The sequence below is a fragment of the Halodesulfovibrio marinisediminis DSM 17456 genome (assembly GCF_900129975.1).
Classification (GTDB): Bacteria; Desulfobacterota; Desulfovibrionia; order Desulfovibrionales; family Desulfovibrionaceae; genus Halodesulfovibrio; species Halodesulfovibrio marinisediminis.
This window is the reverse complement of sequence record NZ_FSRG01000007.1, coordinates 1-57,671: the sequence shown is the minus strand read 5'-3', so window position 1 is coordinate 57,671 and position 57,671 is coordinate 1. Positions and strand designations below refer to the sequence as shown.

The following is a 57,671-nucleotide window of genomic DNA, read 5'->3' as shown; positions in this document are numbered from 1 at the left end:
CCCGTTTCATCAAATCATCAGCTCCGGATATGTCACTGCTCCACCCTGCTATGCCGATGCTTGCTTTTACATACACTTCGCTTCCGCATTCCAAAATAACCGGCTCCTGAAATGATGTCAGAATATTAAATGCAATTTCTTCCGCTTTATCGCTGCCCGGCATATTTTCAAGAAGAATGACATATTCATCGCCCCCTATTCGAGCAACAGTATCCGTAAGCCGAACATTCTTCCGTAATACGGACGCCACATGACGAAGAACAATATTACCGGCTTCGTGTCCGTACCGGTCATTCACAAATTTAAAATCATCTAGATCAATATAAAGAACAAAGAATGGGACATTGCTTATTCGCGACTTCTCACAGGCTTCCTCAAGCCTTGAAAACATATGCCGCAAGTTAGATAAACCTGTCAGCCAATCATTATGTGCCAGTTCCTCTAATTCTTCCCTGTGCTCCTGACCTTGCTGAATAATAAGAAGGGTAAACCACAGCGTGCTGACTGCTATTGCAGAAAGAACAATCCAGCCCCACACACATGTAGTAAAAACATCGTCCTTCAATGCAGTGAGTTTTTCTTCGCTTACATGCTGCATAACAACCCACTTATACGGGCTTACAGCCACAGGAGGTTCTACATGCCGCCCCTTATCAAGATTAGGGAATATAGCAAAGGACGGGGTCACAGTTCTCCAAGTAAACAGACCGTCCCCATTCCGAATCTGACCTGAAGCACCCTTCTGCGTCTGTTCCCAAATAATCGGATACGTTGCTGCTAACGTTTTATTACTTGCTGTATTATCGTCTTTTTCAAACATAAATGCCCAGCAGGCATCTTTGTCATCAGATACAAGCCAGTAGCCCTGAGCATTCAGCAACATTGCATTACTCAATGTATCAGATGCTGCTTCCTGAAAATGCTCCAACATTTCAGAAGCATAAAAGTTAAGTACAACAAACCCGACACGCACACCCGCTGCGTTTATAACAGGAGTCACAAAGCGGATAACAGGCACGTATGGTACTTCTATTTTGTTATTTTCTATATTGAGATCAAGAGGAGAAACATAAACGTCACCAGCTCCCAAACGCATTGCCGCTTTTACATATTCCCGATGGGCTTTCAATTGCAGTTCGTCCTGAGGAACAACTCGAATCTGACCGTGTTCACGATTTATTCGAACTTTCTCATATCCCGTAGCATCCAGAAAACGTACCTGACCATATCCCCGTTTATTTTCTGCAAAGGCATAAAGAACCTGCAAGACATCGTCCCTAGATACCGCATTGTCACTCATTCTATAGGAAAGAATATCAGCAAGGATACGTACATCAGCAAAAGGGACGCTAAAATCCTCCACCAAACTGTATTGCCGAATACTTACAGCCCGATTTTGATCTACACGCACCAACTCTTCTTTTCCGGTAACCTTATCTTGATAGATTGCTGTTATAACCAAGAAAACAACATAACAACAAGCTACAGAGATAATACAAAAAGCCTTGAACAGGCTTGAATTTAACCTCCACCTCATATTTCCCCCGAAAAGCAACTGGTCACTGGAGCTTCGAATGATGATTCCATGAACATCTCAAATAATTATATGGCACGAGACAGTTTATTATAAAAATTCCATGGTAAATTGAACTACGTATAACGAAACACAAAAGATTAACAAAGTAAAACTCTTTGCCATAACGCAAAAAAGATCGGACTGCATCGCAATCCGATCTTTTTCTGTTAGTACTAATAACAATTTTTTTCTTATAGAAACCAAAGTAAAAAAACATCTTGCGGAAAATCTGTAACAAGAAAGAATAAAGCAAAGAACAGTTGTGTGAAAATAACAAGAACATAGAGTGGAAGTTCTTCCGAACGCTTTATCACTTCAACAAAGTGGGATTCTCCGGACGCAATATCACGAATAACCCAAATCAGGAACATGACTCCCACACCCCACTGCCAGTTAAAAATAATGCAGAGTAACGCAAAAACCAGTGCGCAAATTGTCCGCCATCTTTCTGCAAACATAGTCCACTCCCTTTTCCTCCTGCCGACACATGCAGGGCTGTAGCTCAGTTTTAGGATAATGGAACTATTCTACCTTCCAGCCAGTCTTTCGGGCAATAACTATCAACATTTATTCTTTATAGTATGCATAGTTATACCTGCTATACTTCTGGCAGTTTATTCGTTCGCCAATTATCAACATTTCATAATGAAACTAGTTGACAGCACCCGACCTTATCGATAATAGGAATCCATATTAATAAAGAAAAACATCAGGAGTTCCCCATGGAAGCTAAAGTTCTTGAAGCAATGAAAAATGCAGGCAAACCTGTTCGTCCTGGAGAAGTAGCAGAAGCTTTAGGTGTAGACAGCAAAGAAGTGTCTAAAGCAATCAAAAAGCTCAAAGAAGCTGGAGAGATTCATTCTCCTAAGCGTTGCTACTACGCTCCTACAGAATAATATACTCCGCTTTACAACATGCCCAGCAAACCTCCTTCACCTCTGTTAGCTACAACGGCATGTTACCAAGGCAAAAAAATAGCCTGCATCACTTTGTGATGCAGGCTATTTTTTATTATCTGGTTAAAATAAAATTAGTCATCCAGACGACAATGCGATGGTAAGTCAACGTCGAACTCACGAATCAGTTTTGCATGCTCGCGCAAAATTGCATACGTGGATGACTTACGGAACGAACTGTTACGGTTTGTTCTAAGCAGCAGGTTCAAATCCCAAATGGTATCCACATCATTCCAATCAGGAAGACGAATAAGCTCAAGATCTGCTTCTTGAAGCTTTAACAATGTCGCACGATATACATCACGTGTTGACCACGGGATATCGTCAAAAACTTCTGGAATAAAGGTGTCCTTTCTGAAACCGATCAGGTAGTAACCACCGTCATACGATGGGCCTAACGCAGCGTCCTGCATATCAAGATCTAAAAATGCCTTAGTAATCAGTTCCGGCGGAAAGTCCGGAATGTCGCTGCCGATAATAATCACACGCTGGAAACCTTCATCAAAAGCAGCCTGCATGGCATGCTTCATACGCGCGCCGATATCATCTCCAACCTGCTCACGGTATTCGTACTGAGGACCAAGCCAGCTTTTAAAATCCTTTTCCGGGTCATCAGTGCCGCAAGGCGCATAACAAATGCGCAGTTGTGATTCTACCTTCTCAAAGCCCTTGAGCATATCCTGTACAAAATGACGGTACAATGAGGTAGCGACATCTTCGCCAATAACTTTGGCAAGCCGTGTTTTTACGTTACCGAGATTTGGATACTTAATAAAAAAAAGAATACATGTGTCGGTCATTAAAGCTACCCCTTCATGGCGCGATACCAATTCGAAAGTGTTTGAGCAGAAACCCCTGCCCCATATAATAAACGCAACAGCACGTTGCGTAACGTACATCTGTACATCCCTTCCGCTTCCCACCTGCGAGCAGATGTAGAAATCGGAGTATCGATTATTGCGAGAGGATCGTTACGGTCGCGAATTCTACGCATAATCTCAACATCTTCCATGAGCGGAATGGGAGCATATCCTGAAATTTCTTCAAAATATGATCGTACAAAAAACTGTGCCTGATCCCCATACGGCGTACGGGTAATCCGGTTACGCCAGTTCGACAACTTACTTACAAGGTATAAGAACCTGCTGTCACTGGCAATGGACAGGCTAAATGCGCCTGCCTTTGCACTAACTCCCGACGCCCTGTCCTTTCTCAATGCATCCTGAATAAGGTCAAAGGCGCCTACAGGAAGGACAGTATCTGCATGCAGAAACAACAAAACATCACCTGTTGCCATAGCCGCACCAGCATTCATTTGCATGGCCCGCCCTTGAGGAGACTTCACTTGAATTACTTCTTCATTCTCAATCGCTGCAAGTGTTGATGCTTCCGGATCACCATCTGCAACAATCACCTGCACAGAAGGAGAACACATAGCTTCTGCCGCACGCTGATAGACATGCACAATGCGTTCATTAATCCCTTTGGCTTCATACCAAACAGGAATGACGACACTTACAGAAAATGAATTCATATCCCCTCGAAAACAATAGATGTACTTCTATAGTACATACACAATACCATGCCCGCAAGCCGTGCTTGACAATACTACTATTTGATGCACTGACTCAGGTTATTTTTTATTCTTTTTATAAGCATGAGTAGCAAGACGACCAAGCTCTTTCAGACGACGGTCAACACGGTCAAACAGAAGGTCCTTGGTAAAGGAACCATCTTTACGTCTGGAACCACACTTCATACCTGTAAGCAGTTCAAGAGCTTCTTCAATATGCGCTACAGGGTAAATACTAAAGAGACCTTCATCTACCTTGTCGGCAATCTCACGTTTCAGCATGAGCTGATCTACATTATCCCTGGGAATAATAACGCCCTGCTGCCCTGTAAGTCCACGACGGGAACAGATATCAAAGTACCCTTCAATTTTGCGGGTAACACCGCCCACAGCGAGAATTTCACCACTTTGTGAAACCGCACCGGTAAAAGCAAGCGATTGTGTCACCGGCACCTCTGCAAGAGAAGAAAGCAACGCCACAAGTTCTGCACCAGAAGCTGAATCGCCTTCGATGCCTGCATAGCCTTGCTCAAAATACAATGAACCGGTCAGTACCAGAGGTTTGTTGTGAGCAAACATACCGATGAGATAACTTTTCAGAATCATCATCGCCTTGGTATGGATCGGTCCACTCAACTCTGCTTCACGTTCAAGGTCGATAACACCGCCATGCCCAACACCTACGGTAGAAGCAATCTGGTGCGGCAAACCAAATTCAAAGTCGCCATACATGGAGACAGACAAGCCATTAACACGGCCAATCTTTTCACCATGTGTGGTTACTTTGATCAAATCACGATCGTATTCTTCAAAGAATAATTCTTCGTACAAGTTATTACGGTAATGACGTGTGACAAGCGTCTTGTGGACAGTAGCACCATCTACAGCTTTCTTTTTATCCATTGAAGCCAGTGCAGATGCCTCAATCATAATCTCCCTAAGCAGTGGAAACTTGAGTGAAAGGCGAGTCTGGTCTTCAACAATACGAGAGCCATAATCAATAACTTCTGCCATTGCATCTTTAGAAAACGGCAACAAGTCATTGTCATCAATGATACCTGCCATACGATGCATGTACACAGCATAGCCTTCTTTGCCGCGCAGCATGGAATCATTCAGGTGAGCTTTTATTTTAAAAAGCTTTGGAAAACGATCATCCGATTCAAGCAACTGCTCGTAAAAACCTTCATTACCAATCAGGATTACTTTCAGATCCAGCAAAAGCGGTTCAGGTTCAATACCTTTGGTCTTCATTGCTTCCTGTCCTTCTTCGCTGTCCTCTATGCGGACAATACCGGAACGCAAGGCACGCATAAGCCCTTCCCATGAACCGTGCTGGGAAAGAATATCTTCAATATGGAGTAATAGAAAACCACCGTTTGCCTGATGGATAGAACCAGACTTAATGAGTGAGAAATCTGTAATTAACGCACCCATTTCTGCTTCGCGTTCAATGCAACCAAGCAAGTTTGCTACCGTCGGATGATCATCCAGAATAATCGGTGCACCTTTTGTTTCAGCATGATCTACAAAGACGTTAATTTCGTACGGTGCGGTTGCATCTTCAGGATGCTGTTGCTGCAAGGCTTCAGGTAAAGACAAAGGAATTGCTGACGATTCTTTCGGCAGAAGCGCTTCAACATGCTCTAAAATATCTTCTTTAGCTGCCTTGAAGAACTCTGAAAGAGCTTCACTCTCACAACATTCCTCATATTCTTTAATGGTCGGATGTAGCAGTTCTTCAAGAACTTCAGTTGTCAGTTCCTTCTCTAAATTTTTCTCTTTAGTGCGCAATGCCTGCTCGGCATTATTCATGTTGCGTAACAACGTGTTCAACGCATGCAACAGCTTGTCGCCCTTGGCTTTCAGACTTTTTTTCAAGCCTTCGTCGATACGCTCGAATTCTTCTTCGGAAAGGCGTTTACCCTCGATGAGCGGGTACAACGTAATGCTGCCCTGCTCATCCAGATCCATATGGAATCCTTCTTTTTCAGCAATGGAATCCATCTCTTTAAACAAAGAATCACGTTCTTCAGCGAACTGATCCATGATGATTGTGCGTTTCTTAAGATAGCTGTCACTATCGAAACGCTTAGGCAATTCCTTACGAACATTAGAAATAGCCTGAGAAAAATCCTGCTTTAACGCCCTGCCTTTGCCTGCTGGAACTGTCAGCAAAATAGGTGCGTCCGGATCTTCAAAATTGTTCACGTACAGCATATCCGGAGGAGTCGGCAAAGCCTTTGCTCTCTCGCGCAAAAATTCTTGCAACATATAATTGCGGCCAAGGTTCGCACAACCGGCTAAAAAGATGTTGTAGCCGTAGTCTTTAATATTAAGCGCGAGCTCAAGTGCCTGCATCGCACGAGGCTGCGGTGCGTGAACAGCCGCTTTATCTAACTTGATATCGCTGCTGTTTTTGTACGGAATATGAGAAAGCGCAAGTTTTGCGCGTAATTTCTTGGCAGAAAGAGGCCGAATTTTGCTCATGATGCTCCAGTTATGAGTGCTAACTGATTTGAATGTTATGCTTATCTTCAGTACATAATACCATACGCCTAGCCTACAGCGTCGTGTTAGTACCGATTATAAATATACCCGTTTGATTTTTGAATGTCACTACCATGTGGTTCTTACTGTTCTTTTCATACCATCCGCACATACTGCAACAACTTTTGGCAAATCTCAGTATAAGGACACGACTTTTTACATGGTACACCAAAAAAAGCATGAATAAAAGAAAGCCCCAAACACGCATTGCGTGTTTGGGGCTTAAACTCTATTCAGTACCTGCGGTATGAAGAAACTCAACACCGCTAAGAAACAGACTGAAAACCAGTCCTAGCGCATAGTTTCTTCAGCAGCTTCTACAACGTGCTCAACAGTAAAGCCGAAGTGCTTGAAGAGTTCACCTGCAGGTGCAGATTCACCGAAGGAGGTCATGCCGATTACGCGGCCTGCAAGACCAACATATTTGTACCAGAAATCAGCTGATGCTGCTTCGATAGCAACACGAGCAGCAACAGAAGAAGGCAGTACGCTTTCTTTGTATTCTGCATCCTGAGCATCAAAGACTTCAGTACAAGGCATGGAAACAACGCGAACCTTACGGCCTACTTTAGTAAGACGGTCGTATGCTTCAACAGCAAGGCCTACTTCAGAACCGGTCGCGATAAGGATACACTCTGGGGTACCTTCGCAGTCACGAAGGACGTAACCACCACGCTTAACGTTCGCAAGAGCTTCCTCAGAACGAGCCATGAATGGCAGGGTCTGGCGAGACATAGAGAAGCAAGTAGGAGCATTCTTGGTTTCGATACCAGCTTTCCATGCTTCGATGGATTCAACTGTATCGCAAGGACGCCATACGTAGCAGTTCGGAGTCATACGCAAACCAGCAAGGTGTTCTACTGGCTGGTGAGTTGGGCCGTCTTCGCCAAGACCGATGGAATCGTGGGTAAGTACCCAGAGAGTACGAACGCCCATGAGAGCGGAAAGACGGATTGCATTTTTTGCGTAGTCGGAGAATACGAGGAAGGTGCCTGCGTAAGGAATGATACCGCCGTGCAGTGCCATACCGTTCATCATAGCACCCATGCCGAACTCACGTACGCCATAGGACATGTAGTTACCAGCCCAGTTCTCTTTGCAAAGAAGCTCGTACTGATCCCACTTGGTGCCTACAGAACCGGTGAGGTCTGCAGAACCGCCAAGGAGTTCAGGCATAGCTGGACCGAATGCGTTAAGTGCAACCGGAGAATCTTTACGTGTAGCAGCAGACTTAGCAGCTGCGTTTGCAGCATCAACAGCTTTCTGTGCGATATCTTCAAAAGATTCTGGAAGGTCGCCAGCCATGCGGCGGATAAATTCTTTAGAAAGTTCAGGATGTGCAATCTGGTAGCTTGCAAACATGCCGTCCCACTCTTTCTGAGCTGCTGCGCCGCGTTCACGGGAATCCCATGCTTCAGTAATTTCAGCAGGGATTTCAAACGCTGGATGTTCCCAACCAATTTCTTTACGAGTTGCAGCAATTTCTTCGTCACCAAGAGGTGCACCGTGAGTTGCAGCAGTGCCCTGTTTGTGAGGAGCACCGAAACCGATGATGGTGCGACAGCAGATAAGAGAAGGCTTAGCAGTTTCTGCTTTTGCTTCTTCTACAGCTTTTTTGATTGCTTCAGGGTTATGGCCGTCGATGTCGCGGATAACATGCCAGCCGTAAGCTTCGTAGCGTGCAGCGGTATCTTCGTCGAACCAATGTCCAACTTTACCGTCAATGGAAATGCCATTATCGTCCCAGAATGCGATAAGCTTACCGAGACCAAGAGTACCGGCAAAGGAACATGCTTCGTGAGAAATACCTTCCATTAAACAACCATCACCCATGAAAACGTAGGTGTAGTGGTCTACAACGTCAAAACCATCGCGGTTGAAGTGCTCAGCAAGTGCTTTTTCAGCAACTGCCATACCCACTGCGGTAGCGATACCCTGACCAAGAGGGCCAGTAGTGAGCTCAACACCCGGAGTCATACCGTATTCTGGATGACCTGGAGTTTTTGAACCCATCTGACGAAAATTTTTAATGTCTTCGATGCTGAGGTCGTAACCGGAGAGATGCAACAAAGAGTAGATAAGCATAGAAGCGTGACCGTTAGACAGCACGAAACGGTCGCGGTTAGCCCATGCAGGGTTACTTGGGTTATGCTTAAGGAAGTCGTTCCAGAGAACTTCAGCAATATCTGCCATACCCATTGGCGCGCCTGGGTGGCCAGAGTTTGCTTTCTGCACAGCGTCCATGCTCAAAGCGCGGACTGCGTTGGCGAGGTCTTTACGAGACGGCATCGGTTCCTCCTGAAAGAATGATGCAATAAATTTTTTTCCAGCTGGTTGCTGAGGCAGTCGATAGACGTTAATTGCCGTTATGACAACTGGTGATAACGGCTATCAATTAACCCGCTATGCATTGCGAGCCACTTCTTCAAAAGTCTTCAGACGCTCAGCGTATGGTGGGAAACCAAAGAAAGCAGAACCGGATACAAGTACATCTGCACCATTACGTACCAATTCTGCGGTGTTCTCAGGATCAACCCCGCCATCAACCTGAATGAGAGTTGAAAGACCACGCTGTTTAATCATGCTGGAAAGTTCTGCAACTTTACGCATGCTGAAAGGAATAAATTTCTGTCCGCCGAAGCCCGGGTTAACACTCATGATGAGAACCATGTCCAGTTCGTCGAGAACGTAATCAAGCACAGAAAGAGGAGTATGAGGGTTGAGTGCTACACCTGCCTGAGCACCGTTGCGTTTAATCTCCGCAATAGTACGTTCAAGGTGGTTAGTCGCTTCTGCATGGATAACAACCATATCTGCACCGGCATCCACAAAGTCATTAACGTAACGCTCTGGCTGCTGAACCATTAAATGTACATCAAAAAAGAGATTACTTTTTTTGCGGAGGCATTTAATGATTGGTGCTCCAAGAGTAATGTTAGGTACAAACATGCCGTCCATGACATCCCAGTGTACCCATTTCAGTCCTGCCTGTTCGAGTGCCTGTAATTCTTCAGCAATTCTGCCGAAGTCAGAAGACAATAACGAAGGTGAAAGGATCATAGTATATTCTCTGTGGCTTTCGCCGGTTATGGTACTGTGTTGGTGTGCTCGTCCCCAACGGACGGACCACACAAAAAAGACGGGTTCATCAATGACGACCCGTTATGAGCATATTACGGAGTGATGTGAGTTCCGAAATAATCTCCTCAACATCAATGATACCGGTCTCTTTTGCATAGAGAGGCGTTTCGGTACCATTCCCCGCACAAAAAGCCTCTATCTCCGGTCCGGGTTGTTCCGGACCGGTGATAGAGCCATACATTTCTTCATATTGACCAAGCACCTTTCTGGCACCTTCAATGGTCAATCCGCGTTCGTAAAGCAAATGCCGTATCGCCCGCAGCAGAAGGACATTCTGCTCGGAATACATACGCTGTCCTTTCTGGGTGCGTATAGGGATGAGCTGTTTAAATTCTGTTTCCCAAAACCGCAACACGTACGGCTTCAAGTTCAGCAGGGTAGCAGCCTCTCCGATACGATAGGTCTTTGCTTTCATACGTCTCCCCTGCAGAGCTGTTTGCTAACTAAATGCGAACAGGCAATGCACTTTCGAGAGATTTAACCACCTTTTTACGCTCTTTGTCCACATCCTTATCTTTCAGTGTCTTAGAACTATGACGGAAGGTAAGGCGGAAGGTCAAATTGCGCGTTTCTTCTGCTTCTTCAGAAGCTTCAGGTACGAACACGTCGATCAGTTCCATCTTCTCAAGAAGCGGCAATTTAGTTGCAGCAACCTGATCGAAGATAGCCTGAACGTTAAGTGTAATCGGAGCGATTACAGTGATGTCGTTCCAAGCAGACTGATGCACAGGCAGGCTGGAGAACTTGATGCTGCTTGCAACATACATTTTTCTCAGCACGTCTGTATCGAGGTCTACGAACCAGACATCTTTTTTAGCGTTGTAGGCATCAGCAATCTCAGGATTGATTCTGCCGATAGTACCAACCTTCTGGTCACCCACTACAACGTCTACAGCCGGAGACATCCATGCATGCTCTTCTGCAAGAGTAAAGCTAGCTTCACCAACCTGCAGGTGTGCAAGAAGATGTTCTACACAGCCTTTAATATCTGCATACTCTGCATCAGCAGCCATACGCGGGTACGCGGTATCAAAACGGTCACCGTAGAACAGAATGTTCAAGCGGCCGGATTCGCGAACAGTTGTATCGCTTGTTTCATCAGCTTCAAAGATATGCGCAAGTTCGAACAAACGCAGACCAGTGTTGCCATGACCCAAGTTATGACGAAGGTTCTGCAGAAGACCTGGAGCAAGCTCCGTACGCATCGCATCCTGCTCAGAAGAAAGCGGGTTCATAATAGTGATGCGGTTATCTTTTGGCAGATTGAACAGATCAAGATCTGCATGACCAACGAAGGAGTAGTTGATTGCTTCGTTAAGACCAAGGCCGCAACCCCAAGCCTTAATGAGAGACCAGAACTCGTATTCGTTGCAATCGTCATTACGTGCTGCGAGAGTACGTTTTACCTGAGGAAGAACAGGCTCGATACGGTCCATGCCATATACGCGTGCCACTTCTTCAATAAAGTCTACTTCACGCTCGTAGTCGAGGCGGTTGCTTGGAGGTACTACAGTCCAGTTCTCAGTATCTGCACCGGAAATAGTACAACCGAGCTTTTCAAGGGTAGCTTTACAGAAAGCATCATCCACATCTACACCGAGAAGATCGCGACAGCGCTGCGGGCGGAACTGAAGCTCAGGGGCAGCCCAAGGCTTTGGTTCAGCTTTGCAAACGCCTTTACGAACGGTAGCGCCAGTAAGCTCAGCAAGCATAACTGCTGCGCGATCCATTGCCTCTGGGCAATTTAACTGGTCAACACCGCGCTCAAAGCGGAAAGAAGCATCAGATGAGAGAGCAAGACGACGTGCGGTGCGACGAACAGTTGCTGGATGGAACACTGCAGATTCAAGGAAAATGCGTGTAGAACCATCATGGATTTCACTGTTAGCGCCACCCATAACACCAGCAAGCGCAACGCTTTTGCTGCCGTCTTTAATCATAAGGTCAGTTGCTTTAAGAGTGCGTTCCTGCTCATCAAGAGTAGTAAACTTTTCACCTTCAGCAGCAGTGTCCACAACGATCTTAGCGCCTTCAAGACGATCAAGATCGAATGCGTGGAGAGGCTGACCAAAACCCATCATGATGTAGTTGGTTACGTCTACAATGTTAGAAATTGGACGTAAGCCAATAGCAACGAGACGGTAACGCATCCATTCAGGAGACTTACCAATGGAAGCACCTTCGAGGATACGGCCGTAGTAACAGTAACAGTTATCTGCGTCGGCAATTTCAATTGCAACTTCTTCAGAGCAATCGTCGCCGGACTCAACAAGACTGTATTCAGGTACGGTGAGTGGCAGATCAAAAGCAAGTGCAACCTCACGAGCAATACCGAGTACGCTCAAGGAGTCTGCACGGTTAGGAGTGATGGAAATATCCAGCACTTCTTCATCAAGCTTCAAAGACTCAACAAGGTTTGCACCTGGTACAAACTCTTCAGAAAGCTCCATGATGCCATCATGTTCATCTGACAGACCAAGCTCACGCTCGGAACAAATCATACCCATGGATGGAATACCACGAAGTTTAGTCTTTTTGATCTTGGTGCCGTCAGGCATTACAGAGCCAACTTTAACTACAGCTACTTTCAGTCCCTTACGAACGTTCGGTGCACCGCAGACAATGTTTAACGGCTCTTCTTCGCCAACATCAACCTTACACACAGAAAGTTTTTCTGCTTCAGGGTGTTTCTCACACTCAATAACATGACCGATAACCATTGGCTTAATGCCTTCAAATGGACGAAGTACTTCTTCCACTTCAAGACCAAGCATGGTCAGCGCGTCATCAAGTTCCTGAATTGTTCCGGTAAACGGAACAAACTCTTTCAACCAGTTGATACTTAAAAGCATGGTACTATTCTCCCCTGCTAGATGAACTGGTTAAGGAAACGCACATCGTTCTCGAAGAACATGCGGAGGTCACCAATGCCGTACTTAAGCATTGCAACACGTTCCACACCAAGACCGAAGGCAAAGCCGGTGTATTTTTCCGGATCATAGCCAACTTTCTTGAACACTTCAGGATCGACCATGCCACAACCAAGGATTTCAACCCAGCCTGTCTGCTTGCAGACACGGCATGGCTGACCGCCAACTTCACCTTCACCACCACACATGCAGCAAGAAATATCCACTTCAACACTAGGTTCAGTGAACGGGAAGAAGCTTGGACGGAAACGAACTTTGGTTTCCGGTCCGAATACTTTCTGCAAGAAGGCAGTAAGAGTACCACGAAGCTCAGCAAGGCTTACTTTCTCACCAACCAACAGACCTTCGATCTGGTGGAACATTGGGGTGTGAGTGAGGTCGGAGTCACGACGGTACACTTTACCCGGTGCGATAATAGCAAGCGGCGGCTCCTGCTTGAGCATAGTACGTGCCTGCATTGGGGATGTGTGTGTACGCAGAAGAATATTATCTGTTACGTACAGGGTATCCTGCATATCACGCGCCGGGTGCTCTGGAGGCAGGTTAAGCGCTTCAAAGTTATAAAAATCGTTTTCAACTTCAGGACCGGTTACGATGTCGTAGCCAAGACCTTTGAAGATATCACAGATTTCTGTCATCACCTTGGTAACAGGGTGTAAAGAACCCTGCCACGGCATACGTCCCGGCATGGAAGGGTCAAACTTAGCAAGTTTATCCGCTTCCGCTGCGTTTTCGAGCTTGGTTTTGCAATCATCGAGCATACCGGTGAGTTTGCCCTTAACGATGTTTGCAGTTTTACCAACTTCCGGACGCTCTTCTGGAGACAGTTCTGGAAGACGCTGCATGATCTGCGCGAGTTTACCCTTTCGGCCCAAGAAGGCTACACGCAAATCTTCCACTTCGCTTAATGAAAAAGCCTGATCCAGGCCGCTGTTAAGCTCCTGAACCAGGCTTTCTAATTCGTGAATCAGGCTCATACCTGAAAAACGCTACTTAGCTCAGCTTAGCTTTTGCAATTTCGCAAAGCTGTGCAAAGTGCTCTTTTTCGCGAACTGCAAGGTCAGCGAGGACCTTACGGTTCAGTTCAATACCAGCCAGGGCCAGGCCGTGCATGAACTTGCTGTAGGAGAGACCGTTCAAACGGGCACCTGCGTTGATACGCAGGATCCAAAGACGACGAAACTCGCGTTTCTTTGTCTTACGGTCACGGTAAGAATATACTAATGCATTTTCTACAGCTTCACGTGCTGTGCGGTACAGTTTAGAACGACCGCCACGGAAGCCTTTAGCCATCTTCAAATATTTCTTATGACGACGATGAGCCGCCAAGCCTCTCTTGACTCGCATGGATACCCTCCAGGGTCTTTGTCACTCCGTGAGGCGAGAGTTGTGCCAACGGAGCGCAGAAAAAAGTTATATACTAAAGTGATACGCCTTATGCGTATGGAAGCATACGGCGAACAGCTTTTTCGTTGCTTTTATCAACAATAGCAGACTGACCGAGGTTCATTTTACGCTTAGCATTTTTCTTAGTCAGGATGTGACGAAGGTTCTGCTTACGACGTTTGAACTTGCCGGTACCAGTCAAAGAAAAACGCTTTGCAGCGCCACGTCTGGTTTTAATCTTTGGCATGTTAATCTCCTTACCGTTATTGCTGCACTGTCATTCTACAGCGTAATGACAGCGCGCGAGAGAAAACCCCCTGTAGAACAGGGAGTTTTCGAAAAATTCCTCTGAGCAAAGCGCAGAATACGAAGTATGACTACGCGAAACGGGGATATTGCTCCAAATCAATCACAAAATCAAGCTCGAAAGCTTATTTTTTTGCAGTCGGTACCAGCAGCATGTGCAGGGTACGTCCCTCTGCGCGTGGCATCTGATCCACTTTTGCGATATCTTTGGTATCCTCCATAGCCCGTTCCAGAATTGCAAGACCGCGATCTTTATGAACGATTTCACGTCCACGGAAGAACACAGTAACCTTACAACGGTCACCGGCTTCGAGGAAACGTCGAATGTGCTTAAGCTTGGTCTGGTAATCATGCTCGTCAGTTTTTGGACGAACTTTGATTTCTTTAACCTGAACTACAGCAGCATTCTTCTTAGCTTCCTGTTTCTTCTTTTTCTGCTCGAACTTGTACTTACCATAGTCCATGATCTTGCAGACAGGTGGTTCAGCGTTAGCAGCCACCTCAACGAGGTCGAGTCCTTTTTCTTTAGCAATGTCGATAGCTTGGTTTCTGTTAAGAATACCCAACTGCTCACCGGTTTCGCTAATAACACGAACCTCACGCGCACGAATCTGTTCGTTGCGCTTAGTCATATCCTGCGGCTCTTGCCGACGATACTTAGGAAAAGCGATAGCTTAACCCTCCGCTTTTAAACGGTTCTTCACAATCAGCTTTAATAAGCTCTACCACTTCCGAAACGGATTTCAGACCAAGGTTTTCGCCCTTACGCATGCGTACGTTCACGCCTTGTTCTTCAACCTCTTTATCCCCGATAACTAGCATATACGGGATCTTAGAAACCTGGGCTTCACGAACTTTGTAGCCCAGCTTTTCATTACGAGTATCTGCTTCAACGCGAATGCCTTCTTTAAGAAGTTCCGCTTTGATTTTTTCTGCAAATTCGTTGTGTGCATCGGTAACGGTCAATACGCGTGCCTGTACTGGAGCAAGCCAAGTTGGGAATGCACCAGCATAGTGCTCAGTAAGAATACCGATAAAGCGTTCAACAGAGCCAAGAATTACGCGATGAACCATTACTGGACGGTGACGTTCACCATCCTCGCCCACGTAACCTAAGTCAAAGCGTTCTGGCAAGGTAAAATCACACTGAACGGTAGCACATTGCCATTCTCTGTCAAGACAGTCACGGAGCTTGATATCAATCTTAGGTCCGTAGAATGCACCGTCACCTTCGTTAATCTCGTAAGGAAGATCAATGGCTTTAAGCGCTTCAATCAAGGAATCCGTTGCCAGATCCCAATCTGCGTCATCACCAATGGATTTTTCAGGACGGGTGGAAAGCTCAAGAGAGTATTCAAAACCGAAAACATTCATAATGTCTTTAACGAAGTTAAGAACACCAACGATCTCTTCCTGAAGCTGGTCAGGTCGGCAAATAATATGAGCGTCATCCTGAGTGAACTGACGAACACGCATAAGACCGTGCAGAACGCCGGACTTTTCGTGACGGTGAACCACACCAAGCTCAAAGTAGCGCATTGGAAGGTCACGGTAACTGCGCATATGGGACTTGTAGATAAGCATGTGCGCAACACAGTTCATTGGCTTTACGCCGTATGGTACTTCATCAATTTCGGTGAAGTACATGTTCTCACGGTAGTTATCGTAGTGACCGGAACGTTCCCAAAGCTCGCGCTTAAGAATCTGCGGTGCCTGTACGATATCGTAACCGCGCTTCAAATGCTCTTTACGTTCGAAGTCTTCAAGGATGGTACGGATAAGAGCACCTTTAGGATGCCAGTAAGCCATACCAACGCCGCCTTCTTCCTGGAAGCTGAAGAGATCAAGTGCAGCACCGAGCTTGCGGTGGTCACGTTTTTTCGCTTCTTCAAGACGGGAAAGGTACTTTTTCAGCGCCTTAGGATCAGCAAATGCGGTACCGTAAATACGTGAAAGCATCGGGTTCTTTTCATCACCGCGCCAGTACGCACCAGCAACAGACATGAGTTTGAACGCTTTTACGTATCCGGTAGTTGGAAGATGGGGACCGCGGCAAAGGTCTGCAAACTCGCCGTGACGGTAGATGGACACTACGTCGTCGTCAACAGCGTCGATAAGCTCAAGCTTGTAGCTTTCACCCATATCGGCAAACATTTTTTTTGCTTCATCCTTGGAAACAACTTCGCAAGTAAACGGAGCTGCCTCACGGATAATCTTGGTCATTTCCGCTTCAATTGCCTCAAGGTCTTCAGTGGTAAACGGACGCTCTACGTCAAAGTCGTAGTAGAAGCCGTTCTCAATGGAAGGACCAATGGTAACTTTAGCGGAAGGGAACAGACGTTTTACTGCATCAGCCATGATGTGAGCAGTGGAGTGTCTGAGCAGATCAAGACCTTCCGGCGTGTCAGCGTATACAGGCGTGAGCTCTTCACAACCTGCTGGAATAGTTGCAGTGAGATCAAGCGTTGCCGTACCGCATTTTGCAGCCAGCACAGTCTTGAGTTTTTTACCGCTGAGTATTTCTCTCAGGGCATCACGGCAGCTTGCATCTGCTGCTACCTCTACAACTTGTCCTTCAATAGACACGTTCACGATGGCATCTCCTGAAAATTTTCATGTATATAAAAAAAAGGGAGGCTATCGCCTCCCTACAATCCGTCAGTGCTGGTAGGCACGAGCAGTATCGAACTGCTGACCCCTACCATGTCAAGGTAGTGCTCTACCACTGAGCTACGCGCCTACACCATTACGGCGAAGAAGGTATTTACGCATTCCCCACCCACTCGTCAAGAAGAAAAGATACACTCTTCTCTTTTTTCTTGCAAGCAAAGGAGACTCTTACCTTAGAATCCGACAACGCCCCTTATATAATGTTCCCTACAATTCGAACATGCGAAATTCAATACGATAGAAAACGAAAAAGCAGGAAATATATTTTTTCTTCAAACTATCCATGTTTTTTGACTCGGGTCACAGAATAAAACTTATGGGATAGGTAGGTTGCATTTAACGGCGGGAAAAACATTCTCACTCAATCATCCGCTACCCTTTTTCCATTTGCCGTTAGATGAAATAAAAAATTCCTGCATCATACGAGGTGGACCAGTATGTTAGATTTTTTCAGAAAGCTTTTTAAATCAGATGAAGTTACCCAAGCAAACGTTCGACCAAAGGAGCTACACATGTTCTGTAACCAATGTGAACAGACAGCAAAAGGAATCGGCTGTGATAAAATGGGCGTATGCGGCAAGAAACCAGACGTTGCTGCTCTTCAGGATCTCACAGTTTACGCATTGCGCGGCCTTGCGCTTGCTGCACTGAAAAAAGGGGACAACAGCAACAATCTTGGGCACTTCACTGCAAAAATGCTCTTCACTACCTTAACTAACGTTAACTTTACACCAGAAGACTTCCAGAAATTTATCAACGAAATTGTTACACGCCGTAAAGCACTTGATATTCATTTCCAGAGCGGACCGGGCGCTTTTGAACCGGCAGATACTATTGAAGGTCTGGTTGCTCAGGGTGAAGGGTACTCCATCAAAGACTTCGACACCGACGAAGACATTCGCTCTGCCAAGCAGCTTCTCATCTTCGGCCTGAAAGGTCTTTGCGCGTACGCTGACCATGCAGCAGTTCTCCATCAGCAAGACACTACTGTCTACCACTTTGTATACAAAGCCCTTGCAGCAGGATACGACGGTGAAGAGCGCGACCTTTCAGCATGGCTCGGTCTCTGCCTCAAGTGTGGCGAAGTAAACCTCCGCACAATGGAACTGCTTGATGCAGGTAACACCAGTACCTTTGGTCACCCCGAACCTACAGAAGTACCTCTTGGTCACGTTCCTGGCAAAGCTATTCTGGTATCCGGTCACGACCTTCAAGACCTCTATCTTCTTCTCCAGCAGACTGAAGGAAAAGGCATCAATATTTATACACATGGCGAAATGCTTCCATGTCACGCTTACCCAGAGCTTAAAAAGTTTGACCACTTCTACGGCCACTTCGGTACTGCATGGCAAAACCAGCATAAAGAATTCCCTGAGTTCCCTGGCGCAATCCTCTTCACTACCAACTGCATCCAGAAGCCTCAGGAAGTATACAAGGACAACGTGTTCACAACCGGTCTTGTCGGCTGGCCCGGCCTTACCCACATTGGCCAGAACAAAGACTTCACTCCGGTTATCGAACGAGCTCTTGCCCAGCCTGGCTTTACTGACACTGCAGACAACGGCAGCGTACTCTGTGGTTTCGGTCGCAACACCGTAATGAGCGTTGCTGACAAAGTAATCGACGGCGTTAAATCCGGTGCAATCCGTCATTTCTTCCTCGTTGGCGGTTGTGACGGCGCAAAACCAGGCCGCAACTACTACACTGACTTTGTAGAACAAACTCCACAGGACACCGTAGTTCTTACCCTTGCTTGTGGTAAATTCCGCTTCTTCGATAAAAAGCTCGGTGACATCGGCGGCATTCCTCGCCTCCTCGACGTTGGCCAGTGTAACGATGCTTACTCCGCAATTCAGATTGCAGTTGCCCTTGCAGGCGCATTCGAATGCGACGTAAACGAACTTCCACTGTCTCTGGTACTCAGCTGGTACGAGCAGAAGGCTGTTGTTATTCTTCTCACCCTTCTCTCACTCGGTATCAAAGACATCCGTCTCGGGCCTTCTCTCCCTGCATTTGTCAGCCCGAATATTCTTAATGTTCTGGTAGAGAACTACGGCATCAAGCCTATCTCAACTCCAGAAGAAGACCTCAAGGCTATCCTCGGATAAGCCCCTAAGCACAAAAGCCCCTTCCACAATATCTGCGGAAGGGGCTTTTACTCTCCCCACCTGCTAATCTGTCATGCATCAGTAAGCAACGCAGCTGATGCATGACAAATTAGCAGATAAAAAATGCATAATGCAATTTTCTGCTTTCCTTTCTCATTGTTGGGAACAACACAACCTCATGTTCCCGATTCCGGCGCGGCATTATAATTTGTGAGCGTAACCGCGCCGGAACTTAATAAAACAAAACTGTCACCTGAATGGCATCTTATTGCCCAACAAAATAGTAAGACTCATTTCAAAGTCATACCTCCTTGCAGCGTGAGTTCAACTTTTGTTATGTTTAATAATATTGTATTCACGCCATGGCTATCAGTGAAAAAAGCGCCCTGCGACAACATAAAGGGCGCTTTTTTATATATTTACAATCTGATATTATTGACAATCAGCCTGTGCACAGAACTCTTTTTTTACATTTTTTGCTTTTTTAACTTCTCGTGAACAGAGTTCATGCGATAAGAGTTTCGATTGCGCTGCGGCCTACTTCTTCATGCAGCATGCAAGCACACAGCCCCGATGGTCATCACCAAGTGACCTATGAGGAGATATGATAATGAAACATTCACAAACAACTCACGCTGGACAGAGCACCTACACCAAGTCTGTTCAATCTATATATGATTTTTGGGAACTCGGGATTTTAAACACGTTGGTCTGGCGTTGTCCTACCAAACATCTGCGCTACCACTTCCGTAAGCATGTCACCCTTAACCATTTAGATGTAGGCGTTGGCACTGGCTACTTCCTTGACAACTGCCTGCTGGAACAAAAACGCCGTCTGGCTCTGCTGGATTCAAACAACACTAACCTTGAAAAGGCAGCCGAACGCGTTAAACGATTCAAGCCCGAAGTGTATCAGGCTAACATCCTTGCTCCACTCCACCTGCCATGCAAAAAGTTTGATTCCATCAGCATTAACTACCTCTTCCATTGCCTCACTGGATCAATTAAAGAAAAAGCAGTTATTCTTGATAGCCTTTCAGAATATTTGCATGACGGCGGTAAAATTTTTGGATCAACAATCCTGAGCCACGGTGTACGCCAAAACTTTGCTGCCCAGAAGCTTATGGCCTACTACAACAGAAAAGGCATCTTCTCGAATACCCGTGACCACCGTAGCGGTCTTCGTGATGAGCTTGAATCCCGATTTACAAACGTAGAAATTGAAGTAAAAGGCTGCGTAGCCTTATTCAGCGCACGAAAAGGTGAGCGATAACACAAAGAAAAAAGAGCATCCGATCAAAAGGATGCTCTTTTTTCTTTTAATTCGCGCTGCGACTTCATTACATACTTTCCATTCAAAACTCTTATTGCAACACCTTCGAAAAACTACACCTCAACGCCAAAGCGTTTCAACACACGCTCCACAACAAGATCAATTTCTGCGTCTGCCAATCCTAGCACATTTCCTGTCGTAAGCTGCCGTGCTGCAAGTGAAGAAAGGTACGGCATGGAGACAACACTGTCAGGTAGACCTTTTAGTTCGGGAAGCTTTAATGAAGCAATATCAGAGCGGTTAAGAACTAAAACCTGCTTATCCAACCCGAGTTCTACTGCCATTCTTCCCACATCAGCCGCAGTTTGAAGACCACGCATGCTTGGCTCGGATACAACAACAAGACCATCCACGTGTGCAACGGTTCCGCGCCCTAAGTGCTCTACTCCTGCTTCTAAATCCACCAACACCCAGTCATTTCGTTCAAGAACCAGATGCGCAAGAATGGCTTTAAGAAGTGTATTAGCAGCGCAAGCGCACCCGCCTCCGGCTCCTGTTACTGTCCCCATCACGAGCAGGCGTTTGGATCCGACAGCAGCACCTTGTGGAGGGGGGCCTATTACGGGCAATTCAACCGAAAGAACCTCCGGCAAATCGCTCACATCAGGATTCAAGGTGAACATGCTGGTATTTTTCTGCCGAATCCGCTCGCGAATTAAATCTTCCCGATGAATAAGGGCTTCCGGCAAACTGTTACGATCAATTCCGCAGGCTTCGCCTAAGGAAAGAGCTGTGTCAGCGTCCACCAGCCACACATTCTGCCCTTTACGAGCAAGATAATCTGCCATCCATGCGGTAAGAGTAGTTTTACCCACGCCACCTTTGCCTGCAAAAGCTAACTTCATTCTACTTCTCCCATGCCGTACCTAAAACGCAGCCTGCGCAGTGTGAAGGAATGCAGCGTCACACTGCGGCAGGCTGTCAGCTATGCATTATTCAGAAAGACCAAGCCCAACACGCTTCATACGGATGCGTGCATCCAGAAGCTCTGCGGCTTTTACGTAGTCATCTTCCACTACAAAGTGAGCGCCTACAATGTCTTCCAGCCCCTCAAGGGCAATATTGGTTACAGTTTCGGAGCCAAGAATGTTCGGTGGCAAACCAAGATGCGTCATAACACCGCTGGCAACGGCATACATGCCGATTGCTGCAGCTTTTTCTGAATACCATTCAGGAGAAGAGGCGCCCACAGGCAAATCGGAAATATCCACACCAAGTTCTTTTGCAACTAGGCCGCAAAGATGCATAATACGGGAGTTATCTACACAACTGCCAAGGTGTAATACCGGTGGAATGCCAAGTGCACCGCATATTTCTTTAAGTCCTTCGCCCGCCATTTCAGCACCTTCCGGCACAAGAAGACCAGCTTTACCGGCAGCAGTGGTTACGCAACCAGTAACAAGAACAAGTATGTCACGCTTAATCAATTCTTTTGCAAGACCGACGTTTGCGGAATCCTGTTTAATTTTTGGATTGTTGCAACCCACAATACCAACAACACCACGAACCTTACCTGCTTTAATGGCATCAATGAGAGGGGTCAGTGTTCCACCAAGTGCGGAGAGAATAGCTTCATTGGAGAAGCCGGTCATAATTTCTACAGGTTGTGTTGGAATCTCCACACGGCCTTTGTCTCGTTCGATATAAGCTTTAATAGACTCTTCAACTATGGCCGTAGCCTGTTCAAGAGCATTATGCGGATGAACTTCAAAGTGCATTGCACCTGTAAATTTGGCTTTCTCAGCAGTTGTAATGAAACGAGTATGGTAACACTGTGAAACAGTCACCAATGAAGGCATAATACACTGGTAATCTACAACAACAGATTCTACAGCACCGGTTACAATGGCAAGCTCTGTCATTAAATGGTTACCAGCCATTGGGATGCCCTGACGCATAAGTAGCTCGTTACCAGTACAACAAAGCCCCGCAACGTTGATACCTGTCGCACCTGCTGCTTTGGCTTTTTCTACCAATTCCGGAAGACGAGAAGCGGCGAGAATCATTTCGGATACAACAGGGTTATGACCGTGCACCAGAATGTTTACTTTATCTTCTTTAATAACGCCGAGGTTACTTGTAGAGCGTGATGGAGTAGGAGTACCGAAAATAACATCGGAAAGCTCTGTACCGATCATAGAACCACCCCAGCCGTCAGAAAGCGCACAACGTGCAGCATGCAGCAATGTGTTCGGAGCATCGTTGTCACAACCCATGTGAGTACGGTGCATCATCTCTGCAATTTCGCGGTCTATCCCACGAGGGGTAATGCCTACGCGGTCCCAGAGTTCACGACGCTGTTGAGGAACACGGGATAAAAATGAAAGGGAAGACCGACGGGAACCAAAGTCTTTGAAACATTCGTCAACAAGGTCTACGGCTATGTCATGCAGGTCTCGACCTTCTGTCACAACACCTACCTCAGCAGCGATGCGTGTAAGCTTTTCCGGATCAGTAATACGATAATGCTCTGTATCACCTTCAACAATTGCTTCCAATACTTCAATCAAATCGCGACCATGATCTGAATGACCAGCGCTACCACCAGCAACAAAACGACCAAAGTTACGGGCAACAACAACGTCTGCGTCGGCACCGCACACGCCGATGTTCATTTTTGCCCCCGGCTTATTGCTGATCCGGCAAGGCCCCATAATACAGTTTCGGCATGTAGTACCTAGGTCACAAAACTTACAATGTGGAGTTTGGCGTTCCAATCTGTCCCACGCAGTTTCAATACTTTCCGCTTTCGCTTTGCGGATCATTGCATGCGCGTCTTGCCAAATAGAAAGATCTTCAGGCTTTTTAGGTTCTTTTCCCATTTGTGCTCTCCTCAAAAATTTTATGTTCTACATCCTCTCTTACATACTCATAATCCTGCTTCTGTCAGCAAGCTGACAATTATTGGAAAAATACCTCGTTACGTTCAACTAAGCTACTTTTTAAGCTCCTCCAGCCGCGTTCTATCTACAATCTCAAAAACACCACGTTTAACGCGTATAAGAATACCAGAGCGCACCATATCGTTAAGCAACGTTGAAGCAGTCTGTCGTGTGGAACCAATATGTTGTGCAAGCTGTTCACCTGTCATACCAAGGCGTGCGACCTGCTTCCCACCTTCATCTTTTGCTATGGACAACAAAAAATCTGTAAGCCGTGTGGAAGCATCTCCAAAAACGAGGCCGTCAATAATACCGAACGAGCTCTTCAACATATTACCAAGAATACGAACCATAACTTTGCTGACCTGCGGAATATCACGCATGTAGGCATGAAACACCGGAATACTTGTTGTAAGCAACAGGCCGGGCGTCAAAGCCTGAACAAACGTTCCGGTATGACACGTATATATATCACCTGGTTCCAAAATTGACAGCGTAAACTCTTTCCCTTCTGCCGAAAGGAATACCCTAAGGCGTCCTTCTTTAACTATAAAAACACAACCAGAAGCAGAAGCATCCGGCTTGGTAATTTCATCATCTGCTGCACTAAATGGATCAGCTATCATCTCGGTTGCAACAAATTTACGTTCATTCAATGCGGTACGCAGTTCTTTAAACTCAGGCTTTTCCAGCTCTGCAAGCAAATTTATTTCAGCGAATTTCATGAATATATCCTTATTAACAACTCGTTATATAATTCATTTCACACTAAAGAGTGCCGAAGAGAAGCAAAACTTGCAAGTCCAGCTGTATAATTTTACAGGCACACTCTTCATACTAAATGAGCTTTGAACTATATAAAACAAGTTCTACTTCAAAAAAAGTCTACCGCAAAAAAAGTTCATATTTTTGCTGTACGTCACAACATGAAAAAGAGAACCGCGTATAGTGAACTCAACAAATGAGGAATAAAGCGACTTCGCTTAAAGGAGTTTTTTATGAATAAAGTAGTGCGTAAAATTATTGAAATTGATGAAGAGCGTTGTGACGGTTGCGGCCTGTGCGTTCTTGACTGTGCTGAAGGTGCTATCCAGATCATCAACGGCAAAGCTAAAATAGTTAAAGATGAATACTGTGACGGCTTGGGAGCTTGCCTTGGAGCATGTCCTCAGGATGCATTACACATTATTGAACGAGAAGCTCCTGAATTTGATGAAGAAGCAGCAATGGCGTGGGTAAAAGAACGCGACGCAAAAGAAGCAGCAGTAAAAGCAGCTCCAAAGTCCAGCCCTTGCGGCTGCATGGGATCACAGGTGCAGAGCATGAAAACTGTTGAAATTAAAGTACCGGGCAACAAAGTTTCCGGTCCGGGGCACTGGCCTCTCAAAATCCGTCTTGTTCCGCCGACTGCACCATACCTCAAAAATGCAGATGTACTTGTAGCTGCAGACTGTGCGGCAGCAGCATCACCAATTTTCCATAGTGAATTTGCAAAAGACAAAGTAGTCCTTATCGGTTGTCCAAAATTTGATGACACCGGCGAGTACGTGAATAAACTTGCAGACATTATCCGCACCAGCGGTATCCGATCAATCAGTGTGCTGCGTATGGAAGTACCTTGCTGTACCGGTCTTTCCCGTGCACTGGCTGATGCTATCAAGCTTTCCGGCGTCGATATCGAAGCAAAAGAAACCATCATGACCTGCGGTGGCGCTAAAGCTCAGAAAACCATGTTCGGCTAACCGTACCGGATAGCCTTGCTTCCTACACGATACGTTTATCTAATCAGGCAGAGTTGAAAAAAGGCCTCAGTACCTTTGGTACCGAGGCCTTTTTATATTCATCTCTTCAGCAAGTACGTTACGGTTTTTCTGTACGCACAATTACAGGGTTAACGCGGTATTTTTCCGGTGCGTAAACAGGCCATTCACAACGAGGGTAGACAAAGGTTCCCCTACGCACAGCACGGCCCACAGCACGGCGGGTAGACAGAGCAGGAACTTTACGTTCATCAGCGGTTGACAGAGCTTTGTTGATAGCCATTTGGTTCATTGGGACATACAATGTAACTTCTTTGGGGCTAGTAAAGGTCGGAGACCTTACAACATCAACTGGTGGTACTGGTGTAGTTTCACACACCTTTTTCACAACCACTGGACACGGTCCTTCTGCCTTGACAACTGTTGGCAGCACCAATGCAACCAACACCATTAATGCTGCGATATTACAAGCAATCAGCTTCGCTCTCACCATAGCGTGCCTCCTATCTATAAGATTTTATTCAGTAAGATACTTGTTACGTTCAACTTTTATTAATGCAGCATGCTGCAACACTGATCGCAACAACCTCAAGCGATTACAACCAAGCTAGCAGAAAGAACACAAAATCGACATTACTACATTGTAATATTGTTGATAAATTACAGTATTCTTTCTTTACTGCGTCATAATAGTTCTGCATCACACTTTTATTACAGAAAAAAACCGCCTTTGAAGAATTTCAAAGGCGGTTCATAAATAGACTTACGGAACAATCTAGCAATGCTAACAATATGTTGCATACAACTATCCATGCAATCATATTCAATCATGAAAAACAAGAACAACGCAACAGTCAGGAATCATATGAAAATTAGAAAAAATCAAATTTAGACTTACAGACAGAGCTCCCGAGCTACAACTCCACATTCACTCTTATTGTCGGTATTTTAAATAGTTGGCTGATATGAAATTGCGAAAAGAATAGAGCTACTCCATTAGGATAGTCCCAAACACCACGCTCATCAAGACTCCAGCGCCAAGGCCACCAAAACCAACTCCGAAAACCGTCTACGTCTTACAGGACAATTTCCCCTTCTGCCAAATCTTCGAGTGCTGCCATATCCTCAATGGTAATTTGACGCCCTTCAACAGAAACAAGTCCTCTGTCAGCCATTTTAGAAAGAGTACGGGATAGAGTTTCGCGTGCGGTACCAAGCATTCCGGCAAGCAGACCTTTGGAAACATCAAGCTTAAATGTAACGGCGCCGTTTTTTTCTTCGCTGGTGTACAGTAAATACGATGCAAGACGTTGTGGTGCTTCATGAAGTGTCAACGCTTCAACTTGTTTGGTAAACATGCGCAACTTCATAGACATGGCACCAAGCATTGCAAGAGCCAGTGCAGGATCTTTTGCAATACAATCAAGAAGTCCTTTGCGAGGGAAAAAAGCAAGTGTGGACTTCTCCACTGCTTCAGAGTGTGCAGGAAACGAACTATTCTGGAAAACAGCCACTTCACCGAACGTTTCGCCAGAACCATACAAATGGATAATTGCCTCACGTCCATCAGGACCAGTCTTATAAATCTTCACCCTGCCGGACAGCACAATGTAAAAGCCTTCTGCCGGAGCAGACTCATAGAAAATTATCTGCCCGCGCCCTACTTCTTTTTTTACAGCAATTGTCGCCAGTTCTGAAAGCTGTTCTTCTGAAAGCCCACTAAAAAAAGGCATTTGAGAAAGCACTGTAGAAAGTTGCATGATTATCCTTTTTACTAATTGATAAAGTACATTACGCAGGCCGAAGGGCCTCAAGATTCCGTAACTTTTTTTTACACTTCAACCCTTTCTACTTTATAGCAACTTGCGGACAAGCCGTCATCTTTTCAACAAAGTTGTCAGTACTCACTTTTCAACACAGCTACACAATTGCGAACTATTGCAATCAAGGATATAGTCCATCCATCATAATGAGGAGAACTCTATGAGCAAAATGTCTCAGAGCGTAGCAGCACGTGTTGAAGAACTGTTGCGCGAACAACTAAGCGAACTTGGAATTGAGGTAAGTAAGTTAGAGCCGCATGTTATCGCAGAAAACATGAAATGTGATGTTTTCTCTGACGATTCCATGATCTATTACTGGAAAGGCGACCCTATTCTGCGTGTTATGCCTGAATCTTCTGAAGACGGCACTACAAGCTGGCGTATGTTTACCAAAGACGACTTGCCTGCTCAGTAATTCATCAGCAACAAGGCTGTATTATCCGAGGGCAATGGATTCATTGTCTTCTGACTACGCAGCATGCTGTTGTAACACATGGCGCTCGTATGAAAATATCGGGTGATTCTACTACTACGTAGAATCACCCCTTTTTTATGTTTTTTTACGATAGCCATACTAAAAAAACATACAACAAGATGGTATTTCCGACCTATTTCATTTTTTCAAAAAAGATCTGATTACTTGCAGTACTTAGCAATCTTACGGGCAGCACTAGGCTGGCTGATACCCAATGCTTTTGCTGTAGCCACTGTAGTCTTATGTTTTTTGTAAGCTCGGGTTACAAGCTTCCTCTCCAGTTCATGGAGAGCGTTCTTAAGCGGCAGCTTGTTTTCCCTTTCCAAAAAAGCCCCGTCCCGAATATGTGACGGTAAGTCTTCTTCTGTAATAATCAGCTGTTCGGAAATAATCACCAGTCGTTCCACTACATTTCGCAATTCACGCACGTTCCCCGGCCATGAATACATTTGTAGCGCATCTGTAACTTCCGGTGAAAAATACTTATTTGTTGAATACTTGCCATTAGCTTCTTCGAGAACATTATTCGCGAGCGGTAAGATATCCTCAGTGCGCTCTCGTAACGGTGGAATGTTCAGGTGAAGCACATTCAAACGGAAAAATAAATCACTGCGGAACCGTTTCTTATCCACAAGAGATCGCAAGTTCTGGTTTGTTGCTGCAATAAGCCTGAAGTCCACATCAATAGCTCGGGTACCACCTAGTTTAGTCAGTTTTTTTTCCTGAATCACTTGCAGCAGCTTTGCCTGCAACTCTAGAGGTAGCTCACCAATTTCATCCAGCACCAAGGTGCCACCATTGGCAAGTTCGATACGCCCTACCTTCCCCTGCCGGCTGGCACCGGTAAACGCTCCGGCCTCGTAACCAAACAATTCTGACTCAAGAAGGTTTGCAGGGATACCGGCACAATTAATTTCCATCAACGGGCCGTCTAAACGGTCACTTTGCTTATGGATAAGACGGGAAATAACATTCTTACCAACACCGGACTCTCCGGTTATAAGCACGTTGGTATCTACAAGAGCAACCTTGGAGACATACTCAAGCACCCGCTTCATTGCAGGGCTGATAGCTACGACACCCCACGATGACGGATCTGGATTCAAGACAATCTGATTTCCATCAAGTGCGGTATTCAGCTTTTCGTATTCGTTATTCAACTTAAGGAAGTAGCGGGAATCTATTGTGTAACTGATAACCCATTCGACATCACCTGCGTCGTCGAAAATAGGCACTCCCGTAACAACATTACGGCCACCAAGCTGGTTATCTTCAACAATGGTTACAGTCTGTTTTCCTTGCAATACAAGCGAAGCTACAGAAGGACTATAAAACCCCTCTGCTTCCATCTCGGCAGCTGTTCTGCCGACAATGTCGCTTTTAGAAATACCATATGTTCGTTCGAAACAACTGCTCACCCAGATAACAACGCCCAGTTTATCCACAATAACAACGTTATCGTGCATAGATTCGATCACAGAATACAGATCGTGCAACTCCGGTAAGTTTGCACGAATGGGATAAGGCTCTGCCAACAAATCCCGCATCCCGCTTTCATAAGGAGTGTAATTGCGCATACACGATTCCTAGTGAAAAAGGTTGAGTGCGACTGTAACACCGACCTGCCAACCGGACTACAGCCTGCTATACATGATATGCAGAAGCATATTTTCTTTTAAAGTTGTGTTGCCGACACTAGCAAATGCTGTGCTCTCAGGCAAACCACACATGTACAAAAAAGCCCGGAAAGTCTTCCCCCCGAGCTTTTTTATTTCTATCTATTCAGGTTACAAAACTCCATTAGTGCAACGCTGCTGTCTGAGCCTGAGCCGCACGCTCCTCGTCAGTCATATTATCTGCATCGTAATTTTCAGAAGCAGCAAGACGCGCCTCCCACTCAGCAAGCTGTGCAGGATTTGGAGGACCAGTCATAAGACTTACGACAACAAGAACAACCGCACTGCTCAACATACCGTAGATAATAGTATGTGCTGAAAACGCACCGTAGGTCATGATGCAAACGGTAGTAACTATACCGCTGACGATGATGGAGTACACAGCACCCTGCGCAGTTGCTTGACGCCAAAAGAAGCCTGCAACAACCGGTACAAAGATACAGCCGGAAAGCAATGCATATGCGATATCAAGCGCATGCATAACGTCACCGATAACAACCGCAAGGAGGAGCACCACAATACCAACAGCTAAGGTAATAGCGCGGGAGAGGAACATCTCCTGTTTTGAATCCATGTCACTGCGGAACGGTTTAACAAGGTCGTTAATAATAAGTGTGGAGGACGCGAGAATCGTGCCGCTCACTGTAGACATAAGTGTGGAAAGCAGGCCAGCTACAACCATGCCGAGCAAGCCGCTTGGCATTACTGTTACAACAAGCTGACCAAGAGCTTTCTGTGGCTCATCGAGATCTGGGAGCAGAATAAACGCAGCCATACCGCAAATTGCCATTGCGCCACCCCAGAGTACAGAGAAGAATCCAGCTGTGACGGTACCAGTAGTAGCGACCTTGCCGCTTTTTGCTGTAAACACGCGCTGCCAGATATCCTGACCAATCATAATACCAAGGTACATGAGGAGGAAGTACATAAGAAGCTGATCCCAGCCGATGGCAAACGGATCAAAGTATGACTGAGGCACTGCATTGAACATAGCATCAAGTCCGCCCGCCTTATCAATGGAAAGCGGCACGAGGAAACCGAACACGCCCACCATCATAAGTGCAAACTGAATAACATCTGTGATAGTTACAGACCACATACCACCAAGCAATGTGTACAGCAGGGAAACGGCACCACCAGCGATCATGGAGGTCACCATATCCCATCCGAAAAATGCATGGAGAATTGTGCCGATTGCAATAACCTGCACTACAGCGATCATTGCTGTGTAGATACAGGAGATAATTGCACTGATATAGCGTGCGCTGGCTGCGTAGCGTACTTCCAGCATCTCACTCAAACTGATAACACGAAGGTTAGCCATTTTACTGGAGAGCAGTATCCCCATGCTCATCACACCAAAGCCGTACATAAGTACAACCCATGAGCCGGAAATGCCGAACTGATATGCAAGCTTTACGGAACCAAAGGTAGCACCGCCGCCGAGAATAACACTGGCAAGACATGGGAAATACATCCAGAAGCGTAAGTTACGTCCGGCAACAAGGAAGTCCTCGTTGTTCTTAGCAAAAAAGATCCCGGCAATACCACACCCGATCATTACAAGGAAATATCCGATGATAATTAGTAAATCGATAGACATATATTACTCCGTCCCAGCTTGTCTTTTGTTATAGGCAAGGCATGACAAAAATGCATGCATGATTCCAGCAGCAGCAAATGATGTAATGTCAGCAACATCAGATTCTGGAAGCACTTCAACAAGGTCCATGCCAACAAGGTTCTGGTTCTGACAGGATTCAAGCACCAGTTTCAGTGCTTCATGTGTGGTAAATCCACCGATCTCCGGTGTTCCGGTGCCCGGTGAATATGCAGCATCAAGGAAATCAATATCAAAAGTCACAAATACTGGAGTACCCGGAGTAATACGTTCGCGAATACGTTTAACAGCAGCTTCGATGCCAATGTGATGCAATTCCCATCCGGTAATCACATCCATTCCGCTTTCGCGGGCAAAATTCAGTGCATCGCGGCTGTACAGAGGACCGCGAATGCCTACCTGACAAGATTCTTCAGGCTTAATTAAACCTTCTTTGATAGCCCAGTGGAAGGTTGTTCCATGGTTGTAAGGCTTACCAAAATAGTCATTTCCTGTATCGGAATGAGCATCAAAATGAATCAGCGCAACCGGCCCGTGCTTTTTAGCGACAGCACGCAGCTCCGGTAAGGTTATAGAGTGGTCGCCGCCCATAATTACAGGAACAGCGCCTTCCTGTAACACAGCTGCTACACCTTCTTCAATTTTTGCAAAGCTCTCTTCCAAGTATCCAGGAACAATATCAATATCGCCACAGTCCATACCTGTACACTCTTCAAAAATATCTACGTCCAAAACTTCATTATAGTTTTTTAAGATAGTAGAAGCTGCACGAATTGATTCCGGACCAAAACGACAACCAGGCTTGTATGATGTCGCGGTATCAAACGGAACCCCAACAATTGCGAAGTCTACCCCCGCTGCTGTAGCTGCGTTAGGCAAACGCATAAAGGTGCGTACTCCGCAAAAACGTGGTGATTCTAAAGAATTAACTGGTTTACTCATAACTTTCCTCCTGAGATTGCCCTGCCCATGGGACAGTCTCAGCAAAACAAACGGGCATAACTCTCAATATAAAAATAAATCCACCATGAAGAGCATGGCATAAATTTATCTAGGGACATTGCCAGACTAGGGCAGGGGTATGCCCCTATTAAGGCAAGCCTTATGCCAAAACATAACCAGTTAAATTTTATTGATTATATCGGTAAGAAAGTTTTAATCACTATTCAGTTTTGAATAGATTTAGCCACACAAAATGAAAAACGACTATTTTAACAGAACCTTATCTCCTATTCATTTTTGAATACCCCTTAATCACGATTGAATACGGTGTATGCAAAGCTTTTATGACTTCCCATCGCAGAAGCATATTTTCTCTATTCACCTTTGCTAGCTGAAAAATGTATTTGCGACCCTGCTCCAAAGTCCCTCACTTTTTATTAACAACTGAAACGACGCTGTCAGCTTTAAAAAAAATATCGCTTCAATATCTGCGTGCTCCTCCTCGTAATTCTATTCAACACAGACTTGAGCTGCTGAACATAAAAAAAGCCGCTACATCTGTAGCGGCTTTTTACTAGCAAGATTTACAAACCCTACTGCTCAAGAGCTCGATCAATTCGAGCAAGGGTACGCTCTTTGCCGATAATCTCCATAACGTCAGGGAGGTTAGGACCACCCATAGCACCCACAAGTGCCACACGTAATGGAGGGCCTACAGCTTTAAACTTAAGGCCATTATCAGACACGTAGTTACCCATAACTTCGTGAGTAGTGTCTTTAGTAAACGCTTCGAGTGCTGCAAACTGCTCACGCATATTTGCAAGATGCTGTTTGCCTTCTTCAGTCAGTGCTTTTGTCACTGCCTTTTCGTCAAACTCATATTCAGAATCAGCAAGAAGCATAAAACGCATTGCATCAACAAGACCAATAAGGTCTTTCGCACGATCTTTGAAGAGAGGAACCATAACGGTCAAGTCTTCAGCAGACATTTCAAAGCCAGCTTCTTTTACAAACGGTGCAACAAGCGCTGCAAGATCAGCATCTGAAGAATCTTTCATGTACTGAGCGTTAAGCCAGAGAAGTTTGTCTGGATCAAAACCAGCAGCAGAAGAGGACAGGTTCTCAGTGGAGAATTTCTCGATCAGTTCGTCCAGAGTAAAGATCTCTTGATCACCGTAAGACCAGCCAAGGCGCACGAGGTAGTTTACCAGAGCCTGTGGGAGCAGACCCATTTTTTCGTATTCCATTACGGATTTTGCGCCATGACGTTTAGAAAGCTTCTTGCGGTCAGAACCGAGGATCATTGGTACATGACCAAACTCAGGAACTTCCCAGCCAAGAGCTTCATAAATCATAATCTGCTTAGGAGTGTTGTTTACATGGTCATCACCACGAAGCACGTGGGAAATACCCTGAGAATGGTCATCCACCACAACTGCAAGGTTGTAAGTAGGAGACCCATCGCTACGGCGGATAATCATGTCATCAAGCTCTTCGTTGTCAAACGCAATGCTGCCTTTAACGAGGTCTTTCCATACGGTACGACCAGAAAGAGGAGCTTTAAAACGCACTACACGGCCTTCTGCTTTTTCGAGACCAAGCTCACGGCATTTGCCGTTGTACTTAGGCTTCTTACCATTAGCACGTGCTTCTTCACGCATTGCTTCTACTTCTTCAGCACTACAATCACAGTAGTATGCCTTGCCTTCTGCAAGCAGCTGATCAATGTACTTGTTGTACAGGTCGTCGCGCTGGCTCTGGTATACAGGTTCTGCATCCCAGCTAAGGCCAAGCCATTCCATAGAAGCAAGAATTGCATCAGTGTACTGCTGCTCAGAACGTTCTCTGTCAGTATCTTCAATACGCAGAACAAATTCACCGCCATGATGACGAGCAAGCAACCAACTGAAAATAGCGGTACGAGCACCACCAATGTGTAAGTGTCCGGTCGGGGACGGAGCAAAACGTGTGACTACTTTAGCCATGTAACTATCTCCTAAAAAATATAAAAAACCTAATGCATTATAGGTATTCAATCAAAGCATAAAACAGATACTGCCAACATACCGTACAGATTGAAACAAGTCTGTACAGTAGCACCCTTAGCCTTCAACAGCTCGGGCTTACGGAAACTATATCCCTTCGGATGCGCCGTAATGTGCGGGTTGTCGCAATCTGTTAATCTTCAGCGGCCTCAACAGCCTTAACTTCAGGCACTGCTTTCAGAACAAAACGCTCTACAGTATTACGCAGGGTCATCTGGGACATCGGGCAGCCTTTGCAAGCACCAGTAAGGCGAACAGTCACAATACCACGCTCAGTAATATCTACCAGCTCAACATCACCACCATCATTCTGAAGGTAAGGACGAACTTTATCCAACGCTGCTTCTACTTTTTCTCTCAGAGTCATGTCTTATTCCTCACAGGTCTGTATATGATGTGCCGCACTTCTATCCCCGTTAAAAAACGGTGTCAAACGAAGACAAAGGCAAGCCGCACTTTGCGCTGTTACGAGAAAAACGTCAAACCCGCACACATAGCCGAATCTGACGTTTTTCTTACAATCTTTAGTAGATAGAAAAAAAGACTGCACTAAACATGGCTGCGAACGCTCAATTCGCATGCAGTTTCTACTTTTCTTCTGCCAATTCCACTACGAACTTCTTAACGAAATCGATCGGGTTATAGCTCTGTTTAGCTTTACGCAACCCTTCGTCATCCAAATCCTGCTCACGATTTACATAGGTAAAACGGGAGCCTTCGTCATTCAGGAAGAAGTTATTAATGGCCTGATACACGCCTTTGTAATCCGTTTTGCCCTTTTCAAAATGGATTACAACGGTCTCGTCATTAATCGCCTCCGCAACGGTGTAAGCAATAACTTTGCCATCCACCTGAATGGAGCCACCAATAAGAGAAGGAATCACATCCCACTGCTCAAGTACACGGCGAATTGCATCGTTTTCTGCAAGCAAGGAGTGAGATTCTTCACACTCACGCCACAAGCACCACTCTTCCTGCATTTCAAGCACCCCTTCCACGCAGTCAGCAGTCATTGGCTCATAAGTGTAGGTGTAGTTTTTCTTGAACTGGTTCACGAGGTTCTTCTTTTTATGAAACTTCTTCCCGCGAAGTTCTGCAAGCTCCTCCACACTGTAAATATAATCCCACTGACCACGATCTTCATGCGCAGTAACACGGTCACCAAGCTTTTCTTTCCAGATTTCAAGAAGACGTTCCGGGACACGATGAAAGGTACGAGCCTGCTTCATGTATGGACACCCTGTCCAATCCACGTTGTTCCAGTTACCAATCGGCGCCCAGTAACGAACTACAGGGATATCAGAATCTGCAGTGGTAGACTGACGGATCCAGACCAAGTTCTCTGTCCATGCCCATTCAAGGCTATATTCATCTGCCCAGCCCCATATGTTTGTGAAGCTAAAGTCAGATGACTTGGTATTGCTTTGAGCCAAACGCTCCATGTATTCATCTTTACGATCAAAAGTAATCGGTTCAAAAACAAGTTCTTTCATTAAAGACTCCTACACAGCCGGAGCGGTCGAATTTTTACGTTTAACCATGCTGAAACGATACCAGTCGCGTCGCATGAAGATATAAAACATTGTAGTAGACTGAAATGCCTGTGAAATAAGCATGGCAATATAAACACCTTCCGCATCTTTAAAAACCAGATGCCCGAGGACATAGGCCACAGGAAGTCTAACCAGCCATGATGCGCTGCTGTACACCCAAAAGTTATATATTGTCGCACCGGCACCAGTCATAATGCCACCAAGAGTCATACTGGCTACGGTGAACGGGATAGAAATGATATTATACTTCAAGTAAACGGCAGCCTGAACAGTTACACCAGGCTCTGGTGCAAGAAATTTTGCCATAGGCTGAATAAATGGCCAGAACCCGATGGCAATGAGAGACATAATCCCGCATGCAACTCCCAAGATACGCAACCCGACACGCTTGGCTTCCACTTTGTTCCCTGCACCGAGAAAATGCCCGATCAAGATACTTGCCGTCATGTTGAAGGCAAAGGCAGGCAGGAACAAAAGAGACTCAATACGCATGCCCGCAGCAAGTCCGGCAAGGGCTTCAACTGCGTTAAACGGCAAAGATGCGACAATGGCAAAAAGAACAATGTATCCTGTATGCCACAGTGCCTGAGTTCCTCCGGCAGGCGCCGCAACTTTAACAAGGTATGGCAGAGCACAGCGCACCCAGCGTAAAGGAGCAAAGGAACGCTTAACCAAAATCTCACTCCCAACCAGCACACTAAAGTTATAAATAGTGCCACCGGCAACAGAGAGCAGTGTCGCCCATGCAACCCCTTTGTAACCAAATTCAGGGAAGCCAAACCAACCAAGCCCGAACCCTAAGTCCGCAATGGCATTAACTATCGCAACAATAGCAATGGAGCGCATAGGGACAAAAACCATCATTTTTGCGCGGAACACTGCGTTCGTAATAATAAACACATAGTATACCGGCAGCAGCACTAAATAAATCTTCAGGAAATACATTGCGATGGGATAAATTTCTTCCGGTGTCTGCAATATTCCCAAAAAGACATGGCGGAACACCCAGCCCAAACCGGAAATACAAAGACCACAGAAGAGTCCCAGAATCACAACTAATCCCACATACCGCGCAGCCCTGTCATGCAATCCAGCACCAAGAGACTGACTAATGGCAGCAACACAGCCATTGCCAATCGCAATAGCTATGACAAAAAAGAACATGGAGGTCTGGGAAATCATTCCCAGCGCCGCCTGAACATTAGGATTTATCTGACCTGCAACCCATACATCAACAAAGCCGATGAAAAAATGGAACATCATCATAAGAATCTGCGGCCATGCGAGATTCCATATGGCTTTATATGACGTAGGGTCAGTTATCTGTTCTGAGTTACTCATTAAATTATTACCACGTAAAAAGTGTTGGAGTGCAGAAAGTAATACGGATGAAGGAAAAGTACAGCCTGAGAAGTACAAATACTACTTTATACGTAGAACGGTGTTCGCCTCAAAAATGCTGTTCAGAAAACACTCCTCACGTCACACTGAATCAGGACGTGCGAATCTTTCGTATGATATTTTGCAAAGTGTAATCTGAGATAAAAACATCGATACCTATTTCAGGCAAAATAGAAAAATTATGCAGCCACTGCTTTCAGAAAAGACAAAAAAATGATCAGCCCCTCTGTCATGCCCATCAACGATGCATGTTATCAACGCATTCCACACACAGACGGTCTACGGACGCTGAACGTTACAAGCAAGTGATACAGAAATCTTACAGAATATCGCCGGAAAAAAGACGATGCTCCACTCCACCTTCACCAAGCAAAAGCAACATGCCATCTGTAGAAACATCGGTCACAGTGCCTTGAATCTTTTCTCCACGAACCTGAACGCTAAGCTTTTTACCAACAACATCTGTCAGTTCTTTCCAGCGAGTAAGGAGCGGTGCAAAGCCCTGCTCTTTTACAAGCAAATACCAATACTCATAACGAACAAGGTAGGCCTGTAATAATTCCACACGGGAGATGCTCTTCTCTGCAGCCTCTTCAAGAGAACATGGAGCCGTACGTAAATCCGGCACCAATTTTTTGGGTAACGGACGCACATTGATACCAACACCGGAAACAACATGTCCGACAACATCGCCAGAAAGGAAAATTTCAGTGAGGTTTCCAGCAACCTTGCAGCCATTGATGAGAACATCATTAGGCCACTTGCACACAGGAAGAATACCCGTAATTTCGTGTACGGCTTCTGCCGCCGCAACGTTGGTTAACAATGTAATAATCGGCGCTTCATTCGGCGCGATATCCGGTCGTAAGATAACAGACACATACAGTCCGCAACCTGCCGGAGAATGCCATGTACGTCCCTGCCTGCCACGACCACCCGTCTGCTCATCCGCAACAACGAGTGTCCCTTCTGGAGCATCGGTGAACGCAAGTTGCATGGCTTCAATATTCGTCGACCCGACAGTCGGTAGATAATGCACACCGCGCTTGCCAAAAATTTTCGTATTCAATCCCTGTCGCACTATCTCTTCAGTCAGCAACTCGGCTTTGCGCAACAGGCGATACCCCTTGCGTGTAACAGCTTCAATCTCGTGCCCCTGTCCGCGCAATACAGCAACATGCTTGGACACAGCAGCACGTGAGATGGAAAACAGCTGGCTCACCTCCTCACCGGAAATATACCCATCTGTTTTTTCTTGCAGTAATTCCAATATCTTTTCGCGAACTGCATCACCTTTTAACGCCATCTCCACTCCTGATTGTAAACCTTACAACATCTATCAAAGTTGACAATAGTAGTACTCTCAGCTAGTTCTTCCTGAACAACAACATTGAATATCCAGCCCTGCGAATCACTACCAACGCAGGTTCACGGGAAAAGCTTCCCTGCTGATTGCCGGATAATATACTCATTTATTTCAGAGAAATCATATGACCACTAGTGCTTCAACTGTGTACGCCCTGTGCGAAGAGGTTGTCCAGTCAGGAAAAGGTATCAGCCGTACTGATGCTGAACTGCTGATAAATCTTCCGGAAAGCGCAACGCTTGATCTTCTTGCAGGTGCACAGCGTATCCGCTCTACTGTGACAACCAACGCGACATTCACCTGTGGTATTGTAAACGCCAAATCAGGTAAATGCAGCGAGAACTGTTCCTTCTGTTCACAGTCTAAGTACCATGACACGGGTGCGCCCATTTATCCACTGATCGCTCCAGAAACATTACTCGCCCGTGCAAAAGAACTAGAAGCAGGCGGCGCACAACGGTACGGCATTGTTACCAGCGGCATGGCTCTTTCTGATAAAGAGCTGGACACCGTCTGCGAAGCAGCACTTGCCATTACCACCCAGACCAGCATCAAAGTATGTGGTTCTCTCGGCCAACTTTCACCAGATATGGCAGAACGATTACGTCAGGCAGGTTTCTCCAGTTACCATCATAACCTTGAGACTGCCCGTTCGCACTTCTCTACCATCTGCACCACACACGAATATGATGAGGATATCGCATCCGTACAAAACGCGCTTAATGTCGGTTTTCGTGTCTGCTCCGGCGGCATATTAGGTCTTGGCGAAAACCGCAACCAACGAGTTGAACTCGCCTGTACCCTGCGTGACCTCGGCGTACCTTCTATCCCGATGAACTTCCTTACTCCGGTCAAAGGTACCCGTCTTGAAAACCAGCCGCTTCTTGCACCATCAGAAGCACTTCGCGCCATTGCAGTCTATCGCTTCATTCTTCCTACACAGGACATTCTGATTGCAGGCGGACGCGAAAACACACTCGGCGAATTTCAACCACTCATCCCTATGGCAGGAGCCAACGGTCTCATGATCGGCAACTACCTAACCACAAGCGGACGCAACATGGCAGACGACATCAACATGCTTACCAGCATGGGCGTTTTATAAGGAGCACACATGAGCACAACTCAAGAATTACAGCATATCGACCGCACCAACGTATGGCACCCGTTCACTCAAATGGCAGAATGGGTTCAGAACGATCAACTCATTATTGAAAGCGGTAAAGATAACTGGCTCATCGACACCGAAGGAAACCGCTACTTAGACGGAGTATCCTCCCTGTGGACAAACGTACACGGCCACTGCGTACTGGAAATCGACAAAGCCGTACAGGAACAGCTAACCAAAATCGCCCACACTACGATGCTTGGTCTTGCAAGTGTTCCTGCAACAGAGCTGGCAAAACGTCTTGTAGACATCCTACCGGATGGACTGACCCGTGTGTTCTACTCCGACAGCGGCTCAACCGCCGTGGAAGTTGCGCTCAAAATCGCATTCCAGTTCCAGCAGCAGGCTGAAAAAGGTGACCCGAACCGCACCAAATTTATCTCCATGCAGAACGCTTACCACGGTGACACCATCGGTTCTGTAGCTGTAGGTGGTATGGACTTATTCCACGCAACCTACAAGCATCTGCTCTTCCAAGGTGAAAAAGTCACCACGCCGTACTGTTACCGCTGCCCGTTCGGCAAAGAAAAAGCAAACTGCAACCGTGACTGCTTCCAACATGTAGAAGACGTACTCGAACAGCACGGCAGCACAGCTGCAGCTTTCGTTATCGAGCCGCTTGTACAGGGCGCAGCAGGTCAGATCATGCACCCGGAAGGCTACCTCACCCATGTCCGCGATCTCTGTACACGTCACAATGTCATCCTCATTGCAGACGAAGTAGCTGTTGGATTTGGCAAAACCGGAACCATGTTCGCCTGTGAGCAAGAAAACGTTACGCCAGACATCATCTGCCTCGCAAAAGGCATCAGTGCCGGATACCTGCCATTAGCAGCCACCGTAGCGTCAGAAGAAATTTACAACGGATTCCTCGGCAAGCACGAAGAGTTTAAAACATTCTTCCATGGCCACACCTACACAGGTAACCCGCTTGCCTGTGCAGCTGCCATCGCCAACCTCGACTATTTCGAGGACAACAATGTCATGGAAAAGCTTCAGCCTAAAATTGCCCATCTGCAAAACAGACTGGCTACCATGTTAGAACTCGAACACGTTGGCGAAATCCGCAACCACGGTATCATGACTGGTATTGAGCTGGTGCAAAACAAAGAAACCAAAGAACCGTTCGAGACGGCAACGAAGATCGGACACAAAGTCTGTATAGAAGCGCGCAAGCACGGCGTAATCATCCGTAACCTTGGCGATGTTGTTGTGCTTATGCCGCCGCTCAGCATCACGCTCAGCGAAATCGATCTGCTCTGCAACGCGACAACTGAAGCCATTAAAGCTGTTACTGAATAGTTTTTTTGCCTCCGGCGGCCAGAGAACCCTTTTGTAAAAGGGCTTCTCTGGACTCTCCTAAAACTTTTATTAGCGAATCCAATCCGTCACTAGCTTACTTTAATGACTTATGCCCAACAGATTACGAGCAAACAACAACCACTTAAAATCAGACGCAATTTCAGTACATTTTTATTTACGTCGCCATAACAATTAAGCCCCAAAGGACATATGCTCCCTTCCCCACTTCGCTAATAAAGTTTTTTGGAAAGGGGTATGGGGAAGAACCTTTTTTGCAAAAAAGGTTTTCCCCAGCCGCCGGAGGCAAAAAGTATGACCCTACTTACTGGTACATTTACATTCCCTGCCGACGAATCGGCACTGAAAGATCACTTTCCGGATAGCCCTATTATTCCGGGTACGCTGATCATCCATAGCTTTGTGAGCGTATTGCGAGAAAACATGCCGAACGCGGTGTTAAGCGTGAGCAAGTTTCGCTTCAAATCATTTGTAACGCCGGACACGTATGCGTATTCCATTGAACCAAGGCCGTTCGGATTTACTTGTACGCTGTTTAAAGATGAGGTGAAGGCTGTAACTGGTCGTATTCTTGTCCATGTTGAAGGAGAAGGCGATGCATAATCTTTCTATGCGCCTTTCCGGCGAACATGCATGTATCTTGGGTGCATCCTCCGACTTGGGAATGGCTATAGCCCGACGATTATCCGATGCGGGCCTTCGACTCACCCTTTCTGCTTGCTCGAATAACGGCTTAGCACGTTTAAAGACAGCGTTCCCCACCGCAACAGTTGTTAAAATCAACATGGAAAAGATTGCTCACGACGTTGCAACACAATCTGGGGAAGCGATTGATACAGCTTTGGGAAAAATCGATTCACCGGACTACCTTGTAGACTGCATGCAGAGTGACTTCGAAGCATTTGTTGCTGGCGCAGATGCTACGGACATTGCCAAGTACATGGAGACCAACATTTCGGGCCGAGCTATTTGCCTACGACATATTTCTAGAATGATGCTGGCGAAACGATCAGGTCGCTGTGTTTTTATTTCTTCTACGGCTGCAGCACTCCCTAACGCGGGACAAGGATTTTATGCGGCTTCCAAACAAGCTGGCGAGGCTATTTACCAAAATCTCGGCATTGAACTTGGTGGACGTGGCATTACCAGCTGCTCATTGCGACTTGGCTATGTGCTGAGCGGTAGAGGAACCGCATTTATTGAAAACAACCCGCAAGCAATAAAACGAATCCCTGCGAAACGTGCTGCTACTCCGGACGAAGTAGCCTGTACCATAGCTTTTTTACTCAGCGACGAAGCACGGATGATTAACGGCACAACTATTACAATGGATGGCGGTTTAACCGCCTGTAAGTAAGGATATATGATGTCTATTTTCGAACAGGTACAATCTGTTATCACTGAGGTTCTTGAAGTTGAACCGGAAGAAGTAACCCTTGAAACATATATTCTGCGCGACCTTCCAACAGAATCAATCGATCTGATGGAGTACGGCGTAGGGCTGACCAAAGAATGCGGTGTTTCTGTTCATGATGAAACAGTATTCCTCCGCTCTTTCCGTATGCACTTGGCTGAAGCAGAAGACAAAGGATTTGAGCCAACAGCACATCTTCTGAGCGTGTACCCGCACCTTTCTTCTGACCGTGTGAATGAAATGTTGCACACAATTAACGAAGGGCCTGTTCTGCAGGTGCGCGACATTGTTGCGTACGTTGAACACGCAAAACACGCTTAGGGAACACCGCCATGCGGAATCGAGTCGTCATAACAGGCACAGGGTACATTACCTCATTAGGTAGCACTTCTGAAGAAATCATGGATGCAGTGCGCCAAAACAAGCCTGCTTTTGCAGCCTCTCATGACTTTGAGGAGTGCGTGGATTGTCCTGTTCAAGGCTTTGATCTCACCGCATCTACCGGGCGATGGAAAAACAAAAAGTATCTTTCACGGAGCGCACAGCTTGCATTGGCTGCTGCCATCCGTGCTGCTGAAAATTCCGGCGTAACGACTGACGTGCTGAATGATGCAGGCCTCTTTGTCGGAACCGGCCCTAACTTCGATATCAGCTCCGACTTCCCGAATATTGAGAACGGCAACATGGACAGCGTAGACCTTGCTGCCCTGTGGATGCTCCGCTACCTGCCCAACACGGCAGCAAGTGCCATCAGTCAGTTCCTCAATATTCATGGAGAAAACTCCACCATCGGCACTGCCTGCTCAGCGTCTACACAAGCCATTGGCGAAGCATTCCGCAAAATCAAAGATGGATACCTAACCGTTGCATTAGCAGGCGGCGGTGACTCCCGCATCTCCCACGGCGGAATGCTTGCATACAAAAAGGCACAGGCAATCTGGAATAAAGGCGGCAATCCAAACAAAGCGTGCCGTCCCTTTGATACTGAACGTAGCGGTTTTGTCGCAGGTGAAGGTGGTGCCATGTTCATCTTAGAATCTCTAGAACATGCACAAGCACGCGGGGCTCATATTATCGCTGAAATATGTGGTTACGGAGCAACAATGGATGCTCACACTATGACGGCACCGCATCCTGAAGCAGTTCATGCTGAAAAAGCTGTACGTTCTGCAATTAGCGAAGCAGAGATGACGCCTGAGGATATCAATCTCATTGCGGCGCATGGCACTTCCACTCCACTTAATGATCAAATGGAAGCAACCATGCTTGAACGTATTTTCTATTCACACAACGAGAAGCAGCCATGTGTCACAGCGGTTAAATCATGGGTCGGTCATTGTACCGCAGCATCAGGTGCGGTGGAGCTGAGTGTCCTTCTGACATTACTCAGCAAAGGCGTTGTACCACCAGTGCGAAACCTCACATCGCCTTGCTCAGACAAAATCAACTTCACTACCAAATCAACGCAACTTTCAGGCAAAAACATCCTGCTTGAAAACTTCGGGTTCGGTGGTCAAAACAGCGCACTAATAGTGCGGCTCTGGTCATAAATGCAGTACAGCAAAACCATCCACTTTGACGTAGACAGGTTCATCATGTTGGACAGTATTACGCACTATGCAGCCGAAACACTCACGGCTGAAAAAGAGTTTGTAGACGCTCCTGCATACCTTGCCCTTGAAGCGATGGCACAAACCGGTGGTCTACATTTTAGAAAATGCATGAACTTTTCCCGACATGCCTTCTTGCTTTCTATCCAGCAGTCCCCACTGCTTCCTGTAGAAACATTTTCAGGCTGCGCCACAACCATCGTTGTACAAACGGCAATGACTAAATCCACAGCTGCCTATGATATCTCATTTACTTGCCAGCAGTTGCACATAGAAGGATCTTTCCTGTTTGGAAGTACAGAGTTTGGTGAACAGTTTTCAAAAGACTCCCTTACAACCCATTATAGAGAGTTATTTCAATGCTTACAGAACGCCTACGACGCTCTATCAACGTTCGAAAAGACTCCGGCTTGTACCGCGATCCTGTCACTGTTGAGAAGCAGGTCGGTAGCCGTGCGTTGGTTGAAGGGAAGGAGCTGATAAACTTTGCTTCAAACGACTATCTTGGATTGTCACAAAATTCCGAGTGGCAACAAACGCTTAGGGAATGCTTTACCACACACGCCCCTTCTGGCACTTCCTCCCGTCTTGTTACTGGACACAGCAAGTTCACAGAAGACGTTGAGCGGCAATTTGCTGAGTATTTCGGATACGAGGACGCGATGTTTCTTCCGAGCGGATATCAGGCTAACCTTTCGATAATATGGGGACTGTGCAGCCCAGCTGAGACTTTGTTTTATGACAAACGAATCCACGCAAGTATGGCTCAGGCTCTTCCACAAACGGGAAGTACATTGCGAGGGTTTGCCCACAGCGATCTGAAGCAACTTGATAGAAAGCTGGCTGCTACTGATTCAGATTCTCCGGTAGTACTCACGGAATCTCTCTTCAGCATGGATGGTGACATGCTGGACACACACGCCTTTGAAATATTACGCCGAAAGTACAATTTCTTCGGAATAATAGACGAAGCACATTCATTCGGGGCGCTAGGGGCAAACGGTACCGGCATCGCTCACGGCTGCACAGACATTGCAGTTGGCACCTTCGGCAAAGCGCTCGGCATGTTCGGAGCATTCATATTGATGCCCAAGGGCTTCAAAGAATTTTTCCATAACTTCTCATCGCCTGTGATCTATTCCACGGCGATGCCGGAAGCTCATGCAGCAGCAGCTGCTGCGTTACTCAGGAAACTGCCGGACATGGAACCGGAGCGCGAACATCTGGCACACGTCAGTACACTATTACGTACTGAATTACAGAGTGCCGGATTCACCATTCAAGGTGACGCGCACATTGTTTCCATTGAGATTAGTGATGAAATGAAAGCCGCAACAATTGCGGAAAAAATGCGGGAAGACGGTGTGCTTGCTTTTGCATCGCGCTATCCGACCGTACCAATGAACAAAGCTGTCATACGAGTAAGCATGACAGCCTTGCACAGTACTGAGGACGTACACACATTCGTCAACAGTATCAGGGGGTGGTATGACAGAACCTAATCCGTCATTTTTCGTTGTCGGTACAGATACCGATGTGGGTAAGACAGTTGCTTCCCTGATGCTTATGCGGTTCCTGATAAGAACGGGGCACACGCCTTATTATTGGAAACCAGTGCAAACAGGCTGCCTTAGCCCGAACGATGCAGGCGCTGACGCCAGCTTCGTTCTTAAATATTGTCCAGAAGTGCATCAGACTGCTGCCGATGCCACTGGAGCCTGCTTTAACGCTCCCAAGGCTCCATTCTACGCTGCCCGTGATGAACAGAGCAGCGTAGAAGTGGAAGACCTTTTACGCAAACTGGCATATTTACGTAAAAATAATACCCTGGTGGTAGAAGCTGCTGGAGGACTGTTAGTGCCTTTCAGCCGTACACACATGTTGGCGGACATGGTGCAAATGGCCGTCGAGCGGTTCGGGATCAAGCCCATACTCGTAGCACGAGCCGGACTTGGCACAATCAACCACACGCTTCTTTCCATTGAGGCGTTGCATCACCGAGGCGTTCAACCGGCAGGGATAGTGTTTGTGAATAACAAGGAACACCGTACACCACAGGCGATGCTGCAGGAAAACATGGAGGCAATCTCCACATTTTCAAACTATTCTGTATGCGGATGTATTCCGCACATTGAAGACTTTTCAAACCCACCCGAAGAGGCAATCAATCTCTTCGAAAGGATAGTTGGCTAGGTTTACCGAATGGAACACGGCAAACCTGCCAACAGAATCGTACCTTCGTTACTTCGTCAGTGTCTTACCTAACGCCGTACATAATAATATGTACAGCACACTGGCGGAGTAACTTCTTGAGCATAATTTATTCACCAAACTCGTTGAGCAGTGCATCCGCTTCTGGATACATATTCAACAGATCATTCAGTGTTTCACGACGACGGATAAGGCGTGCTTCACCATTTTCCTGAATAAGAACTTCTGCAGGACGAGGACGCTGGTTGTACGGAGATGCCATTACATACCCGTATGCGCCTGCGTCGAGCATTGCGATTACATCGCCTTCTGCAATTTCAGGAAGCTGACGGTCTTTAGCCATGATGTCACCGGATTCGCAGATGTTACCAACAATGCTCTGTTCCATTGTTTCAGTAACTTCGCTACCGCCTTCACGGTAGATTTCCACATCGTGGAATGAATCGTACATGGCTGGACGCATAAGCTGGTTAAAGCCAAGGTCAGTACCGGCAAACCGTTTGTCACCGTTGTTCTTTACGCTGTAGCAAGTGCCGAGCAATACGCCGCACTCTGCTGCAATATAACGACCCGGCTCACACATGAAGCGGCCTGTGTAGCCTGTTTCTTCAATAAATTCTGTAATTGTGGCATGGAATGCTTCACCAAGCTTTGCAAGGTCAAGACGCTCTTCCCCTTCATACTTACGGTACGGGATACCGAAGCCGCCGCCGAAATCGATAATTTCGATTGCGTGGCCTTCTGCAACCCACTCTTTTACAATGGAAAGTAATACGCCCATTGCTTCAAGGTATCCATCTGGCTCCATGAAAAGGGAACCAATGTGCATGTTTACACCGCACAAAGTCAGGTTATGACGAGCGAGAGTAGCACGTACAGTTTCAGCGTCTTCAGGGTTCACGCCAAATTTGGTCAGTTTGCCACCGGTAACAACCTTGGCGTGGTGACCAGCACCGATGCCCGGGTTAAATCGGATGACAACCTTGCCGCCCGGATTCAACTGCCCGTACAGATCCAGTTGGGAGAGGGAATCCACACTCACGTATACGCCACGATCAATGGCGAACTGGAGTTCTTCAGCAGAGACGTTATTGGAAATGAACAGGATCTGCTCCGGCTTAAATCCGGCGGCAAGGTTCATGACAATCTCACCCGGGGACATTGCGTCCACCACCATTCCTTCCTCTTGAACAATCTTGAGGAGGTGAATATTCGTATTCGCTTTCGCAGAATAGTTTGGTGTAAAAGCAGGATTATCAGAAAGCGCCTGAATTTCACGACAGCGAGTACGCAGCACGTTTTCATTGTAAACATACAGCGGGCTGCCGTAAGTTTTTACAAGTTCCATAGGGGTATTGTTGCCGTAGAAATTTACACTATCAGTGTAGCTGGAGCGTACATTGCTCATGCCGAAATCTCCTAATTAAATTCCTCGTATTTTGATAAGCTCAATCTCGTTTAAAAGAGATTCACGCATTAGCGATACGAGGTGCTTGTTTTTTGAATAGAGACACTGCCCTTTGCTTACTTCGAGCGTGCCAACTATAACTTCGCTGGTATCAGCGATAATGCGCACATTCTCCGCCGGTGCTTCGTTATGCATAAACACAATACCGGGAAGGTGCGGGTCCTCATCAGATAAAATCACCACTTTTAACCCACGCTCGATACAGTTCTTCAATTCGGGCGTAAGCAATTTTACTGTTGAGGAGGAGACAGAAAGATACACCCACCCTTTTGCCAGCAGAATCATATTCCGCATTTTATCAAGAGTGTTCCCATATCCGGAAATAGTGAGATACGGTGCTTCTTCTTCTTCCTGTTCCGGTAAATTTTGATCCAGAAACTCTAATGTCGCCTCACAGGAGCGACGCAAGTTTAAAATCAGTTCTTCACGTGGAATTGCAATATATTTGCTGGAATCCTCGGAAGAAACAATAGCCCCACCTTTTTCAACAAGGCTGGACAACGCAGCATATGCATTGGAGCGGGAAATGCCGGAAACCTTTGCGGCTTCGTACCCTGTCATGGCACCCATTTTACAGAGAGTTACGTACATTAATGACTCCTGCTGGGTAAAACCAAATTTCTTCAATGCTTGAATGAGTTCCATTTCTTCTCCTGCGTAGTTCTTACAAGTACTACTATTTCAGATTTCAATACTGGTCAAGTATTCAAGAGTAATTTTTTAACTTTTTTAACGTTGCTGGCAGCGTTCTAGTTAGAGATATAAAAGCAGCCCAATAACGTCCGGGGAACTAATAAAAAATAAACGCCAAATAAAATATAACAACTTGTAGTTGCATGTCTTTTTTCAATCATTAGTTGTCGACATACACCTACATCGGCAAGCCTGCTATTCACGGGAAGCCATTTAGAGGCACCTGCAATAGAACGCACCAACTACCTGCTTCCCCGCTGCGTATTCCAAGCGCTCAAATATGTCCATGACGAAGATTTCATGCCCCTTCAAAGCCTTCTGGGCCTTAAATAGGGATTGACTTTCAATAGGCGAACAGTCATCCTATCATACCACATTTTTAACAAGGAGACCTAAATGGCACAGGTCAAGAACGGCGATTCCGTAAAAGTTCACTACACTGGCACCCTCGAAGACGGCTCTGTTTTCGATTCCTCCCGCGAACGCGAACCACTCGAGTTTACTCTTGGTTCCGGCATGCTTATCCCTGGTTTCGAAAAAGCTGTTGAAGGTATGACTGTTGGTGATTCTACTAAAGTTACCATTCCAGCAGACGAAGCATACGGCCAGCGCAATGACGAAATGATCATTGACGTTGCCAAGACTCAAGTGCCTGAGCACATCACTCCTGAAGTGGGTATGCTTCTGCAGCTCGAATCCGAAGGTGGCATTATGGAAGTAGTTATTACTGAAGTAAAAGACGAAAGCATCACCCTTGATGCTAACCACCCTCTCGCAGGTAAAGACCTTACCTTCGAAATTGAACTCGTTGAAATCGACTAATCCAGATTTCGTTCGAATAAAAAAGCCCGCGTTGTAAATAACGCGGGCTTTTTTCGTATAAAGATATTTCATACATTTTAGATAGTGGACTCACGTTCGCTTTTATTAACTTTCCCCGTAAAGAGTATAAAAAAAGCCCCACTCAACCGAAATCGAGCGGGGCTTTGTATTTATTATTGCTTGCAAGTTACAGCAGTTTACCAACCTGAACGACTGTTACCGCTACTGAATATGCAAGGGCTGTGTTGAACACTACAGAAAAGAGTGCCCATTTCCATGAACCTGCTTCTTGTTTTATTGCAACTACAGTTACAAAACACGGTGCGTAAAGAAGCACGAAGAGAAGGAATGCAACCGCAACGCTAGGTGTCCAGTTAGAATCCTGTGCGATACGCTCTGCAAGTGGAGCTGCTTCTTCAGGATCAACATCACCAAGAGAGTATGCAGTACCCAGAGTAGATACGATAACTTCCTTCGCTGCAAAACCACCTACGAGAGCAATGTTTGTACGCCAGTCAAACCCAGCAGGACTCATGATAGGCTCCAGTGCAACACCGATAGTACCTGCGTATGAATTTCTGAGAGCAGCTTCTGCTTCAGTGTTTTCAATTTTGAGAAGCTCTTCCTCAAGACCTGCAACAGGTGCACCAGAAGCTGATGCAGCATCAATCTGCTCCTGAACAACGGTCTTCTGTGCATCAAACGCTGCGACCTGATCTTCCGGAAGGTTCGGGAAAGTCATTGCAGCCCAGATAAGGATAGAAATAGCGAGAATAACAGTACCGGCTTTCTTAATGTACTGCCAAGTACGCTCCCAAGTATGGATGAAAAGACCACGCATGGTTGGGAAACGATACGGAGGAAGTTCCATTACGAACGGAGTTGCTTCACCCTTAATTACAGTATTACGAAGAATTTTAGAAACAATCAGCGCGCAAGCCCATGCAACCATGGTAATCATAAACATGACCATAGCCTGATCTTCTTTAAAGAACACACCTACAAAGAGAAGAAATACAGGAAGCTTAGCGCCACATGCCATAAATGGAGCAGTGATGAGGGTTGCCAGTTTCTCTTTAGGGCTACGCAAAGTACGTGCAGCCATTACACCTGGCACAGCACAACCACCAGCAATACCACCGGAAACAATAAACGGCATTACAGAACAACCATGCAGGCCGAAGAAACGGAACACACGGTCAAGCATGTATGCAACACGCGCCATGTAGCCGGAGTCTTCAAGGATAGCGATCTGGAGGAACATGAACATAATGAGCGGAACAAAGCCCATTACGCCGCCTACGCCATCGATTACGCCAGATACAACCAGAGACTTCAGCAGGCCATCCTGCATATTGGTTTCAACAGTTTCACCAAGCCAACTGAAGAAGTTCTCAAACCAACCTACTGGGGTTTCACTGAATGTAAAGGTGACCTGATAAATCAGGTACATGATACCCAGCATGATAATCGGACCGAGGAAACGGTGAGTTACGATGCTATCAATTTTATCTGAAAGCGCAACACGATCTGCGGCTTCATCAAGACGGGTCACAACACCCTGACGGATAATAGAAGTGATGTAGCCATAACGGTAGTCTGCAATCACTGCTTCAGGGTATGTTGCCAGTGTGCTTTCCAGATGCTTAGCAACATTTTTAACAATCTCTTCCAGCTCTGCAGATACAGGATGAGCTTCGCGGCCGAGCTGCATGATCTCGTCATCGCTTTCAAAGTACTTAATCGCAGTCCAGCGAGCTGGATAACGGTCTGTAAGAAGATTATTCTGCTCAATGAGAGAAATCATCTTATCCAGCGCAGGATCAAGGTCTGGACCGTAGGAGATGGAAATAGGCTCCCACTTTTTACCCTGACTCTCTGCTGCGCATTTAACAGTTGCTTCCATGAGGTTTGGAATACCTTCACCGGTACGTGCAACAGTTTCTACAACAGGTACACCTAACAGCTCAGAAAGCTTATTAAGGTCAATTTTCATACCCTGCTTATTCGCTTCGTCCATCATGTTCAAAGCAAGAACGATCGGTGCACCCATTTCCATCAGCTGAATTGCAAGATACAGGTTACGCTCAAGAGCGCCTGCGTTAAGAACATCGATAACCACGTCTGGACGCTGGTCAGCAACTACGTTACGTGCAACGATTTCTTCCATTGTGTATGCAGTAAGGGAGTAAGTACCAGGCAAATCGATAAGATGGATTTTGTTGTCACCAACAGTAGTGAAGCCTTCTTTCTTATCAACAGTAATACCCGGGTAGTTGCCCACATGCTGACGAGCACCAGTGATTGCGTTGAACGCTGTTGTCTTACCGGAGTTAGGGTTTCCGGCGAGAGCAACTTTGATCTCTTTAGACATGAAACATTCCTCGTATACAGAAATTTTGTGGCAGATTCTTATTAGATGCGTTCTACAGCGATGTAATCAGCTTCGTTGTTACGCAAAGAAAGGGTAAAACCAGTAAGACGAAGTGCTACAGGGTCCTGCAAAGGCGCACGCCCCACAACCTCAAGCTCAGCACCGGGAACTAGTCCCATATCACGAATTCTACGACCGAGCTCTCCGATTGCAGTAATTGCAATCACTTTAGCTTTTTCCCCTACTTTTAATTCCCGCATAGGAATTGGATTAGACATTCGAACCACCCTTTTATGAAATTGAAAATCTCTATCAATTAGACTTGGTAAAAAAAGTGTGCCGTGTTCGCACACTGTCGGACCAATCTTCTGTTACTCTTTGTGTGAAGAGCAACCGCAGCTTGTTTTTGTATCTTGTGAAATTAAGCCGCCCGCTGAACTGCATCCTCCGCAGTCGCTTCCGCAACCACAGCCGCCAGATGCACCTTTTTTCATAAAGCGACGCACAAGATAACCAGCTGCTACAGCGACAATAGCCGCAACAATAATAGCATCCATCATGGGACACCTCCGATTATCTATCGACTACACAGCGCGTGTTACCTTACAAAACAACCGGTTAAGTTTTGTCTGCAACGGCAAAAGGAGCATCCTTTCACCTGCGAGTATGTATATACGCGAACCAAACTGTTATAAAGTGCCCACAGCCGGCACGCGCTCTTGAACTTGTTCGTTATCTAAAGGTTCACATTCCAGCTTGCATGCAATGTCATCACCCAAGGTGAGCATACAATCCTTTACTCTAAAGCTACATGGAGAGCAGACTTCAACAACGGTACCTGGAGTTAACCCCAGTGCACACAATCTACCCCGCAGCTTAGGCTCTGAGCAAAACCCTTTAATTCGAGCTTTACACCCAGCAGGTAAAGAATTCAATTTACGCTTGCGCTTACAGCATGGCATATGTGTCCCTCCAAAACGTATGTCTAGTGATTATGCAAATTGAAAATGATTGTCAAGGACATTGAGAATGTAATTGAAAATTATTTTCAATTACACCAGACAGGCATCTTAATAAATATAACATCAGTTCCCGCAGTCATAATTAACATAAAGAAAGACTCCTTGCGCCAGTTTCTTTCAACCCGTATCCTAAAAGGTAATATACTGATTGTTTTATTGCTGAACTATGAGCCACCTCACACTTTTTGTTAAATTGACAATAAGCAGAGACTATACGTAATACCCAGACTCACTAAGTCAATGCGCTTCCTCGTTTTTTGTAACTTTACCATCAGGACAGATTATGCCCCCGTTGCTTACCGTTCAAGGATTAACAACTGTTTTTGATACTTCTACGCACGGCAGGCTAACTGCCGTTGACGATGTAAGTTTTTCAATTAACGCTGGTCAGTCATTAAGCATTGTTGGCGAGTCAGGTTGCGGCAAGAGCGTGACTTCGCTCTCTATTATGCGTCTCATCCCATCTCCTCCCGGTGAGATTATTAGCGGTAAAATCCTTTTTGACGGAGAGGACTTGCTTACTCTTTCTGAAAAAGAAATGCAGAGAATCCGTGGCAACGCTATCTCAATGATCTTTCAGGAGCCGATGACATCATTGAATCCCGTATTCAAAATTGGTGAACAGATTGCTGAGGTTGTACGACTGCATGAAAAACTGAGCAAAAAAGCAGCGTTAAACCGTGCCATTGAGTTACTGCACCAAGTAGGTATCCCTTCTCCGGAACAACGGGCAAAGGAATTCCCACACCAGCTCAGTGGCGGTATGCGCCAACGTGTTATTATCGCTATGGCTCTGGCCTGTTCTCCTCGGCTTATTATTGCGGACGAACCGACCACCGCTCTTGATGTAACCATTCAGGGACAAATCCTAGATCTTATGCATAAACTTGCTGAGGAAACAGGAACAGCCCTGCTCCTCATCACACACGACCTTGGAGTAGTCGCAGAAAACACTGATGACGTAATCGTCATGTACAGTGGAAGAATTGTTGAACAGGCAAGCACAGTCGCCCTTTTTGAAAAGCCTTTACACCCGTATACACAGGGCCTCATGCGCTCTATCCCAACCATCCCTGAAAAAGGCACTCCTATCCATAAAGGAATGCTTGAAACTATTCCCGGAGTTGTAGCCCCACTCTATGCGCTACCTACCGGCTGCCGTTTCAACGAACGTTGCAAGCACGCTTTTAATAAATGCAAAGAACTAGAGCCACCGTTGTTTAAATCGGATACCGACCGTGAAGTTCGCTGCTGGCTGTATGAGTAAGAACAAGGCGCTAACTAACGAGCGCTGATCATATGTTATAAAAGAATAAAAAAAGCCCCGTCCGAAAGGACGGGGCGTTTGATTTTTTTAGACTATGGAAGTGGTTAGCTACCAGAGTTAATCAGCTGCTGAAGGTAAACCTGATCCATACTGATATCATCTTGCAGAACAATCGTATGGGTTAAAGCTTCTGTTGAGCCATCCTGAGTAGCTGTCACAGTAAAGGTTGTATCACCACCGCTCTGACTAAACTCTGAAACAGTGTATGTCTCTTCACCATCACCAGAAATCACATCAGAGAACTGAAGGCTATCTTCATCAGACTTAAAATCTTGAATAAAGGTTGTCTGACCTGATTCTTTAAAGTCATCAGACGTGAACAGGAAGATATCTTCATCGCCACCACCATTCAACACGTCAAGATCGCCAGCACCACCGTTAAGGGTGTCTTGGCCATCACCGCCATACAAATAGTCGCCAGAGGCTTTTACAACTGAGACGTTGTCGAGGTTGATGCCGTTTTCTTGGTCACATATATCAAGAGGACAAGCATCATCAACATCACCATCTTGGTAGAACTTAACTGTAGTCTGGCCATCCTTAGCCTCAAAAGAGAATGATTCAGTACGACCTGTAGATGAATTAATATCATCGCCACTAAAGACTTCTGTGCGAATAACTGTTCCGTGGCTATCTATAATATCAACCTTGATTCCATCCTGCCCCGTCCACCGCTCAACCCAATTGCTATACTCATTATTCCAAGCATCAAAGTTAAGGGTATACGTTCCGCCAGCGTCAGTCTCTATTGTTTGGCTAATGAATTCTCCATAGCCGTAATTGTCAACTTCTACATAGGAATTTGGCCCGTTATGGTGAACCTCAATTCCGTTATCGACAGTCCAATTTCCATCTCCAACAACGCCCCCGCAATTGCCCCACGTAGAAGGATCCCAGTGGATATCGCTAGGAGCATCGGCATTATCACTTAAGCCACCAAACGAATCATCATCAATCAGCTCACGCGTGCTAATGTCATTATCACCACCATACAGCACATCGTTACCGATGCCGCCTTTAATGGTGTCTGCGCCTGCACCGCCGTCAATGGTGTTAGCGTTGGTATCACCAGTCAGGGTATCTGCTTGGTCACTGCCGATGAGGTTCTCGATACCACTTAAGGTATCACCTTCTGCATCACCACCAGAGCCGTTTGCGTCAGCAGTTCCATTATTGTCTTTATCTGTGAGATTTACAGTGACGCCTGCATGAGAATCTTCATAACTGACAGTATCAATACCGCTATCTCCACCAACTACCGGAGAAGCATTATGCCCTACGACTGTTGCATTTCCACCAATCAGATGATCAGCGCCAGCGCCACCAACTAAGAAGTCATCTCCGTCACCGCCGATAACAATATCACTGTCGAGGCCACCGTTAAGAATATCGTGACCACCTTCACCGTAGATAGTGTCGTTACCAGCACCACCACTAATAGTGTCGTCAACGGCGCGAACTGAAACATCATCAAGGAAGATACCGTTCTCACTACGTCCTTGAACCACATCTTCGGTAAATGTGATTGTTGTTGCTTCTTCCCCTTCTGCACCTTTAAACCGCAAAGAATAATTCTGCCATCCACCATGGGTGCTACCTGCCTTTGGGGTAAGAACATATTCCTCATCACCAATTCTAACAATCAACAGCTCATTTGACTCAACGTTACTACTAGTCTCACGAGTCACAGCCCTGAAGGTTAAAACATATTCTGTCTTGTCATTTGTCACTATTGTTTGGCTTAGTGCATCCGTCTTACCGGCAACATCAATTTCGACAAAATTATTGTTGTGATCATTAACTACTTCAGCTTTACCATTCTGCTTAGCATCACCATTCATTGCCTTCCAATGGGATTCTTCAGAAGGGCGAACATGGGTCCAGGTATTTGGCCTTGCACCTTCACTCAATATATCAAAGCTACCATCGGTGATCAGCTCTAAAGGATCTGAATCCCCAGCCGCAACGGTTGGTTCATTACCGCCGTGCAGCACATCGTCACCACCACGGCCTTCAATGGTGTCTGATCCCAGCCCACCGCTAATATCATTTGCTTCGCTATCACCCTTTAAGGTATCAGCGTGCTTACTACCGATAAGGTTTTCGATACCAGTGTAGGTATCGCCTTCTGCTTCACCGCCTGAGCCTTTTTTATCTGCAATTCCATCAGCTTTGACAGCATTCGTCTCATTGTCTTTTACATCTAACAAATCAACACGAACAGCGCTATCTGAAGCGGCATAACTGACAGTATCGCCCACCTCGTCATTCAAACCACCATTAAAGGTTTCAGTGGCTGAACCTGCAAGCATGGTGTCATCACCGGTGCCAGCGTTGATTGTAACCTGGGCGGAACTAACTGAAGAAGGACCAGACAGATCAATAACATCATCTTCATTGCCGGTAGTTATAGTCAATTTACTATGTTCATGCGCTTCAACAGAAACATGAACCTGTTTATTCTCTGCGGTAAAAACATTAACGCCTGAAGCTTCTGTTGTACCAACAACTGTTACATTTGTTGCTTCTGTAAATCTAATATTTTCAAAATCAGAAGCCTCAATAACAGTCTTGCCACTTCCATCAGTAACAACAAAATGCTCAACACCATTTGCAAGTTTTGAAATAGTAACGGTAAAAGGCTTGTCTTCACCTATTTCAAGAGTATCATTCTTGCTAGAGCCAATAATTTTCTCAATACCATTAAAAGTATCGCCCTTAGCAACTCCAGTACTTTGACTCGAATCAGACAAATTAACTGTTACAGCATTCTTACCTTCATACGAAACAGTGTCCGTACCGGAATCACCTTCTTTTGTACCACCATAAAAGTGATCCGCACCGTCACCACCAATGAAGAGATCATCACCTAATCCGCCTTCAAGGGTATCTGAGGCCTTACCACCATAGAGAACATCATGCCCATCATCACCAAAAATGTGATCGTTACCAGCGCCACCTTTCACATAGTCATTACCTAAACCAGCATGAATTTCATCATCACCATTGCCACCAAACACAAGGTCATGACCATCACCGGAATAAATAGTATCCCCGCCGTCAGCAGCATTATCCTTTGAAAATGTATGCTTAAACTTATCCCCAGCAACTTTTACAGCATTAGCATCAGTAGCCGAATTCATTTCTGCACGAGCGGTAGCAATGTTATCAGCAGTAAGCCCCACAGAGGTGCCACCCAAAACAACGTCATTCCCACTACCCGTAATAATGGTATCGGCCCCATGCCCACCTTCAATGTAGTTATCACCAGCAAGGTCAATAACCACATCGTTACCAGAACCTGCTTTGATGGTATCACCCTCAGCCTTCTGGTTTTGGTCAACATAGCGTCTCAACGCTTTAACATCACTGTTAGAGCCGTCTAAGTTTCCGAGAATATTTTCAAGATCACCCTTTACAGCGTCAGTAGTAGAACCACCAACAAGTAAGTCGTTCCCTGCTCCACCAGTAATAATGTCCGAACCATCTCCGCCTTCAAGGAACTGGTTATTCCCTGCTTTGCTGTTGCCAATAAGTATATCATTACCATCACTGCCGATTACAGCTTCAATGCTTGAAAGCGTATCACCTTCGGCTGCGCCACCTTTTTCTTTCTGACCATCTGAAAGGTCAACTTCAACCGGAGCACTAGAAGCAGCATAGCTAACAGTATCTATACCGTCACCGCCAACAAACTTCTCTGCAGCTCCGCCTGCAATCATGGTGTCATTGCCAGAACCTGCATTTACGGTAATTTCGCCGGAGGTAATGCCAGTCAGGTCAATTGTGTCGTTTTGATCACCAGTATACAAGATGCCAGTCACATGATTACCGGAAACGGTGATATCATCGTCACCACTCCAAGTGTGGAGATCAAGCTCTTTATCGAAGCTGCCTTCATGATCCTTAATTGTGATGATGTCGGCATTATCACCAGTTGTCACACTGAGTTTGCCAACATTTGATTCAGTTGTGATCTCAGTTGAGGTGTTACCGGCGCTTGTATCGGCTGTATAAAGGTCGAGATGCTTAACACCACCTTGAACAGTAACATTGAGTTCTGATGCAGAGTTAAATTTGAGTTGTTCAAAATCTTTTGCATTGATAACTGTGTCATCAGTTTCTGCAGTTACAGCAGCATTAAATCCATCACCTGCAGCTGTAATTAC

Annotated in this window: 50 protein-coding genes and 1 tRNA gene (1 of these 51 running past the window's edge); 16 read left to right on the top strand and 35 right to left on the bottom strand. The window is 46.0% G+C overall.

Annotation, left to right across the window (positions count from 1 at the left end):
* Window positions 1-1,537: the 5' portion of a diguanylate cyclase domain-containing protein gene (locus BUR09_RS14345; protein ID WP_074217645.1), read on the bottom strand. Its footprint begins 86 nt before the window's first position; only the first 1,537 of its 1,623 coding nucleotides appear in the window; the start codon lies at window positions 1,535-1,537; the stop codon falls past the left edge of the window.
* A 230-nt stretch (window positions 1,538-1,767) separates the two neighbouring features.
* Complete coding sequence (locus tag BUR09_RS14340; protein ID WP_074217644.1) at window positions 1,768-2,034, bottom strand: hypothetical protein; 267 nt, start codon at window positions 2,032-2,034, stop codon at window positions 1,768-1,770.
* A gap of 264 nt (window positions 2,035-2,298) precedes the next feature.
* Here BUR09_RS14340 and BUR09_RS14335 point away from each other — a divergent pair, with 264 nt between their 5' ends.
* Entirely contained in the window at window positions 2,299-2,472 is a 174-nt protein-coding gene (locus tag BUR09_RS14335; protein ID WP_074217643.1) for a MarR family transcriptional regulator, read from the top strand.
* Window positions 2,473-2,606: 134 nt separating this feature from the next.
* On the opposite strand, the gene BUR09_RS14330 is transcribed toward BUR09_RS14335, so the two are convergent.
* The 13 genes from BUR09_RS14330 to BUR09_RS14270 form a co-directional block, all read right to left on the bottom strand.
* Window positions 2,607-3,332 (bottom strand): TIGR04282 family arsenosugar biosynthesis glycosyltransferase, encoded by a 726-nt coding sequence (locus tag BUR09_RS14330; protein WP_074217642.1) that lies wholly within the window; start codon window positions 3,330-3,332, stop codon window positions 2,607-2,609.
* A 5-nt stretch (window positions 3,333-3,337) separates the two neighbouring features.
* Window positions 3,338-4,066: a TIGR04283 family arsenosugar biosynthesis glycosyltransferase gene (locus BUR09_RS14325; RefSeq protein ID WP_074217641.1), complete on the bottom strand. Its 729-nt coding sequence runs from the start codon at window positions 4,064-4,066 to the stop codon at window positions 3,338-3,340.
* A 99-nt stretch (window positions 4,067-4,165) separates the two neighbouring features.
* Window positions 4,166-6,595, bottom strand: a complete 2,430-nt coding sequence (locus BUR09_RS14320; RefSeq protein ID WP_074217640.1) for a Lon protease family protein — start codon at window positions 6,593-6,595, stop codon at window positions 4,166-4,168.
* 351 nt (window positions 6,596-6,946) lie between these two features.
* Complete coding sequence (gene tkt, locus BUR09_RS14315; protein ID WP_074217639.1) at window positions 6,947-8,944, bottom strand: transketolase; 1,998 nt, start codon at window positions 8,942-8,944, stop codon at window positions 6,947-6,949.
* A 114-nt stretch (window positions 8,945-9,058) separates the two neighbouring features.
* The gene (rpe, locus tag BUR09_RS14310; protein WP_074217638.1) at window positions 9,059-9,715 is read right to left on the bottom strand and encodes a ribulose-phosphate 3-epimerase; all 657 of its coding nucleotides are present in this window, start codon (window positions 9,713-9,715) and stop codon (window positions 9,059-9,061) included.
* Between the two features lie 88 nt (window positions 9,716-9,803).
* Window positions 9,804-10,211, bottom strand: coding sequence for a MerR family transcriptional regulator (locus BUR09_RS14305; protein ID WP_074217637.1), 408 nt, complete (start codon window positions 10,209-10,211; stop codon window positions 9,804-9,806).
* A gap of 28 nt (window positions 10,212-10,239) precedes the next feature.
* Window positions 10,240-12,648: a phenylalanine--tRNA ligase subunit beta gene (gene pheT / locus BUR09_RS14300; protein ID WP_074217636.1), complete on the bottom strand. Its 2,409-nt coding sequence runs from the start codon at window positions 12,646-12,648 to the stop codon at window positions 10,240-10,242.
* Window positions 12,649-12,665: 17 nt separating this feature from the next.
* Window positions 12,666-13,703: a phenylalanine--tRNA ligase subunit alpha gene (pheS, locus tag BUR09_RS14295; protein WP_074217635.1), complete on the bottom strand. Its 1,038-nt coding sequence runs from the start codon at window positions 13,701-13,703 to the stop codon at window positions 12,666-12,668.
* A gap of 16 nt (window positions 13,704-13,719) precedes the next feature.
* Window positions 13,720-14,073 (bottom strand): 50S ribosomal protein L20, encoded by a 354-nt coding sequence (gene rplT / locus BUR09_RS14290; protein WP_066856710.1) that lies wholly within the window; start codon window positions 14,071-14,073, stop codon window positions 13,720-13,722.
* A gap of 88 nt (window positions 14,074-14,161) precedes the next feature.
* Window positions 14,162-14,359: a 50S ribosomal protein L35 gene (gene rpmI / locus BUR09_RS14285; protein WP_074217634.1), complete on the bottom strand. Its 198-nt coding sequence runs from the start codon at window positions 14,357-14,359 to the stop codon at window positions 14,162-14,164.
* Window positions 14,360-14,543: 184 nt separating this feature from the next.
* The gene (gene infC / locus BUR09_RS14280; RefSeq protein WP_139296863.1) at window positions 14,544-15,050 is read right to left on the bottom strand and encodes a translation initiation factor IF-3; all 507 of its coding nucleotides are present in this window, start codon (window positions 15,048-15,050) and stop codon (window positions 14,544-14,546) included.
* Between the two features lie 25 nt (window positions 15,051-15,075).
* Entirely contained in the window at window positions 15,076-17,010 is a 1,935-nt protein-coding gene (thrS, locus tag BUR09_RS14275) for a threonine--tRNA ligase (protein WP_074217632.1), read from the bottom strand.
* A 73-nt stretch (window positions 17,011-17,083) separates the two neighbouring features.
* Window positions 17,084-17,158: transfer RNA gene (locus BUR09_RS14270), tRNA-Val, on the bottom strand.
* A 442-nt stretch (window positions 17,159-17,600) separates the two neighbouring features.
* Here BUR09_RS14270 and hcp point away from each other — a divergent pair.
* A complete protein-coding gene (gene hcp, locus BUR09_RS14265; protein ID WP_074217631.1) occupies window positions 17,601-19,196 on the top strand; it encodes a hydroxylamine reductase in 1,596 nt (531 codons plus the stop codon).
* Between the two features lie 610 nt (window positions 19,197-19,806).
* Window positions 19,807-20,469, top strand: a complete 663-nt coding sequence (locus tag BUR09_RS14260; protein ID WP_084539509.1) for a class I SAM-dependent methyltransferase — start codon at window positions 19,807-19,809, stop codon at window positions 20,467-20,469.
* A 113-nt stretch (window positions 20,470-20,582) separates the two neighbouring features.
* Here the strand turns inward: BUR09_RS14260 and BUR09_RS14255 are convergent, their stop codons facing one another.
* From BUR09_RS14255 to BUR09_RS14245, 3 genes are all read right to left on the bottom strand, one after another.
* Window positions 20,583-21,374, bottom strand: a complete 792-nt coding sequence (locus tag BUR09_RS14255) for an ATP-binding protein (protein ID WP_074217629.1) — start codon at window positions 21,372-21,374, stop codon at window positions 20,583-20,585.
* Window positions 21,375-21,461: 87 nt separating this feature from the next.
* Window positions 21,462-23,351, bottom strand: coding sequence for an anaerobic carbon-monoxide dehydrogenase catalytic subunit (cooS, locus tag BUR09_RS14250; RefSeq protein ID WP_074217628.1), 1,890 nt, complete (start codon window positions 23,349-23,351; stop codon window positions 21,462-21,464).
* A 113-nt stretch (window positions 23,352-23,464) separates the two neighbouring features.
* Entirely contained in the window at window positions 23,465-24,136 is a 672-nt protein-coding gene (locus tag BUR09_RS14245) for a Crp/Fnr family transcriptional regulator (protein ID WP_074217627.1), read from the bottom strand.
* A 273-nt stretch (window positions 24,137-24,409) separates the two neighbouring features.
* Between BUR09_RS14245 and BUR09_RS14240 the strand changes: the two genes are divergently transcribed.
* The gene (locus BUR09_RS14240) at window positions 24,410-25,153 is read left to right on the top strand and encodes an ATP-binding protein (RefSeq protein ID WP_074217626.1); all 744 of its coding nucleotides are present in this window, start codon (window positions 24,410-24,412) and stop codon (window positions 25,151-25,153) included.
* A gap of 118 nt (window positions 25,154-25,271) precedes the next feature.
* Here the strand turns inward: BUR09_RS14240 and BUR09_RS14235 are convergent, their stop codons facing one another.
* Complete coding sequence (locus tag BUR09_RS14235; RefSeq protein ID WP_074217625.1) at window positions 25,272-25,664, bottom strand: hypothetical protein; 393 nt, start codon at window positions 25,662-25,664, stop codon at window positions 25,272-25,274.
* Between the two features lie 583 nt (window positions 25,665-26,247).
* The gene (locus tag BUR09_RS14230) at window positions 26,248-26,931 is read right to left on the bottom strand and encodes a Crp/Fnr family transcriptional regulator (protein WP_074217624.1); all 684 of its coding nucleotides are present in this window, start codon (window positions 26,929-26,931) and stop codon (window positions 26,248-26,250) included.
* Between the two features lie 223 nt (window positions 26,932-27,154).
* On the opposite strand from BUR09_RS14230, the gene BUR09_RS14225 reads away from it, so the two are divergent.
* Entirely contained in the window at window positions 27,155-27,409 is a 255-nt protein-coding gene (locus BUR09_RS14225; protein WP_074217623.1) for a hypothetical protein, read from the top strand.
* A 221-nt stretch (window positions 27,410-27,630) separates the two neighbouring features.
* Here BUR09_RS14225 and BUR09_RS14220 read toward each other — a convergent pair whose 3' ends face one another.
* The 8 genes from BUR09_RS14220 to BUR09_RS14185 all read right to left on the bottom strand — a co-directional run bounded on the left by BUR09_RS14220 (window position 27,631) and on the right by BUR09_RS14185 (window position 38,013).
* On the bottom strand, window positions 27,631-29,046 hold the full coding sequence (locus BUR09_RS14220) for a sigma-54 interaction domain-containing protein (RefSeq protein WP_245796748.1): 1,416 nt from the start codon (window positions 29,044-29,046) through the stop codon (window positions 27,631-27,633).
* Between the two features lie 223 nt (window positions 29,047-29,269).
* Window positions 29,270-30,748, bottom strand: coding sequence for a sodium:solute symporter family transporter (locus BUR09_RS14215; protein ID WP_074217622.1), 1,479 nt, complete (start codon window positions 30,746-30,748; stop codon window positions 29,270-29,272).
* Window positions 30,749-30,751: 3 nt separating this feature from the next.
* On the bottom strand, window positions 30,752-31,708 hold the full coding sequence (speB, locus tag BUR09_RS14210; RefSeq protein ID WP_074217621.1) for an agmatinase: 957 nt from the start codon (window positions 31,706-31,708) through the stop codon (window positions 30,752-30,754).
* 593 nt (window positions 31,709-32,301) lie between these two features.
* Window positions 32,302-33,693 (bottom strand): glutamate--tRNA ligase, encoded by a 1,392-nt coding sequence (gene gltX / locus BUR09_RS14205; RefSeq protein ID WP_074217620.1) that lies wholly within the window; start codon window positions 33,691-33,693, stop codon window positions 32,302-32,304.
* A gap of 193 nt (window positions 33,694-33,886) precedes the next feature.
* Window positions 33,887-34,120, bottom strand: coding sequence for a NifU family protein (locus tag BUR09_RS14200; RefSeq protein ID WP_074217619.1), 234 nt, complete (start codon window positions 34,118-34,120; stop codon window positions 33,887-33,889).
* A 220-nt stretch (window positions 34,121-34,340) separates the two neighbouring features.
* Window positions 34,341-35,246, bottom strand: a complete 906-nt coding sequence (locus BUR09_RS14195) for a DUF2156 domain-containing protein (protein WP_074217618.1) — start codon at window positions 35,244-35,246, stop codon at window positions 34,341-34,343.
* 9 nt (window positions 35,247-35,255) lie between these two features.
* Complete coding sequence (locus tag BUR09_RS14190; protein ID WP_074217617.1) at window positions 35,256-36,647, bottom strand: MATE family efflux transporter; 1,392 nt, start codon at window positions 36,645-36,647, stop codon at window positions 35,256-35,258.
* 379 nt (window positions 36,648-37,026) lie between these two features.
* A complete protein-coding gene (locus BUR09_RS14185; protein ID WP_074217616.1) occupies window positions 37,027-38,013 on the bottom strand; it encodes a biotin--[acetyl-CoA-carboxylase] ligase in 987 nt (328 codons plus the stop codon).
* Between the two features lie 184 nt (window positions 38,014-38,197).
* On the opposite strand from BUR09_RS14185, the gene bioB reads away from it, so the two are divergent.
* The 9 genes from bioB to bioD all read left to right on the top strand — a co-directional run bounded on the left by bioB (window position 38,198) and on the right by bioD (window position 45,778).
* Window positions 38,198-39,178 carry a biotin synthase BioB gene (bioB, locus tag BUR09_RS14180; RefSeq protein WP_074217615.1) on the top strand — a complete coding sequence of 327 codons (981 nt, stop codon included), beginning with the start codon at window positions 38,198-38,200 and terminating at the stop codon, window positions 39,176-39,178.
* Between the two features lie 9 nt (window positions 39,179-39,187).
* Window positions 39,188-40,543, top strand: coding sequence for an adenosylmethionine--8-amino-7-oxononanoate transaminase (gene bioA / locus BUR09_RS14175; RefSeq protein ID WP_074217614.1), 1,356 nt, complete (start codon window positions 39,188-39,190; stop codon window positions 40,541-40,543).
* A 312-nt stretch (window positions 40,544-40,855) separates the two neighbouring features.
* Entirely contained in the window at window positions 40,856-41,164 is a 309-nt protein-coding gene (locus tag BUR09_RS14170) for a hotdog family protein (RefSeq protein WP_139296861.1), read from the top strand.
* Complete coding sequence (locus BUR09_RS14165; RefSeq protein ID WP_175566043.1) at window positions 41,157-41,918, top strand: SDR family NAD(P)-dependent oxidoreductase; 762 nt, start codon at window positions 41,157-41,159, stop codon at window positions 41,916-41,918. The genes BUR09_RS14170 and BUR09_RS14165 overlap by 8 nt, the downstream gene beginning before the upstream one ends.
* Window positions 41,919-41,927: 9 nt before the next feature.
* On the top strand, window positions 41,928-42,296 hold the full coding sequence (locus BUR09_RS14160; protein ID WP_084539507.1) for a hypothetical protein: 369 nt from the start codon (window positions 41,928-41,930) through the stop codon (window positions 42,294-42,296).
* A gap of 11 nt (window positions 42,297-42,307) precedes the next feature.
* Window positions 42,308-43,525 (top strand): beta-ketoacyl-[acyl-carrier-protein] synthase family protein, encoded by a 1,218-nt coding sequence (locus tag BUR09_RS14155; RefSeq protein WP_074217611.1) that lies wholly within the window; start codon window positions 42,308-42,310, stop codon window positions 43,523-43,525.
* The gene (locus BUR09_RS17100; RefSeq protein ID WP_245796747.1) at window positions 43,526-44,065 is read left to right on the top strand and encodes a hotdog family protein; all 540 of its coding nucleotides are present in this window, start codon (window positions 43,526-43,528) and stop codon (window positions 44,063-44,065) included. It begins immediately after the preceding gene.
* The gene (locus BUR09_RS14150; protein WP_245796751.1) at window positions 43,996-45,087 is read left to right on the top strand and encodes an aminotransferase class I/II-fold pyridoxal phosphate-dependent enzyme; all 1,092 of its coding nucleotides are present in this window, start codon (window positions 43,996-43,998) and stop codon (window positions 45,085-45,087) included. The genes BUR09_RS17100 and BUR09_RS14150 overlap by 70 nt, the downstream gene beginning before the upstream one ends.
* Complete coding sequence (gene bioD / locus BUR09_RS14145; protein WP_074217609.1) at window positions 45,074-45,778, top strand: dethiobiotin synthase; 705 nt, start codon at window positions 45,074-45,076, stop codon at window positions 45,776-45,778. Before BUR09_RS14150 ends, bioD begins: the two co-directional genes overlap by 14 nt.
* A 127-nt stretch (window positions 45,779-45,905) precedes the next feature.
* Here bioD and lysA read toward each other — a convergent pair whose 3' ends face one another.
* Complete coding sequence (lysA, locus tag BUR09_RS14140; protein WP_074217608.1) at window positions 45,906-47,204, bottom strand: diaminopimelate decarboxylase; 1,299 nt, start codon at window positions 47,202-47,204, stop codon at window positions 45,906-45,908.
* Window positions 47,205-47,219: 15 nt separating this feature from the next.
* On the bottom strand, window positions 47,220-47,909 hold the full coding sequence (locus BUR09_RS14135; protein WP_074217607.1) for a TrmB family transcriptional regulator: 690 nt from the start codon (window positions 47,907-47,909) through the stop codon (window positions 47,220-47,222).
* Window positions 47,910-48,353: 444 nt separating this feature from the next.
* Here BUR09_RS14135 and BUR09_RS14130 point away from each other — a divergent pair, with 444 nt between their 5' ends.
* Window positions 48,354-48,779, top strand: coding sequence for an FKBP-type peptidyl-prolyl cis-trans isomerase (locus tag BUR09_RS14130; protein ID WP_074217606.1), 426 nt, complete (start codon window positions 48,354-48,356; stop codon window positions 48,777-48,779).
* 187 nt (window positions 48,780-48,966) lie between these two features.
* Here BUR09_RS14130 and feoB read toward each other — a convergent pair whose 3' ends face one another.
* The 4 genes from feoB to BUR09_RS14110 all read right to left on the bottom strand — a co-directional run bounded on the left by feoB (window position 48,967) and on the right by BUR09_RS14110 (window position 52,115).
* Window positions 48,967-51,153: a ferrous iron transport protein B gene (feoB, locus tag BUR09_RS14125; protein WP_074217605.1), complete on the bottom strand. Its 2,187-nt coding sequence runs from the start codon at window positions 51,151-51,153 to the stop codon at window positions 48,967-48,969.
* 41 nt (window positions 51,154-51,194) lie between these two features.
* Window positions 51,195-51,431 carry a FeoA family protein gene (locus BUR09_RS14120; protein WP_074217604.1) on the bottom strand — a complete coding sequence of 79 codons (237 nt, stop codon included), beginning with the start codon at window positions 51,429-51,431 and terminating at the stop codon, window positions 51,195-51,197.
* A 93-nt stretch (window positions 51,432-51,524) separates the two neighbouring features.
* Window positions 51,525-51,713 (bottom strand): FeoB-associated Cys-rich membrane protein, encoded by a 189-nt coding sequence (locus BUR09_RS14115; protein ID WP_245796746.1) that lies wholly within the window; start codon window positions 51,711-51,713, stop codon window positions 51,525-51,527.
* 129 nt (window positions 51,714-51,842) lie between these two features.
* A complete protein-coding gene (locus BUR09_RS14110; RefSeq protein ID WP_074217603.1) occupies window positions 51,843-52,115 on the bottom strand; it encodes a FeoA family protein in 273 nt (90 codons plus the stop codon).
* Window positions 52,116-52,458: 343 nt separating this feature from the next.
* On the opposite strand from BUR09_RS14110, the gene BUR09_RS14105 reads away from it, so the two are divergent.
* Window positions 52,459-53,442, top strand: coding sequence for an ABC transporter ATP-binding protein (locus BUR09_RS14105; RefSeq protein WP_074217602.1), 984 nt, complete (start codon window positions 52,459-52,461; stop codon window positions 53,440-53,442).
* A 104-nt stretch (window positions 53,443-53,546) separates the two neighbouring features.
* On the opposite strand, the gene BUR09_RS14100 is transcribed toward BUR09_RS14105, so the two are convergent.
* On the bottom strand, window positions 53,547-57,671 hold a 4,125-nt coding region (locus BUR09_RS14100), incomplete at its 5' end, for a calcium-binding protein (protein ID WP_074217601.1).

What these genes read in the sequence shown, in the direction of transcription:
- BUR09_RS14340 (WP_074217644.1), bottom strand. Translation starts at nt 2,034, where the DNA reads ATGTTTGCAGAAAGATGGCGGACAATTTGCGCACTGGTTTTTGCGTTA.
- BUR09_RS14335 (WP_074217643.1), top strand. Translation starts at nt 2,299, where the DNA reads ATGGAAGCTAAAGTTCTTGAAGCAATGAAAAATGCAGGCAAACCTGTT.
- BUR09_RS14330 (WP_074217642.1), bottom strand. Translation starts at nt 3,332, where the DNA reads ATGACCGACACATGTATTCTTTTTTTTATTAAGTATCCAAATCTCGGT.
- BUR09_RS14325 (WP_074217641.1), bottom strand. Translation starts at nt 4,066, where the DNA reads ATGAATTCATTTTCTGTAAGTGTCGTCATTCCTGTTTGGTATGAAGCC.
- BUR09_RS14320 (WP_074217640.1), bottom strand. Translation starts at nt 6,595, where the DNA reads ATGAGCAAAATTCGGCCTCTTTCTGCCAAGAAATTACGCGCAAAACTT.
- tkt (WP_074217639.1), bottom strand. Translation starts at nt 8,944, where the DNA reads ATGCCGTCTCGTAAAGACCTCGCCAACGCAGTCCGCGCTTTGAGCATG.
- rpe (WP_074217638.1), bottom strand. Translation starts at nt 9,715, where the DNA reads ATGATCCTTTCACCTTCGTTATTGTCTTCTGACTTCGGCAGAATTGCT.
- BUR09_RS14305 (WP_074217637.1), bottom strand. Translation starts at nt 10,211, where the DNA reads ATGAAAGCAAAGACCTATCGTATCGGAGAGGCTGCTACCCTGCTGAAC.
- pheT (WP_074217636.1), bottom strand. Translation starts at nt 12,648, where the DNA reads ATGCTTTTAAGTATCAACTGGTTGAAAGAGTTTGTTCCGTTTACCGGA.
- pheS (WP_074217635.1), bottom strand. Translation starts at nt 13,703, where the DNA reads ATGAGCCTGATTCACGAATTAGAAAGCCTGGTTCAGGAGCTTAACAGC.
- rplT (WP_066856710.1), bottom strand. Translation starts at nt 14,073, where the DNA reads ATGCGAGTCAAGAGAGGCTTGGCGGCTCATCGTCGTCATAAGAAATAT.
- rpmI (WP_074217634.1), bottom strand. Translation starts at nt 14,359, where the DNA reads ATGCCAAAGATTAAAACCAGACGTGGCGCTGCAAAGCGTTTTTCTTTG.
- infC (WP_139296863.1), bottom strand. Translation starts at nt 15,050, where the DNA reads ATGACTAAGCGCAACGAACAGATTCGTGCGCGTGAGGTTCGTGTTATT.
- hcp (WP_074217631.1), top strand. Translation starts at nt 17,601, where the DNA reads ATGTTCTGTAACCAATGTGAACAGACAGCAAAAGGAATCGGCTGTGAT.
- BUR09_RS14260 (WP_084539509.1), top strand. Translation starts at nt 19,807, where the DNA reads ATGAAACATTCACAAACAACTCACGCTGGACAGAGCACCTACACCAAG.
- BUR09_RS14255 (WP_074217629.1), bottom strand. Translation starts at nt 21,374, where the DNA reads ATGAAGTTAGCTTTTGCAGGCAAAGGTGGCGTGGGTAAAACTACTCTT.
- cooS (WP_074217628.1), bottom strand. Translation starts at nt 23,351, where the DNA reads ATGGGAAAAGAACCTAAAAAGCCTGAAGATCTTTCTATTTGGCAAGAC.
- BUR09_RS14245 (WP_074217627.1), bottom strand. Translation starts at nt 24,136, where the DNA reads ATGAAATTCGCTGAAATAAATTTGCTTGCAGAGCTGGAAAAGCCTGAG.
- BUR09_RS14240 (WP_074217626.1), top strand. Translation starts at nt 24,410, where the DNA reads ATGAATAAAGTAGTGCGTAAAATTATTGAAATTGATGAAGAGCGTTGT.
- BUR09_RS14235 (WP_074217625.1), bottom strand. Translation starts at nt 25,664, where the DNA reads ATGGTGAGAGCGAAGCTGATTGCTTGTAATATCGCAGCATTAATGGTG.
- BUR09_RS14230 (WP_074217624.1), bottom strand. Translation starts at nt 26,931, where the DNA reads ATGCAACTTTCTACAGTGCTTTCTCAAATGCCTTTTTTTAGTGGGCTT.
- BUR09_RS14225 (WP_074217623.1), top strand. Translation starts at nt 27,155, where the DNA reads ATGAGCAAAATGTCTCAGAGCGTAGCAGCACGTGTTGAAGAACTGTTG.
- BUR09_RS14220 (WP_245796748.1), bottom strand. Translation starts at nt 29,046, where the DNA reads ATGCGCAATTACACTCCTTATGAAAGCGGGATGCGGGATTTGTTGGCA.
- BUR09_RS14215 (WP_074217622.1), bottom strand. Translation starts at nt 30,748, where the DNA reads ATGTCTATCGATTTACTAATTATCATCGGATATTTCCTTGTAATGATC.
- speB (WP_074217621.1), bottom strand. Translation starts at nt 31,708, where the DNA reads ATGAGTAAACCAGTTAATTCTTTAGAATCACCACGTTTTTGCGGAGTA.
- gltX (WP_074217620.1), bottom strand. Translation starts at nt 33,693, where the DNA reads ATGGCTAAAGTAGTCACACGTTTTGCTCCGTCCCCGACCGGACACTTA.
- BUR09_RS14200 (WP_074217619.1), bottom strand. Translation starts at nt 34,120, where the DNA reads ATGACTCTGAGAGAAAAAGTAGAAGCAGCGTTGGATAAAGTTCGTCCT.
- BUR09_RS14195 (WP_074217618.1), bottom strand. Translation starts at nt 35,246, where the DNA reads ATGAAAGAACTTGTTTTTGAACCGATTACTTTTGATCGTAAAGATGAA.
- BUR09_RS14190 (WP_074217617.1), bottom strand. Translation starts at nt 36,647, where the DNA reads ATGAGTAACTCAGAACAGATAACTGACCCTACGTCATATAAAGCCATA.
- BUR09_RS14185 (WP_074217616.1), bottom strand. Translation starts at nt 38,013, where the DNA reads ATGGCGTTAAAAGGTGATGCAGTTCGCGAAAAGATATTGGAATTACTG.
- bioB (WP_074217615.1), top strand. Translation starts at nt 38,198, where the DNA reads ATGACCACTAGTGCTTCAACTGTGTACGCCCTGTGCGAAGAGGTTGTC.
- bioA (WP_074217614.1), top strand. Translation starts at nt 39,188, where the DNA reads ATGAGCACAACTCAAGAATTACAGCATATCGACCGCACCAACGTATGG.
- BUR09_RS14170 (WP_139296861.1), top strand. Translation starts at nt 40,856, where the DNA reads ATGACCCTACTTACTGGTACATTTACATTCCCTGCCGACGAATCGGCA.
- BUR09_RS14165 (WP_175566043.1), top strand. Translation starts at nt 41,157, where the DNA reads ATGCATAATCTTTCTATGCGCCTTTCCGGCGAACATGCATGTATCTTG.
- BUR09_RS14160 (WP_084539507.1), top strand. Translation starts at nt 41,928, where the DNA reads ATGTCTATTTTCGAACAGGTACAATCTGTTATCACTGAGGTTCTTGAA.
- BUR09_RS14155 (WP_074217611.1), top strand. Translation starts at nt 42,308, where the DNA reads ATGCGGAATCGAGTCGTCATAACAGGCACAGGGTACATTACCTCATTA.
- BUR09_RS17100 (WP_245796747.1), top strand. Translation starts at nt 43,526, where the DNA reads ATGCAGTACAGCAAAACCATCCACTTTGACGTAGACAGGTTCATCATG.
- bioD (WP_074217609.1), top strand. Translation starts at nt 45,074, where the DNA reads ATGACAGAACCTAATCCGTCATTTTTCGTTGTCGGTACAGATACCGAT.
- lysA (WP_074217608.1), bottom strand. Translation starts at nt 47,204, where the DNA reads ATGAGCAATGTACGCTCCAGCTACACTGATAGTGTAAATTTCTACGGC.
- BUR09_RS14135 (WP_074217607.1), bottom strand. Translation starts at nt 47,909, where the DNA reads ATGGAACTCATTCAAGCATTGAAGAAATTTGGTTTTACCCAGCAGGAG.
- BUR09_RS14130 (WP_074217606.1), top strand. Translation starts at nt 48,354, where the DNA reads ATGGCACAGGTCAAGAACGGCGATTCCGTAAAAGTTCACTACACTGGC.
- feoB (WP_074217605.1), bottom strand. Translation starts at nt 51,153, where the DNA reads ATGTCTAAAGAGATCAAAGTTGCTCTCGCCGGAAACCCTAACTCCGGT.
- BUR09_RS14120 (WP_074217604.1), bottom strand. Translation starts at nt 51,431, where the DNA reads ATGTCTAATCCAATTCCTATGCGGGAATTAAAAGTAGGGGAAAAAGCT.
- BUR09_RS14115 (WP_245796746.1), bottom strand. Translation starts at nt 51,713, where the DNA reads ATGATGGATGCTATTATTGTTGCGGCTATTGTCGCTGTAGCAGCTGGT.
- BUR09_RS14110 (WP_074217603.1), bottom strand. Translation starts at nt 52,115, where the DNA reads ATGCCATGCTGTAAGCGCAAGCGTAAATTGAATTCTTTACCTGCTGGG.
- BUR09_RS14105 (WP_074217602.1), top strand. Translation starts at nt 52,459, where the DNA reads ATGCCCCCGTTGCTTACCGTTCAAGGATTAACAACTGTTTTTGATACT.